Origin of the sequence: Actinotignum sp. UMB0459 (genome assembly GCF_051905915.1) — a bacterium.
In the GTDB taxonomy this organism is placed as follows: domain Bacteria; phylum Actinomycetota; class Actinomycetes; order Actinomycetales; family Actinomycetaceae; genus Actinotignum; species Actinotignum sanguinis.
On sequence record NZ_JBQAIK010000014.1, the window covers coordinates 1 to 57671 of the forward strand.

50 protein-coding genes and 2 tRNA genes are annotated in these 57671 nt (G+C 59.4%); 25 read left to right on the forward strand and 27 right to left on the reverse strand.

Features of this window, described 5'->3' with window-relative positions:
- The 6 genes from ACTFPK_RS04370 to ACTFPK_RS04395 all read left to right on the forward strand — a co-directional run.
- Positions 1–1011, forward strand: a 1011-nt coding sequence (locus tag ACTFPK_RS04370) for a LacI family DNA-binding transcriptional regulator (protein WP_439911190.1), incomplete at its 5' end; no start/stop codon positions are given.
- A 175-nt stretch (positions 1012–1186) separates the two neighbouring features.
- A complete protein-coding gene (locus tag ACTFPK_RS04375) occupies positions 1187–1552 on the forward strand; it encodes an L-rhamnose mutarotase (RefSeq protein ID WP_016442073.1) in 366 nt (121 codons plus the stop codon).
- Positions 1553–1575: 23 nt separating this feature from the next.
- Positions 1576–2868, forward strand: a complete 1293-nt coding sequence (locus ACTFPK_RS04380) for an MFS transporter (protein ID WP_439911191.1) — start codon at positions 1576–1578, stop codon at positions 2866–2868.
- Between the two features lie 34 nt (positions 2869–2902).
- Positions 2903–4081 (forward strand): L-rhamnose isomerase, encoded by a 1179-nt coding sequence (gene rhaI / locus ACTFPK_RS04385; RefSeq protein WP_274732526.1) that lies wholly within the window; start codon positions 2903–2905, stop codon positions 4079–4081.
- A 123-nt stretch (positions 4082–4204) separates the two neighbouring features.
- Complete coding sequence (locus ACTFPK_RS04390) at positions 4205–5701, forward strand: rhamnulokinase (RefSeq protein WP_274732528.1); 1497 nt, start codon at positions 4205–4207, stop codon at positions 5699–5701.
- A gap of 16 nt (positions 5702–5717) precedes the next feature.
- Entirely contained in the window at positions 5718–6536 is an 819-nt protein-coding gene (locus tag ACTFPK_RS04395) for a class II aldolase/adducin family protein (protein ID WP_274732530.1), read from the forward strand.
- Between the two features lie 35 nt (positions 6537–6571).
- Here ACTFPK_RS04395 and ACTFPK_RS04400 read toward each other — a convergent pair whose 3' ends face one another.
- The 14 genes from ACTFPK_RS04400 to gyrB form a co-directional block, all read right to left on the reverse strand.
- Entirely contained in the window at positions 6572–7912 is a 1341-nt protein-coding gene (locus ACTFPK_RS04400) for an MFS transporter (RefSeq protein ID WP_274732532.1), read from the reverse strand.
- A 170-nt stretch (positions 7913–8082) separates the two neighbouring features.
- On the reverse strand, positions 8083–9537 hold the full coding sequence (locus ACTFPK_RS04405) for an MFS transporter (RefSeq protein ID WP_274732534.1): 1455 nt from the start codon (positions 9535–9537) through the stop codon (positions 8083–8085).
- Positions 9538–9576: 39 nt separating this feature from the next.
- Positions 9577–10551 carry a nucleoside hydrolase gene (locus ACTFPK_RS04410; RefSeq protein ID WP_274732536.1) on the reverse strand — a complete coding sequence of 325 codons (975 nt, stop codon included), beginning with the start codon at positions 10549–10551 and terminating at the stop codon, positions 9577–9579.
- Between the two features lie 8 nt (positions 10552–10559).
- A complete protein-coding gene (gene deoC, locus ACTFPK_RS04415) occupies positions 10560–11264 on the reverse strand; it encodes a deoxyribose-phosphate aldolase (protein ID WP_274732538.1) in 705 nt (234 codons plus the stop codon).
- 23 nt (positions 11265–11287) lie between these two features.
- Positions 11288–12256, reverse strand: coding sequence for a ribokinase (locus ACTFPK_RS04420; protein WP_274732540.1), 969 nt, complete (start codon positions 12254–12256; stop codon positions 11288–11290).
- A gap of 82 nt (positions 12257–12338) precedes the next feature.
- A complete protein-coding gene (locus ACTFPK_RS04425; protein ID WP_274732542.1) occupies positions 12339–13106 on the reverse strand; it encodes a GntR family transcriptional regulator in 768 nt (255 codons plus the stop codon).
- Between the two features lie 148 nt (positions 13107–13254).
- Positions 13255–14514, reverse strand: a complete 1260-nt coding sequence (locus ACTFPK_RS04430) for an ATP-binding protein (protein WP_274732544.1) — start codon at positions 14512–14514, stop codon at positions 13255–13257.
- Between the two features lie 434 nt (positions 14515–14948).
- Positions 14949–15024: transfer RNA gene (locus ACTFPK_RS04435), tRNA-Ala, on the reverse strand.
- Positions 15024–15149 carry a hypothetical protein gene (locus ACTFPK_RS04440; protein ID WP_274732546.1) on the reverse strand — a complete coding sequence of 42 codons (126 nt, stop codon included), beginning with the start codon at positions 15147–15149 and terminating at the stop codon, positions 15024–15026. Before ACTFPK_RS04440 ends, ACTFPK_RS04435 begins: the two co-directional genes overlap by 1 nt.
- A 17-nt stretch (positions 15150–15166) precedes the next feature.
- A tRNA-Ile gene (locus tag ACTFPK_RS04445) sits at positions 15167–15240 on the reverse strand.
- A gap of 203 nt (positions 15241–15443) precedes the next feature.
- Positions 15444–16133, reverse strand: coding sequence for a YczE/YyaS/YitT family protein (locus tag ACTFPK_RS04450; RefSeq protein ID WP_126135084.1), 690 nt, complete (start codon positions 16131–16133; stop codon positions 15444–15446).
- On the reverse strand, positions 16126–16785 hold the full coding sequence (locus ACTFPK_RS04455) for a DUF3566 domain-containing protein (RefSeq protein ID WP_274732549.1): 660 nt from the start codon (positions 16783–16785) through the stop codon (positions 16126–16128). Before ACTFPK_RS04455 ends, ACTFPK_RS04450 begins: the two co-directional genes overlap by 8 nt.
- Before the next feature lies 1 nt (position 16786).
- A complete protein-coding gene (gene gyrA / locus ACTFPK_RS04460; RefSeq protein WP_274732551.1) occupies positions 16787–19405 on the reverse strand; it encodes a DNA gyrase subunit A in 2619 nt (872 codons plus the stop codon).
- Positions 19406–19419: 14 nt separating this feature from the next.
- Positions 19420–21501 carry a DNA topoisomerase (ATP-hydrolyzing) subunit B gene (gyrB, locus tag ACTFPK_RS04465; protein WP_274732553.1) on the reverse strand — a complete coding sequence of 694 codons (2082 nt, stop codon included), beginning with the start codon at positions 21499–21501 and terminating at the stop codon, positions 19420–19422.
- Between the two features lie 148 nt (positions 21502–21649).
- Here gyrB and ACTFPK_RS04470 point away from each other — a divergent pair, with 148 nt between their 5' ends.
- Entirely contained in the window at positions 21650–22021 is a 372-nt protein-coding gene (locus ACTFPK_RS04470; RefSeq protein WP_274732654.1) for a metallopeptidase family protein, read from the forward strand.
- Between the two features lie 9 nt (positions 22022–22030).
- On the opposite strand, the gene ACTFPK_RS04475 is transcribed toward ACTFPK_RS04470, so the two are convergent.
- The 4 genes from ACTFPK_RS04475 to dnaA all read right to left on the reverse strand — a co-directional run bounded on the left by ACTFPK_RS04475 (position 22031) and on the right by dnaA (position 27227).
- The gene (locus ACTFPK_RS04475; protein ID WP_274732555.1) at positions 22031–22621 is read right to left on the reverse strand and encodes a DUF721 domain-containing protein; all 591 of its coding nucleotides are present in this window, start codon (positions 22619–22621) and stop codon (positions 22031–22033) included.
- Positions 22611–23819, reverse strand: coding sequence for a DNA replication/repair protein RecF (gene recF, locus ACTFPK_RS04480; protein ID WP_274755767.1), 1209 nt, complete (start codon positions 23817–23819; stop codon positions 22611–22613). Before recF ends, ACTFPK_RS04475 begins: the two co-directional genes overlap by 11 nt.
- Before the next feature lie 13 nt (positions 23820–23832).
- Positions 23833–24963: a DNA polymerase III subunit beta gene (dnaN, locus tag ACTFPK_RS04485; RefSeq protein ID WP_274732559.1), complete on the reverse strand. Its 1131-nt coding sequence runs from the start codon at positions 24961–24963 to the stop codon at positions 23833–23835.
- A 620-nt stretch (positions 24964–25583) separates the two neighbouring features.
- Entirely contained in the window at positions 25584–27227 is a 1644-nt protein-coding gene (gene dnaA / locus ACTFPK_RS04490) for a chromosomal replication initiator protein DnaA (protein WP_274732561.1), read from the reverse strand.
- A gap of 482 nt (positions 27228–27709) precedes the next feature.
- Here dnaA and rpmH point away from each other — a divergent pair, with 482 nt between their 5' ends.
- The 8 genes from rpmH (at position 27710) to ACTFPK_RS04530 (ending at position 33477) form a co-directional block, all read left to right on the forward strand.
- On the forward strand, positions 27710–27850 hold the full coding sequence (gene rpmH, locus ACTFPK_RS04495; RefSeq protein ID WP_039898524.1) for a 50S ribosomal protein L34: 141 nt from the start codon (positions 27710–27712) through the stop codon (positions 27848–27850).
- Positions 27851–28225 (forward strand): ribonuclease P protein component, encoded by a 375-nt coding sequence (gene rnpA / locus ACTFPK_RS04500; RefSeq protein WP_274736454.1) that lies wholly within the window; start codon positions 27851–27853, stop codon positions 28223–28225.
- Positions 28226–28272: 47 nt separating this feature from the next.
- Entirely contained in the window at positions 28273–28599 is a 327-nt protein-coding gene (gene yidD, locus ACTFPK_RS04505) for a membrane protein insertion efficiency factor YidD (protein WP_274732656.1), read from the forward strand.
- Between the two features lie 11 nt (positions 28600–28610).
- A complete protein-coding gene (gene yidC, locus ACTFPK_RS04510) occupies positions 28611–29738 on the forward strand; it encodes a membrane protein insertase YidC (protein ID WP_126135093.1) in 1128 nt (375 codons plus the stop codon).
- 112 nt (positions 29739–29850) lie between these two features.
- Positions 29851–30351, forward strand: coding sequence for a Jag family protein (locus tag ACTFPK_RS04515; RefSeq protein WP_016442050.1), 501 nt, complete (start codon positions 29851–29853; stop codon positions 30349–30351).
- Between the two features lie 27 nt (positions 30352–30378).
- Positions 30379–31011, forward strand: coding sequence for a 16S rRNA (guanine(527)-N(7))-methyltransferase RsmG (gene rsmG, locus ACTFPK_RS04520; protein WP_274732570.1), 633 nt, complete (start codon positions 30379–30381; stop codon positions 31009–31011).
- 183 nt (positions 31012–31194) lie between these two features.
- Entirely contained in the window at positions 31195–32136 is a 942-nt protein-coding gene (locus ACTFPK_RS04525) for a ParA family protein (protein WP_274732573.1), read from the forward strand.
- A 12-nt stretch (positions 32137–32148) separates the two neighbouring features.
- Positions 32149–33477, forward strand: coding sequence for a ParB/RepB/Spo0J family partition protein (locus ACTFPK_RS04530; protein WP_274732575.1), 1329 nt, complete (start codon positions 32149–32151; stop codon positions 33475–33477).
- A gap of 283 nt (positions 33478–33760) precedes the next feature.
- On the opposite strand, the gene ACTFPK_RS04535 is transcribed toward ACTFPK_RS04530, so the two are convergent.
- The 7 genes from ACTFPK_RS04535 to ACTFPK_RS04565 all read right to left on the reverse strand — a co-directional run bounded on the left by ACTFPK_RS04535 (position 33761) and on the right by ACTFPK_RS04565 (position 43719).
- Positions 33761–34780, reverse strand: coding sequence for a D-alanine--D-alanine ligase family protein (locus tag ACTFPK_RS04535; RefSeq protein ID WP_274736453.1), 1020 nt, complete (start codon positions 34778–34780; stop codon positions 33761–33763).
- A 27-nt stretch (positions 34781–34807) separates the two neighbouring features.
- The gene (locus ACTFPK_RS04540) at positions 34808–36091 is read right to left on the reverse strand and encodes an aminotransferase-like domain-containing protein (RefSeq protein WP_274732579.1); all 1284 of its coding nucleotides are present in this window, start codon (positions 36089–36091) and stop codon (positions 34808–34810) included.
- Between the two features lie 165 nt (positions 36092–36256).
- Positions 36257–36808 (reverse strand): hypothetical protein, encoded by a 552-nt coding sequence (locus tag ACTFPK_RS04545; protein WP_274732581.1) that lies wholly within the window; start codon positions 36806–36808, stop codon positions 36257–36259.
- Between the two features lie 158 nt (positions 36809–36966).
- Positions 36967–37941: a thioredoxin-disulfide reductase gene (gene trxB / locus ACTFPK_RS04550; protein WP_274755811.1), complete on the reverse strand. Its 975-nt coding sequence runs from the start codon at positions 37939–37941 to the stop codon at positions 36967–36969.
- A gap of 124 nt (positions 37942–38065) precedes the next feature.
- Complete coding sequence (locus tag ACTFPK_RS04555) at positions 38066–40618, reverse strand: hypothetical protein (RefSeq protein WP_274755812.1); 2553 nt, start codon at positions 40616–40618, stop codon at positions 38066–38068.
- Between the two features lie 36 nt (positions 40619–40654).
- The gene (locus tag ACTFPK_RS04560; RefSeq protein ID WP_274778504.1) at positions 40655–43183 is read right to left on the reverse strand and encodes a DUF6049 family protein; all 2529 of its coding nucleotides are present in this window, start codon (positions 43181–43183) and stop codon (positions 40655–40657) included.
- The gene (locus ACTFPK_RS04565; protein ID WP_126135507.1) at positions 43180–43719 is read right to left on the reverse strand and encodes an NUDIX hydrolase; all 540 of its coding nucleotides are present in this window, start codon (positions 43717–43719) and stop codon (positions 43180–43182) included. Before ACTFPK_RS04565 ends, ACTFPK_RS04560 begins: the two co-directional genes overlap by 4 nt.
- Before the next feature lie 90 nt (positions 43720–43809).
- On the opposite strand from ACTFPK_RS04565, the gene ACTFPK_RS04570 reads away from it, so the two are divergent.
- The 5 genes from ACTFPK_RS04570 to ACTFPK_RS04590 all read left to right on the forward strand — a co-directional run bounded on the left by ACTFPK_RS04570 (position 43810) and on the right by ACTFPK_RS04590 (position 51618).
- A complete protein-coding gene (locus ACTFPK_RS04570; RefSeq protein WP_420909576.1) occupies positions 43810–45249 on the forward strand; it encodes a CCA tRNA nucleotidyltransferase in 1440 nt (479 codons plus the stop codon).
- Positions 45246–46544: an MFS transporter gene (locus ACTFPK_RS04575; protein WP_279058326.1), complete on the forward strand. Its 1299-nt coding sequence runs from the start codon at positions 45246–45248 to the stop codon at positions 46542–46544. The genes ACTFPK_RS04570 and ACTFPK_RS04575 overlap by 4 nt, the downstream gene beginning before the upstream one ends.
- A gap of 159 nt (positions 46545–46703) precedes the next feature.
- Positions 46704–48113: an AI-2E family transporter gene (locus tag ACTFPK_RS04580; protein WP_274778505.1), complete on the forward strand. Its 1410-nt coding sequence runs from the start codon at positions 46704–46706 to the stop codon at positions 48111–48113.
- 84 nt (positions 48114–48197) lie between these two features.
- Positions 48198–50459 (forward strand): transglycosylase domain-containing protein, encoded by a 2262-nt coding sequence (locus ACTFPK_RS04585; RefSeq protein ID WP_274778506.1) that lies wholly within the window; start codon positions 48198–48200, stop codon positions 50457–50459.
- A 61-nt stretch (positions 50460–50520) separates the two neighbouring features.
- Complete coding sequence (locus tag ACTFPK_RS04590) at positions 50521–51618, forward strand: hypothetical protein (RefSeq protein ID WP_274778507.1); 1098 nt, start codon at positions 50521–50523, stop codon at positions 51616–51618.
- On the opposite strand, the gene ACTFPK_RS04595 is transcribed toward ACTFPK_RS04590, so the two are convergent.
- Complete coding sequence (locus tag ACTFPK_RS04595) at positions 51615–52286, reverse strand: TetR/AcrR family transcriptional regulator (RefSeq protein ID WP_164545936.1); 672 nt, start codon at positions 52284–52286, stop codon at positions 51615–51617. The two genes, ACTFPK_RS04590 and ACTFPK_RS04595, sit on opposite strands and share 4 nt — an antisense overlap.
- Before the next feature lie 287 nt (positions 52287–52573).
- Between ACTFPK_RS04595 and rpsF the strand changes: the two genes are divergently transcribed.
- The 4 genes from rpsF (at position 52574) to rplI (ending at position 54335) form a co-directional block, all read left to right on the forward strand.
- Positions 52574–52864 (forward strand): 30S ribosomal protein S6, encoded by a 291-nt coding sequence (rpsF, locus tag ACTFPK_RS04600; RefSeq protein ID WP_126135501.1) that lies wholly within the window; start codon positions 52574–52576, stop codon positions 52862–52864.
- Between the two features lie 57 nt (positions 52865–52921).
- Complete coding sequence (locus ACTFPK_RS04605) at positions 52922–53485, forward strand: single-stranded DNA-binding protein (protein ID WP_274778508.1); 564 nt, start codon at positions 52922–52924, stop codon at positions 53483–53485.
- A gap of 143 nt (positions 53486–53628) precedes the next feature.
- The gene (rpsR, locus tag ACTFPK_RS04610; RefSeq protein ID WP_016442031.1) at positions 53629–53868 is read left to right on the forward strand and encodes a 30S ribosomal protein S18; all 240 of its coding nucleotides are present in this window, start codon (positions 53629–53631) and stop codon (positions 53866–53868) included.
- A gap of 11 nt (positions 53869–53879) precedes the next feature.
- Positions 53880–54335, forward strand: a complete 456-nt coding sequence (rplI, locus tag ACTFPK_RS04615) for a 50S ribosomal protein L9 (RefSeq protein WP_016442030.1) — start codon at positions 53880–53882, stop codon at positions 54333–54335.
- A 105-nt stretch (positions 54336–54440) separates the two neighbouring features.
- Here the strand turns inward: rplI and ACTFPK_RS04620 are convergent, their stop codons facing one another.
- Positions 54441–55805: an MATE family efflux transporter gene (locus ACTFPK_RS04620; RefSeq protein WP_274755815.1), complete on the reverse strand. Its 1365-nt coding sequence runs from the start codon at positions 55803–55805 to the stop codon at positions 54441–54443.
- A gap of 403 nt (positions 55806–56208) precedes the next feature.
- Here ACTFPK_RS04620 and dnaB point away from each other — a divergent pair, with 403 nt between their 5' ends.
- Positions 56209–57573, forward strand: a complete 1365-nt coding sequence (gene dnaB, locus ACTFPK_RS04625) for a replicative DNA helicase (RefSeq protein ID WP_126135498.1) — start codon at positions 56209–56211, stop codon at positions 57571–57573.
- Positions 57574–57671: the final 98 nt, after the last annotated feature.

Here is a 57671-nt window from a genome sequence, read left to right on the forward strand (position 1 = left end):
GTGACTCGACGTCCCAGTATCCGCGAAGTGTCACAGCTAGCCGGGGTGTCATTAGGAACTGCCTCCAATGTTCTCAATCATCCGGAACGGGTTTCCGACCACACGCGTAAAAAAGTCGAAGCAGCTATCGAGAAACTCGGCTTTATTCCCTCCGAAGCCGGGCGCCGGTTACGTAGAGTCGATTCCAAATTGGTTGGCGTTCTCGTCTTCGATGTTGCCAATCCGTTTTTCGCTGCTGCCGCGAGTGCAATCGAAGCCCGTTTAGCAGAAGAGTCGTGTTTTCCTGTTATCGGCTCAACAGGAGGAGATCCCGAGCGCGAAGCCGGTTTGCTTCGCCTGTTACTCGGCCAGGAAGTACGCGGAATAATTCTAACACCGTCCGCCGGCGCCGAAAAAAGTCTGGAACTCCTCGAAACTCGGAGAATTCCCCTCGTCCTGCTTGATCATCCCGCACTCAAAGCCGGGATGAATGCCGTTTCCGTTGATGACACCAGAGGCGCGGAAATCGCCATTGAGCATCTTCGAGAGCTTGGTCATCACCACATTGGATTCATCAATGGCTCAGCTAAGGTACGGCAGGCGCAAGCACGAAGAATAGGGGTACGCCAAACCGTTATGAAATCCGATGACTTTCTGACGTTGGTGGAAATTAGCGCTGAGCGTTTTGATGCGGCCAGCGGTGAACGAGCCATGACGAAGCTCCTCGCCACCCACCCGGAAGTTACTGCTGTTTTTTGCGCTAACGACTCCCTCGCGATCGGAGCAATGCGAGCTGCCAGACGACATCATCTAGCTATTCCCCGTGATATGTCCATCATTGGCTTTGACGATATTGACGTTGCCCGCGAACTCATCACCCCGCTGACAACTATTCGTCAGCCTATGGAGCAACTCGGAGAAACCGCTGCTCACCTTCTTTTGGAGCAACCTTCGGAAGCGCAAGACATTGCTTTTATTCCCGAGCTTGTAGTTCGGGAATCGACAGCACCCCCACGACCGCAGACTCATTGATGCTCAGGAATCGCATTCCTACACCTTTTAATCGAGTAATACGGCAAAGCGTATAAATAGCTGACCTACGTTTTCCTATGGGCAAATTTATTTGCCGCTTGACGTTGAAACGTATCAAACGTAGTATTTCAGTACGGATTGAAACCTTTCAATCCTTCAACGAAGGAGTTGACTTATGGTTAGCACCCCGACTGTTGACCAGATTTTGAATGACACGACGCAGAAGTCTGATTCAAGATGTGGCTTTGTTTTACGAGTCCGTGAAGACAAGTTGGATGAATATCTCCAAGCGCACTGCCATGTATGGGAAGAGATGCGCGATGCCTTGTCACGTTCCGGATGGCGGAACTACTCACTCTTCGTCGATCCGGAAACCGCCGTTGTTTTTGGCTATTTCGAAGCTGACGACGTATGGCAAGCAATGAACTGCATGGAAAACGAGGAGATTAACACCAAGTGGCAGGCCGAGATGGCTCAGTACTTTGTACAGCCTGACGGCGGCACAAACTACTTCTTATCTCAGTATTTCTATCTTCAGTGACATCTGATTTCAACGGAGAGAACATGTCAAAAAAGCCATTAACCGGATGGAAGGCAACGATTGCCGTTTCCATGTCCAACTACATCGACTCAGGGTCTATTATTGCGATTGCCACCTCGCTTGGTTTTTGGGGTGCCGCGTACTTCCCCGACGACAACGGCAGAATCGCGGGACTGCTTGCCGCTTTTAGTTCCAATGCTTTCGGTGCCGCTATCGGTGCCCTTATTGGCGGACCTCTATGTGACAAATACGGACGAAAAGTCATCTACACGTACGACCTCCTCGTTTACGCACTGGGTGGACTCATTGTGGTCTTCGCCGGTAACCTCCCCATGCTCTTCATAGATTTTGTCATTATCGGACTCGCAGTTGGTGCATCAGTTCCAGCCGGATGGACATATATTGCAGAATTCGCACCGACTGAAAGTCGCGGCAGACACATTGGAGCAACCCAGTTGGCCTGGTCATTCGGACCGTTTATCGGTTTTGGTCTCGCGAGCGCCGTTACACCTCTGGGCCTGCTCGGATCCCGACTCGTCTTTGCCCACCTCGTGGTTATCGCTTTGATTACCTGGTATATCCGCCGCAACCTGGAAGAATCAGAGGCTTGGGAGCAGGCCAAGGGTGGTTCCGAAACCAAACCACCGTCGATGTTCCAGTCCTTCAAGGCACTTTTCTCCTGGAAGTGCAATATCCGCGCATTGGTATTCCTTGCGGTTATCTACACTTGCTGGAACCAAGCCGCCTCGCAAAACGGTATTTTCCTCCCGACCATCCTCAATAGCGTTGGCTACGACCAACTGGCGTCGAACCTCTTCTCCATGCTGTCGTGGGGCGTCGTCATTATCGGCACGGTCTTCTTCATGTACTTCGTGGATACGATGCCGTACCGCACCCACTTCTTCATCGGTGCTGTTCTGGCCATCGTCGCCTGGCTCATCCTCATCTTCGGACCTTCCGATTCCGCATTCACCGCTTTCGGCTACGCGATCATCTGGGGTATTTCAGCCGGGCCTTCCGCCCAGGCCTTCTACTCGGTGTGGGCACCGGAGCTCTTCGCAACCCCGTACCGTGCCGGCGCTCAGGGAATCATCTTCTTCCTGGTGCGAGTCGCATCCGGCCTCATTTCCCTCATCTTCCCGGTCATTCTCCAGTGGGAGAACGGACTCATGATCGACGGACTAATCCTTATCGGATTCCTCTCGATTTCTCTCATTGTTGGCACTCTTGGCGCACCGAAGACCCAAGGGAAGTCGCTCGAGCAAATCGAGGTCGAGCGGTACGGGCGGGTTGTTTCAGCTGCGTCGTCGAAATAGAACCGCAAAGAAATATTGAGAAAGGAACAGAAACATGGTGAAACTCGGTGATCTCAGCGCAAAGAATCGCGAGATCCTAGAACGGCAAGATGTTGAACTCCCTTCGTGGGCCTTTGGAAATTCCGGCACGCGTTTCCGGGTATTCACGACACCTGGCGTCCCGCGCGACCCCTTCGAGAAAGTTTCTGATGCGGCACAGGTAAATGCCTATACTCATGCCGCCTCCAAAGTTTCCCTCCACATCCCGTGGGACCTCACTGATGATTACAATGCGCTACGCAAGCATGCCGAGGATCTGGGTGTCACAATCGGGACGATCAATTCCAATGTTTTCCAGGATGAGGATTACAAGTTCGGCTCCCTATGCAACGTCAACCCAAAGATCCGCCAGAAGGCCATCGATCACCATAAGCAGTGTATCGATATCATGCGTAAAACCGGATCGAAGGATCTGAAGATTTGGCTGGCTGATGGCACCAACTATCCCGGGCAGGATTCCATCCGAGAACGCCAGGATCGCCTGGCAGAATCGCTAGCAGAAATCTACGCGGAACTTGACGACGATATGCGGCTGGTTCTGGAGTACAAGTTCTTCGAGCCTGCGTTCTACCACACCGATGTTCCAGACTGGGGCACGTCCCTTGTTCAGTGCCAGGCGCTGGGTGAACGAGCCATGGTAGTCCTTGATACCGGACACCATGCACCCGGAACCAATATCGAATTTATCGTGGCTCAACTCCTTCGAGTAGGGCGCCTTGGTGCATTTGACTTCAATTCTCGGTTCTACGCTGACGATGATCTCATTGTGGGGGCTGCTGATCCGTTCCAGCTGTTCCGAATTCTCAATGAGATTGTTGCGGCTGGCGCATTGGACGAAGGATCGCCAGTGAATTTCATGCTTGATCAATGCCATAACTTGGAAGAAAAGATCCCGGCTGAAATTCGGTCCGTGACTAACGTGCAGGAAATGACGGCAAAGGCGCTACTCGTTGATCGAGACGCTCTTAAGGAAAAGCAAGTAGCCGGAGATGTTCTCGGGGCAAACGACATTCTCATGGATGCCTTCTACACGGATGTCCGCGGACTCTTGGGCGAATTGCGTGAGGCACAGGGCCTTGATCCAGATCCCATGCGGGCCTTTATGGAATCAGGCTATCTGGAAAAGATCCGGAAGGAACGGATCGGTGGAACACAGGCAAGCTGGGGAGCCTAAAGCTTCCTCACTTCTCTGTGGGAACCTCGCTGACCATCCCGCGCTGAAGTATTGAGCGCTCGACACGCTTCGGGCCGAGCTCTTACGGGCCCGGCCCGAAGCCCCACATGAGGAATTCGAGTAATGAAAACTTTTGTTGCTATCGATTTGGGAGCTTCTTCCGGCAGAGTCATGACCGGCTCTATTACCGAAGGAAAACTAAAGTCGACAAGTGAAATCACTAGATTCCCAAACGGACCTATCTGTGTTCCAGGCACCGAAAAGAATAATCTTTTCTGGCCAATGATTCAGGTGTGGGAGCATATTCGCGCGTCTCTCAGGACCTTGCGCGAAACGCCTATCGAATCAATTGGCGTAGATACCTGGGCGGTTGATTACGGCCTCCTCGGTCCGGAAGGGGGACTCATCAGTCCACCCTTTAGTTATCGTGACAGTAGAACTCACGGGGTTCCTAAAAAACTGTATTCCCGCTACTCAGCAACCGATATTTACACCCATAACGGCCTGCAAAACATCGATATCAATACGGTTTTCCAATTGCTAGCTGCCGCTAACAGTGCAGACTATCGACCGGCCCTCAAACAGGCGGAATCACTTCTTCTACTGCCAGATCTCGTCAATTATTGGCTTACCGGAAAGAAGTATGCCGAGATAACAAATGCTTCCTCGACCGGCTTCGTCAACCCCCGCACCAGATCTTGGTCACGCGAGATGACCAGCGTGTATGAAGAAATTTCCGGTATTGATATCTACGCGAAATTACCCGAACTCATTGAGCCGGGAAATCGAATTGGTACTGTTCAGCGTGAGATCTGCGATCTACGTACGCAGAGTGGAGAAACCACTCCGGTGGTTGCAGTAGGTAGTCACGATACCGCGTCCGCGGTTGCGGCTATCCCGGCCACGAGCCAGAACTTCGCCTTCATTTCGTGTGGAACGTGGTCATTGGCCGGACTCGAATTAGCGGCGCCGATCCTCAGCGAAGAGTCGAGGCAGGCAAACTTCACTAATGAACTCGGTGTTGATGGAACCACCCGGTACTTGAAGAACATTATGGGAATGTGGATCTTCAATGGGTGCGTGGCTCAATGGAGAGAGCAAGATCCTTGCCTGTCGATTGATAAGGTCATTTCTCTTGCGGCAGCAGCACCCTCCCTTCGCACGGTTATCGATGTTAATGACCCGGTCTTTGCAACACCCGGAGACATGATCGCACGGATCGATTCTCTAGCCGAGGCAAGCGGGCAATCGCGACCCCGAGACATTGGGGAATATGCCCGTTGTATCACCGATTCTTTGGCTCTCGCACATGCCCAAACAATTGAACAGGCTGCACATCTTGCACAGGTAGATATTGATGTCATTCATATCGTCGGAGGGGGATCTCAGAACAAATTATTGTGTCAACTAACTGCCGATGCGTGCGGACTTCCCGTCGTCGCAGGCCCTACGGAAGCAACGGCGCTTGGAAATCTTTTACTCCAGGCACGAGCAGCTGGTTCGATATCGGATTCACTTACCTCACTGCGTGAGGTTGTACGTGCATCGACCGAACTTACCCGCTATACACCGCAGAACAATCAGAGCGTTTGGCAAGAAGCCCGACGTCGCATTTTCTAATAAGGATGGAGAGACCATGACTTCTCAATTAACTGTTGACGCGCTCCTGGAACAAATGGGAGTAACGGGGCGTCGCCTCGACCACCTGCACGCCGCGGAAGCTGGCGCTGGAAATATTTCCATTTCCGTTGATTGGAATACCGATCTCGAATCAGTTTTCCCAGAGAAGCAGGCTGGTGTCAAGCTTCCCTGGAAGGTACCCGCCTTGGCGGGAAGGACGGTATTTGTGACAGGATCAGGGTGCCGTTTGCGCGAAGTGGCAGATGCGCCTGAAAAGAATGTTTCTGCCTTTATTGTGGATGAGGGCGGCGAAACCGGTACCTGGTACACACATCCAGATAGGCTGTATCAACGCCCCACGAGCGAATTCAATTCACACCTCGCGGTGCATAACGACCAGGTAGCTCAGCGCGGCGTGAGTTTCCAAGCTATTGTGCACGCGCAGCCTCCGTACCTTGTCGCCCTCTCCCATATTCCCGAGACTCTCAATAACAAGGATTTCAATCGAATGATCTTCCGGTGGGAGCCGGAAACCATTGTTCAAGTCCCAGAAGGTATCGCCGTTCTCGAATTCATGGTTCCCGGTAGTGATGAGCTCATGGAGAACAATGTCATCGGCCTTCGCGATCATCGCATCGCATTGTGGGCGAAGCACGGAATTATGGTTCGTTCTGATTCCTCCGCGCTTTCCGCAGTCGATACCATCGAGTACCTTGAGACCGGCGCCATGTACGAACACATGAACGCAGCAAGTGGAGGAAAAGGTACCGGCCTGAGCGATGACGAAATCCGCCGGGTCGTATCCGCATTCAATGTGACGACCGATATGTACTAATAGACACAATTAATAGACACAATATCCGAGAGCTATTAGCTCTCTTTGCCCTCCTGGACGCTGGGCCGCGGCGGCGCGGGGATCTCCCGCTCGCCCTGGCTCAGCGTCCAGCTGAGGAGGAGCACCGTGATACCGGCGAAAGGCACCACGCACAGGCCGGTGCGCAGCCCGAAAGTATCGGCAACCATACCCACAATAGGCGGGGAAACAAGGAAACCGATGCGCATGAGCCACGAAATGACCGTCAGGCCCGTGCCCGGCTTGAGGCCGGGCAGCTCATCGGCCTGCTGAATCGCCGCGGGAACCAGCGTGGCCGAACCGAAACCGGCCACCGCGAAACCGGCAATCGTGCCCGGCACGCTCGGGAACAGCAAAGCCAGGCCCATCCCCACGGTAATGAGGGCTGCCCCGCCCTGGGCCACGGTGCGCCGCCCGAAGCGATCCACCAGCCCATCGCCCAGCAGCCGCCCCACAAATTGCGAACCGACCAGACCCACGTACCCTGCCGCGGCCAGCCCGCCCACGGCGCCGAGCTGCCCCACATACAGGGTCGCCCAGCTGGATCCGGCATCCTCGATAAGCCCACCCATCGTGGCAATGAGAACAAGGGCACCGAGCATTGCCGCGGTACGGAAACTCAGCGGCGCGGCTCCGTGCTTAGCCTCGGATAGGTTCGACGACGCCGACCCATCTCCCAGCGCGCCTGCCCCGGCACCGGCGTGCCCTGCCGCATCACCGCCCGGGCCGGGATCTGCGGCGTCGTTCCCCGGCAAACAGAAGCACCGGGCCACCAGCGCAACCGCAGCCCACACTATCCCGGACATAACCATATGCGCGGGCACCGGCAATCCGATCCAGATCGCGCCGGCGGACATGAGTCCACCACTCATCGCGCCCACGGACCAGGTCGCGTGGAAAGTATTAATAATCGAGCGGCCGTAGTGGCGCTGCACCCGCAAGCCGTGCGCATTTTGCCCCACGTCGGTGGCCGCATCGCAGGCGCCCCCGAGGAACATGCCGGCCGCGAAGAAGATTCCGGTGGGGCCCACACCCGCCACAATAAGCCCGAGCGCGGTGAGAAGCGTGCCCGCGACCGCCACCGGCGCAGAACCGAATTTACGAATAAGTGGCGCGGCGAAAATCCCCGCGATAATGCCGCCGGCTGGGAAAGCCGCGAGCGCGAGGCCGTACACGGCGTTGTCGAGCTCGTGGATACGCTTGAGTTCGGGGAAACGCGGCACAATATTGGCGAAAATCGCGCCGTTGGTGAAGAAGAGCGCGCTCACAGCCAGGCGGGCATGGCGCAATTGGGTAGCGCTGTAGTGGCGCGAACTCGGCGGGCGGCGGCGCCGCGAAACATAGGACTGCTCAGTCACAACGATCCTTTGCGTGCGGTTCTTGTGCATGCGGTGTTAACGCCTCCACCCTACCGAGAAAAGCGCAGCCGCGAGAATACCCACGCACGCGCCTACCGGCAAAGAAAACCCGCGGGTAGCGCTCCCGAAAAACGCCACCCGCGGGTTTACTAGCCGGTTGCAACCGGGGATTAGATCTTCTCACCTCCGGTCGTTTCCTGCGCCGGCAGCGCTAGGGAAATTGCGAAGGCGATAACTGCGCATACCAAACCAACAATCGCGGCCTGCGAGTACCCGGCGGTAATATCGCCGGCCACCGCATTACGGGCCACGAAGGAAGCCATCACCCCGGTACCCACGCCCGCACCCAAATTGAAGGCTGCGGAGGTTAGGCCCGGGAGCACTCCCGGCCGGGTAGGCGAGGCATAAAGCACACCCATGGCATTAAGCGTGGTATTGGACATCGCGGTATAGGTAGCACCCATAAGGAAGGCCAGGGTGAAGAGCACCCAGCGGTTCTCGAATCCGAAAACCACCACACCGGTAATGAGCACGATGCTGCCCAGCAGCCCGGCGCGCAGAATCGCGCGGTAGCCCAAGCGCGGGGCGTACTTACCCACGAAGGGCGCCAGCAGCCAGCCCAGTAGCGAGAAGGGGGTGAGGTAGAGCAGTGCGGATTCGGTACCGCCCATACCCAAGCCGTTCTCCACATCCTGAGATACCGCCGGGATAAGGTACATGAGTACCGAGAAAGCGGAAGCCAGGGTGAAGAACGCGGTACCGGTCACACCCCAGGTTTGACGTTTGACCAGTTCGGGCAGCGGAACCAACGGATCCGCAACCCTGCGCTCCACCAGCACGAAAGCTATGGCTAGCACCACCGCCGCGACAATCGCAGCGATAGTCCACGTATTCCCCCAGCCCAGCGAACCAAAGCCGAAAGTAAGTGCCATATTCGCCGACCATAGCGAACCGGTCAGGGTCATCGCCCCACCCCAGTCCATGCGGCTGGCGGCAGGAACTCGGGTTTCCGGCACCCAGGCCACCACACAGATGAGGGCGAGTACTTCCAGCGCCAGAATGGTCCAGAAAATACCCTTGTAGCCGGCGTGGTCCACAATCACTCCGCCCAGCAGAGTGTCGATGCCGGCCACCCCGGAATTAATCGCGGCAACTAAACCAATATAGAAACCGTATTTCTTCGGGTGGAGGATGGCGCGCAGGGTGAGATTGCCCAGCGCGAAAGTAGCCCCGCAGAAACCTTGCAGGAAACGCCCCACCATGAGCATGGCCACGCTACTGGTTACCAGCACCAGCACTGTTCCGACCACCATAAAGCTCACTGAAATAAGGAGAGTTACTCGCCGCCCGATTTTATCGGCCAGCGGCGGGAAGAAAATCGCGAGCGCCGCGGCCACCGCGAGGAAGACCGTGGAACTCCAGCCGATCACGCCCGCATTGGTATTGAGGGCGCTGGCCATATCGCCGATGGCCGGTGCCAGCATCGTGGCATTGAGCTGGAAACTCGCGATCACCAGCATGAGGGCAGTGAGCACCAGTTTCGGGTTGATCGCGCGATTCCCGGCGGCGCGCACCGTGGTCCCCTCAATAAATTCGGAGGGGAGCTCCCTCGAAAGTTCAGCCATGGAATTCTCCTTCACATTAGGAACCGATATCCGGCAGAACTAAGCCAGGCCCGCGAAAGGCTGATTCGGGGTGGTCTCTAGCGCGAGCAGCGCATCCAGGCGCGCGAAGAAAGCCTCCTTATCCGCTTCCTCCACCACATAGGCATTGGCGGGCAGCGGGAATTTCTCCCAGGCCATCGCCGAATATCCGCGCGTGAGCTCCGAACCGGTTTCAATATCCACCCGGTAGCGGTTTTCACTCAGGATGAGTTCCGGGTGCAGGAGGGTGGCAAGGGTCATGGAGTCAGGATGCGTGGACCCATCCACGCCCACCGATTCATTGAAGTCCAGGGTGGTATCGCACACCTTCTTAAAGAACTTCGCGAGCGTGGTGTCCTTATCGGCCAGCGCATTGTATTCCGCGCGAGTAATGGTGGCATCCCGCAAGGTAATGGGATCCCAGGTCACCACGTGAATATCCTCAAATCCAGCCGTAAACACGATCTGGGCCGCTTCGGGATCCACATAGAAATTAAATTCGGCCGCGGAAATCGTATTTCCACGGCCGTTATTGGATCCACCCATAATGTAGAGACTCTTAACATTCTTCACGAAATTGCGGTCCTTGACCACCGCGGTCGCAATATTCGTCAGTGGCCCGATCGCTACCACGCTCACCTCACCCGGTTGGGCAGCGGTGATACGAAGAAGAGCATCAACGGCGTGCTCATCCTCCACGTGCGTCGTCGTAAAATCGATGCTCAGCCCGCCGGTGCCGTCACCGTGCACGTCCTCCGCGGATACCCACTCGCGCAGCATCGGCTGCGAACAACCCACGTGAATGGGAACTTCGCCGAGCTTACCGGCAGCATTAAGCGTCATCTGCGCATTTTTGATCTGCCGCTCAAAACCAACATTTCCGGCCACCATGGTGATGGCCCGCAAATCAGCCCGCTCATCGAGAAGGCCGAAAAGAATCGCCACGCAATCATCCTGCGCGGTATCAGTATCGAGGATAAAAGGTACCTTCGTCATGAGTGCTCCTAGTAACTCTCGTGGCCGTTTTCCCCGGTCACAATGGCAACCGAGTTCGACGATCCCACCAGGGCCGCTCCGGCCCGGATCAAAGATAGTGCATGGTCAAAGGTGGAGATGCCACCTGATCCCTTGATGAGAACGCCCGCGGGTGCCAAGCTCTTCAAGAACTTAATGGATTCGACGCTCGCCTTTTCCACCGAACCGGACGACGCATTTTTGAGGTACTTCACACCTGCTTCCACGGAAAGCTCCACCGCGGCGCGGCGTTCGTCCTCGGTGAGGAGCGGCAGTTCCAGCATCACTTTAACGGGCACACCCGCGGCGACGACGCCGGCAATATCATCACGGAACTTGTCGTATTCACCGTCTTTGAGCCACCCGATCTGCACCCCGATATCGATTTGGGTGGCGCCGGCTTTCACCAGCGCTTCGGCTTCCGCCGCTTTTCCGGCCGAGGTCATCACCCCGGTGGTCGGGAAATCAAGAGCCGAAGCCACCTCAATCCCGGTACCTTCCAAGACCTTCGCGGTAATGGGCACCTGGGATCCGGCTACCATCGCCGCGTTGAATCCGTATTCAATAGCCTGCTCCGCGTGCCGGATCGATTCGGCCCGCGTGGTTCCGGTCTTAATGAGGGTATGTTGAATATACGGGGCTAAATCGCGCGGGTTCGTAATATCTTCCGGCGCAATACGCGTGGTTTTTTCCATTATTTATCCTTCCGTTCGGATTGTTATGAGTTACGTGAAAGCACGACGGCGCAGCGTTCAGCACCGAAGCGGGTGTGAAGATCATCAATGCTGGGTATACCCGGCAGCACTCCTTCCTTTTCTACGGTGAGTGCGCCAGCACAATTCGCGAAGCGAGCCGCCTCCACCGGTCCGGCCCCGCAGGTGAGCGCCGCCGCGAGCGCCGCATTCGTGGCATCCCCCGCCCCGGTGGTATCCACGACAGCCCGCGGTTTCTCCGCGGGGATTTTCTCCGGCTCGCCGCCGCTTTCGCACACATAGCAGCCCTCCGCCCCGTGGGTGAGCACCACGGTGCAGTCCAGAGCTTGAGCGATGCGTGCGGCCTTTTCTTGGGGTGAGAGGGCCGCGAGCGCGGTGGCGTCGTCGTCGCTCCCTAGCATGCGCAGGAGCGCAAGCGCTTCTGTTTCGTTCGGGGTGATAACGTCAACCTGCCGCAAGACGTGCTCGGGCAGGAGTGGCACCGGAGCCGGGTTGAGAATAACGCGCGCCCCAGCCGCGCGCCCGAACGTGATGGCGCGAGCCACGCTCGCCGCGGGAATTTCGCAGGAAATAAGGACGGTATCCACGCTTTCGAAAATGGCGGCGTGCGCGCCGATATCCGCCGGGCTGAGCTGGTCCAAAACCCCGTTGGCGAGGATAATGCGATTCTCTCCGGTGGCGTCCGTAATAATCGCACCGACCATAGTGACGCCTTCTTTGGTGATCGCGGCGGAGGCGTCCACCCCTTCGGCCGCCCACATCTCACGCGCGGCATGCGCGTACCAATCTGAACCGACAGCGGTGAGTAAGCTGACCGGGATACCTAAGCGAGCTACCCCAACAGCCTGGTTCGATGCTTTGCCACCGTGTTCCTGGCTGAAGCGGGCCCCGGAAATGGTTTCGCCATCCACGGGCGGGCGCTCGGTGAAAAATGACAGGCCGACGCCATAGCCGCCGACAACAAGTATTCGCATTGCTCCCCCTCGAACTCGTGCGTTAAGGCGAGGGTAGCAGTGTGAACAAGCACATACAAGTAGGTACAGCTAGTGAACAAGTTTAGGAAGGTAGCGGGGCGCGATGCACGATGGAGTGAATACGCAAGCGATCCGGGCGAATCCAGATCCGCGAGGTTTCGACCGGGCGGTCGGAAGCATCGTAGGTTACCTGCTTCATATCGATGAGCGGGAATCCGTGCGGAACTCCGAGGATCCGCGCGAGATTGCGATCAGCACCGATGGCGGAAATAGTGCGGCTGCCGTGCGAGAGGGCGATGCCCAGATCGCTTTCCAGGGTGCCGAAGAGGGAATTTTCCGCGTAATCCTGTTTGACGAGGATGGCACGTTCCGCGCAGAGCGGAGGCAGAACCACCCAATTATCAAGGAGGGTGATGGAACCTTCGCCGTCGCCACGCATGCGGCGCAGGTGGAAAATACTGCCTTCAACTCCCAGCGCGACAGCAATCGGCGGCGGGGCAGGAATGACTTCCTGGGTGAGGACGCGGGTGGTGTAGTCAATTCCGCGCTGCTCAAGCTCCTCAGCGAGGGTGGTGAGGGAGGAGGTGAGCGGCGAACGCACAATATCGTGGGCGATAAAAGTGCCGCGCCCGCGCACTCGCACCAGCAGACCTTCGTCAATGAGCTGATCCACGGCTTTGCGTAGAGTTCCCCGGGCCACATTGAGCTGTTCCGCGAGGGTGATTTCCATGGGAAGCTGATCGCCGCGCCGCCACGCGCCGGTACTTACTTGTTCACGCATCCAGGTAGCGAGCTGCCGAAAAATGGGAGTGGGGGCGCTGCGGTCGAGAGTCGGGGACTCATTATGCATGGTTCCTCACCATCGCTTCCTGGACTTCACTGTTCTTAGCTCGGGCTGCCTTGCCCGGTAGCTCTAGGGTACCGCGCGGCCTGGAAGGGCGCTGGAAAACTCCTGATGGTGGGCTGGCGGGCGCGGGAGTGGGCCCGACCAGCACGGCTCAGGCGCCGAGATTTCCGAACGCCACCACGTGCACACCATCAGGGCGGGTATAACTCAAGCCCGATCCGGTCACCACCACGAGGAGCGGATCCAGGCTTTTTACATACCGCTGCGCGAAACGCTGTAAATTCGCGGCGGCACTGTCAATAATGCTCGGAACAGATCCAAGTTTCACTTCTACCAGCACCGTTCGCCCAGCAATATCCAGAATGGCATCCACTTCCAGCCCATCGGCGCTGCGTCCGTGATAAATATCGGTACGCGCCAGGTAACGTAAATCGTGCACAACCTGGGATTCGAAAAGCTGCCCGAAAAACTCCAGATCATCCAAGAGCTCGCGCTCGCTCGCGTGCAATGCGGCGACGGCAAGCGCCGGATCGGCCAGGTGGTGCTTGGGCGCTTCTCGTAACGGCGCTGGAGAGCGCAGATGCGCACGCCAGGCTTGCTGAGGCGTCGTAATGAAAATACGCTGCAAAGAATCGAGGTATTCACGTACTGAATCACGTGCCAAACCGGTATCGCGCGCCAGCGCGCTCATGGACATTTCCGTTGCCACACCACGCGCGAGGGAGGTGAGGAGGGCCGCGACGCGCTGCGGGTCGCGATATGTATTATCCGGAATTCTAATATCGACGGCGCACACGGTCTCCAGATAATCACGATTATTAGCACGAGCTTGTTCCGTGCTGAGCTCAAGGTTTCCAGGCCACCCACCGTGCACAATCCGCTGCGCGATATCCGGAACGGTGAGAGCGGAGGACGTTGGTGTTAGCGCAGTTCCCGAAGGTAATTGCGCGAGTTCACTCAGGGAGACAGCGCTGTCACTATGCCCGGTTTCCGCGAACGTCATGGTTCCCATGACGATTCGCGCGAACCTTCCCGCGCCGCTATGCCGAGCAGCGCCCTCACCGGGAGCGGTGGAACCGGTGAAAATAAACTGACCCGGGCGGTGACGCCGATCAATTTCATGCCGGGCTAAATCCCATAGCACCGGGAAGACCTGCCATTCGTCTACGAGCCGCGGGGTATCACCTTCAAGGACAAGCTGGGGGAGCACCGCTAATTGTTGTTCGAGTTGAGGATCGATATCCGCCTGGATCGCACTTTTGGCATACCGGCGAGCCGTTTCCGTTTTCCCGCATCCCTTGGGCCCGGTCACGAGCACACCGCCTGCACGCGCCAGCGCATCCTCAAGCTCACGATCTGCGAGCCTGGGCCGGTAGGAAATGCTTTCCTGAACCATATCGCCTGCTTTCATTTTTCCTTGTATTTCGCGCTTTTAGGGCGGAGTCGTCAGTTTGTGAACCGTACAGTCGTCAGTTTATCGGAATTCCAGTCGTCAGTTTGTGGGAATTCCAGTCGTCAGTTTATAGCGCACGGGCAATTTCAATGAGGATATCCTTGTGACAGCCGGCCCCGGAGCGCGGACTGGTCCACAAAAAGCAACCACAACTACATTAACTTTTCTAAATCAGGTGCTGGCGTTGCTTTCTATGAGCTTCTCACTCAAGGCGTTGCATTCTGCAGAGCCTCCGTGCTGTGGCGTTGCTTTTTGAGACCGTCCGCGTCGAGAAGTTGCATCCTGCAAGCCCGCGCGTTGTGCTGTTGCTATTTGTCGGTACCAGCGCCGGGAGGCTGCATTTTACGGGAGGAAGCCAAAGGAAACTAAAGGCTGAGCATCAAAAGAAAATCTGGTGGAGCTAAGGGGACTCGAACCCCTAACCCCCTGCTTGCAAAGCAGGTGCGCTACCAATTGCGCCATAGCCCCTAAGATTCCGGTGCAGGATCCGGAACGTGGTGCCAACGAGAATGCTCATCCATCACGTGCACCAGGGCAGCGACAGCACAACATCCAGCAGCAAGTGAGCCGAGGAAGAAAACAATCCGTTTCATAACCCTCCTCGTAACCGTGGGCCTAGATGGACTCGAACCATCGACCTCAGTCTTATCAGGACTGCGCTCTAACCAACTGAGCTATAGGCCCGGTGACCACATGAGTTTACACCGGCGAGCCGCTGTTTCCAAATCGTTTCGCTTGCGTTTCGCGTCACACCGACTCGATGGCGTGCGCACACACCCTTTTCACGCCCGGGAAACCGCACCCCAACTCGCGTTTTCCCGCACTCTCGCGCGTATTTGTTACGACGACGCCGGCGCCGGCGAAGCCGGCGCGCGCTCCCCGCCTGGCTAACTCAGCCGCAGCAGCCGGCGGAGCGGCACCCCTATCCAAGGAGTCACCAGGCGGATGGCGGGGCCGGTCAGCACCGCTGCCGCCAGGGTGCCTTCTCGCACGCCCACAAGCTCCCCGAGTACCGCGAGTGACAATGCGCTGGCCAGAACAACCAGGGCGGCGTCGTTATAGACCTTGATGGCGCCGAAATTAGTCCAGCGATGCACGCCGAAGCGGCGCACTGTTTTCCGGTAGATGGCGATCACCACACCTTCGCCGGCGTTAACAACCGCCCCGGAGCTCACTTCCACGCAGATTCCCACCGCGAGCACCGCCACCCCGCCCAGGCAGAGTAGCCACTGCTGGGTGTAGCTCGAATAGGTGATCGGCCCGAGGATGGCGCCAGCCGCGTCGATTCCCGTGGCCATAAGGAAAGCCATGGGTAGTTGCAGGAATTCCAGCGGCGGGAATTCCCGGCGCAGCAGCACCAACTGGATCGCAATGAACACCACGTGCATGCACCCGGTGAGGGTACCCACCGAGATGGGCGTCATGCGCGACACTACGTAGGGGAGCGAGGAAATCGGGGAGGTACCCAGGTCAGAAGCGATAGCCAGCTGGATACCAAAGCCCATAATGAATAGGCCCAGGGCCAACACAAGGTAGCGGATAACCCACAGCCACCACGGGGCATGCGCCCTACTCATCGGTGACTGTCAAGCGCAGTCCTCCCACCAGGGCCGCAAAGAGATTGTAGATAAGAGCCGCGATCGCGGAAAGCGCGGTCAAAAGCACAATATGAATAATCCCCACCAACACGGCGAAAGCCATCCAGCGGCCAAATTCCATGTATTCCCCCACCCGTAGCAATTCTTCATTGCCGAGGGTGTCAAAAAGATCCGACATTTGGGAGAACACGTGCATGCCGTCCAGCACGAACCAGATAAGCATCATCGCGATCACGATCATGATGCCAATCGCCACGGAGAGCAGGAAACCGATTTTCATGGCGGACATCGGCTCCACCTTGGCGATGGTCATGCGGATTCGGCGGATTCCCACCGTTTGCTTCGCGGGAGCAGCACCTTCCGGGGCGGATACCCGCGGGTAGGCGCTCGCCCGCTGCCCGCTAACCGCCGTGTGCCCCGCCGCGGCGGCTGACCCGCTGGCGCCCCGCACCGCCGCGCCAGCTGCGCCGCCCGGCCGCGAAGAAGAATGCGCGGGCGCGGAAGCAACGGCCGGACCGCTATGACCCTCCGCAGCCGCGGGCATGGCGCCACGCACCCGGGTTGCCTCCAGTCCCGCACGATCACGCCCGCGGCCGGGCTGATGTTCCGGAGTGTGTTGTGTTTCTGTCATCTCAGTTCTCCAAGGTTTCAGCGGCCGGTTGCGTCGATTCCGCAGATTCCGCAGCTTGCGTGGATTGCGCCGGCTCCGATTCGGTAGCCGGTTCCTCCGCTGCCGCTTGCGCACCGGCGGCGGGGACCTCATCTTCTTCGATCTCCACCTCAGCATTACGCGCGACGGCAATAATTCTGTCACCCTTATCGGGGCGCACGAAAGTAACACCCTGGGTGTTGCGGCCGGTGAGCGACACTTCATCAACCGCGGCACGCATCACCTTGCCCGATTCCATAATAGCGAGCACCTCGTCACCGCTGGACACCATGAGCGCACCCACCAGGTCCCCGCGGGCCTCGGTCAGCTTCGCGACCTTAATACCCATGCCGGCACGCCCCTGCACCCGGTATTCATCCGCGCTGGTCCGCTTGGCGAAGCCCTGTTCCGTCATCACGAACACCTGGGAATCATCATGCACCACGTCCATGGTGAGGAGGGAATCATCCCCGCGGAATTTCATGCCCGTCACCCCGGAAGACGCCCGGCCCATAGGCCGCAGCGATTCCGCATTCGCGGTGAAACGCAAAGACATCCCGTGGCGGGAAACAAGCAGCAGGTCATCGGCCTCATCCACGAGAGAAGCGGCCACCACCTCATCGCTGCTGCCATCCGCCAGCTCGCGCAGCTTAATCGCGATCAAGCCACCCGAGCGCGGGGAATCGTAATCCGCGAGCGGGGTCTTCTTCACCAGCCCGGACTTCGTGGCGAGCACCAGGTACTTCGCGTCATCGTAACTGCGAATCGAACGGACCGCCGCGATGCTTTCGCCAGGCTGGAAAGCCAGCAGATTCGCCACGTGCTGGCCCTTGGCGTCGCGCCCACCCTCGGGAAGTTCATAGCCCTTGAGGCGGTAAACCCGCCCGAGGTTCGTGAAGAACAAATGCCAATCATGGGTGGAAGCAATCCCGAAATGATCAACCACATCATCTACGCGCAGCGAAGCACCGCGAATACCCTTACCGCCGCGATGCTGGGCGCGGTATTCACTCACCTTGGTGCGCTTGACGTACCCGGAACGAGTGACCGTAACCACCACATCCTCTTCGGGAATGAGGTCTTCCACGCTCATCTCCCCGTCGTAGGGGAGGATGGTGGTGCGCCGGTCATCGCCGTACTTATCGGTAATAGCCTGCAGTTCTTCGGAAATAATGGAACGCTGGCGATCCTCGGAGGCCAAAATACCGCGGTAGTCCTCCACGAGGGCCCGCTTTTCTTCGTATTCGTCCAGGATCTTCTGGCGTTCCAGGGCGGCCAGGCGGCGCAGCTGCATTTCCAGAATCGCATTGGCCTGGTCCTCATCAATATCGAGGAGCTCCATAAGGCCGGTGCGGGCCACATCCACGGTGGCCGAAGCCCGAATAAGCGCAATAACTTCATCCAGGGCATCAAGAGCCTTGAGGTAGCCCTCGAGAATATGCATGCGCTTGAGAGCTTCGTTGAGGCGGTACTCGGTGCGCCGGCGGATCACATCCATCTGGTGCGCGACCCAGTGCCGCACGAAACCATCGAGGGAAAGCGTACGCGGCACCCCGTCTACCAGCGCCAACATATTTGCCGGGAAATTATTTTGCAGCTGGGTGTGCTTGTAGAGATTGTTGAGAACAACCTTCGGTACCGCGTCGCGTTTAAGAACGACGACGATACGCTGGCCGGCCCGCCCGGACGTTTCATCGCGAATATCGGCAATGCCCGGGAGGCGGCCATCCTTGATGCCCTCCACCATTTTGTCGAGCAGCCGGTCCGGATTGACCTGGTAGGGCAGGTCGGTGATAACCAGGCAGGTGCGCCCGCCGATCTCATCCACTTCCACCACGGCGCGCTGGGTGATGGACCCGCGCCCGGTCCGGTAGGCATCCTCAATGCCGCGGGTGCCCAGAATGGTTGCCCCGGTGGGGAAGTCCGGACCCTTAATGCGGCGCATGAGCTCACCGAGGAGTTCTTCCCGGGAAGTATCCGGGTGGGCGAGGTACCACTGCACGCCGTCATTGACTTCGCGGAGGTTATGCGGCGGAATGCGGGTGGCCATACCCACCGCAATACCTTCGGAGCCGTTCACCAGGAGATTGGGGAAACGGGAAGTGAGGATGGACGGTTCCATGAGTGAGCCATCGTAATTCGGCTCGAAATCAACCGTATTTTCCTTGATATCCCGTACCATTTCCAGGGCGAGGGGCGCCATGCGCGCCTCGGTGTAACGCGGGGCGGCCGCCCCGAGATCACCGGAGGTACCGAAGTTGCCCTGCCCGGACACCAGCGGATAGCGCATGGACCAGGGTTGGGCCAGGCGCACCATGGTGTCATAAATCGCGGCATCACCGTGCGGGTGGTAGTGCCCCATCACATCGCCCACGATTTTCGCGGACTTGGAGAAGGAGGAATCGGGCCGGTATCCGCCGTCGTACATCGCGTAGATAACGCGCCGATGCACGGGCTTGAGGCCATCGCGCACGTCCGGCAGCGCGCGGCCCACAATAACGGACATGGCGTAATCGAGGTAGGAGCTCTCCATTTCACGCTGGAGATCCACCTCCATAATCGCGCCGTGATTATACGTGGACGTCGTTTCGCTTTCGCTCATAATGATGACAAATCCTAGATATCGAGGAAGCGCACGTCGTGCGCATTACGTTGAATGAAGCCGCGGCGGGAATCCACATCTTCGCCCATGAGAACGCTGAAGGTTTCGTCTGTTGCGGCGGCCTCCCCGATGGAGACCTGCTTGAGGGTGCGGAATTCCGGATTCATGGTGGTATCCCACAGTTCTTCCGCGTTCATTTCACCCAGACCCTTGTAGCGCTGGATGCGCTGGGATTCTTCGCGGGGTAGCCGCCAGCCGTTCCCTTTACCTTCTTCGAGAACCTCATCGCGTTCCCGATCCGAGAACACGTAGGAATGCGGGGCATTCGTCCATTTGATGCGGTAGAGCGGGGGCATAGCTAGGAAAACATGCCCGGCTTCGATAAGCGGGCGCATGTAGCGGTACACCAGGGTGAGCAGAAGGGTCGCAATATGCGAGCCGTCCACATCCGCATCGGCCATGAAAATGATCTTGTGATAGCGCAGCTTATCGATATCGAATTCATCACCGATGCCGGTACCGAAAGCGGTGATAAGCGATTGGATGGTATCTGAGGAAAGTGCCCGATCCAGGCGGGCCTTTTCGACGTTGAGGATCTTGCCGCGGATCGGCATGATGGCCTGGTGTTCCGGATCGCGCCCGTTGACGGCGCTACCGCCGGCGGAATCACCCTCCACGATAAAGATTTCGCATTCTTCGGGTTTATTCGAGGTGCAATCCTTCAGCTTGCCCGGCATGGAGGCTGATTCCAGCACGGATTTACGCCGGGTTGCTTCGCGGGCTTTGCGGGCCGCGGCACGGGCGGCAAAAGCCTGGGTGCCCTTGCGAATAATCTCTTTGGCATCGCCCGGGTGGGAATCGAGCCAGTCGCTGAGCTGGGTGTACATCTGCTGCTGCACGAAGGTGCGCGCTTCGGTATTCCCGAGCTTTGTTTTGGTCTGGCCTTCGAACTGAGGATTACCCAGTTTCACAGAGATAACCGCGGTGAGACCTTCACGCACATCATCACCGGAAAGATTCGGGTCCTTATCCTTGAGAAGCCCGTGTTCACGCGCGTACTTGTTAATCACCGAGGTGAGCGCGGACCGGAAGCCCTCTTCGTGCATCCCACCTTCGGTGGTGTTAATCGTATTGGCGAAGGTATTGACCGATTCGGAATAGGCCGAGGTCCACTGCATGGCCACTTCCACTTCGATCTGCTTCTCATCGTCTTCAGCTTCGAAGTAGATAATGTCGTTATTGATGATCTCCGACTTTTTCATCGAGTTGAGGAACTTGACGTAGTCAAGCAAGCCGCCGGAATAGCAATACGATACTTCGCGCTTCGCCGGGACTTCCGCCGCGGTTTCGCTTTCCGCCCCGGTAACTTCATCGCCTTCCGAAGTAGCCGAGGTACGTTCATCAATGAGGTTGATGCGCAGGTTCTTATTGAGGAAGGCCATCTGGTGGAAACGCTTGCGCAGTGTTTCGAAATCATAATCCGTGGTCTCGAAAATATCCGGATTGGCCCAGAACGTTTGGGTGGTTCCCGTTTCGGTGGTTTCTTCCCCGCGTTCAAGTTCCCGGGTGGGGACCCCGTTTTCATAAGCGATCCGCCATACATAACCATCACGCTTGACGATGGTTTCCATCCGGGTGGATAGCGCGTTCACCACGGATACACCCACACCGTGCAGGCCACCGGATACCGCGTAGCCGCCCTGGCCGAATTTACCGCCGGCGTGCAGCACGGTCATAACCACTTCCACCGCGGGGCGCCCCTCGGTGGGGTGCATATCCACGGGGATGCCGCGCCCATTATCTTCCACGCGCACCCCGCCATCCTCACGCAGGGTTACCGTGATGGTATCCGCGTAGCCGGCCAGCGCTTCGTCAACCGAATTGTCCACAACTTCGTAGACCAGATGGTGCAAACCACGTTCCCCGGTGGAGCCGATATACATACCGGGGCGCTTACGTACCGCCTCGAGGCCTTCGAGGACGGTAATATTCGATGCATCATAAGACTGATCGGGGGATACTTCACCGACGTGATGCGCAGGGCTCTGCTGAACCGGGCGCTGTTCCGGCTCGGGATGACTCATTGTTTCCGACACGCGCGGAACACTCCTTCAGGCTAACTCTCAAAAATGGGCCTCTCCCGCGTTGACCGCCGTTCTAGTAGGTACCTACGCTGGAGAGTCCCTCGTCTATTCTAGCCTATAAGCAGCTAAGAAACTGAGACGGAGGACCGCTGTGCTGGAGATGTCCGAGCAAGAATTCGAGGAGGCGGTGGCCGATGCCATCGATCTGCTGCCCGAGGCTTTTCTCGCGTCCCTTCCCAATGTGGTGTTTTTAGTGGAAGAAGAGCCTGAGCCCGATATGCTCCGCCCGGAAGATTACGATGAGAACGGCCACCCCGCGGTGCTCGGTTTTTACGACGGTATAGCGCTAACCGACCGCGGTGACGACGCCGGCTTGCTGCCCGACCGCATCTTTATTTTCCGCGGCCCGCTGATGCGCTGGTGCGAAACGCGCGAAGAATTAGTGGAGGAAATCGGGGTCACCATTATCCACGAGGTCGGGCATTTTTACGGTTTGGACGACGACGCCCTGCACGCCCTGGGCTGGGAATAGCTAGCACAACTACCCGTAGGTATCTCGGGGGCCGCGGCCGGGAACTGAGAGGAGCCCGTGCTTCCAGCTGGGCCGATGCGGGCCCAAAATAACAATATCCTTGACAATCCCCTCCCCTATTTCGGCGGCAATCCGCCCGGACAGGGTGGCAAGGAGCGCGCGCATCTGGGTTTTCCACGAGGTGGAGGAGGCGCGCAGGGTGAGCACGCCGTCGTCGGAAAAATCTTCAATACGGCAGTGCCGCGCCACATTCGGTCCCACGATATCGTCCCAGCGCGCGGAAACAGAGGCAATATCGAGGTGGCTTTGCCAGCCGCGGTCGCGGATGGTTCGGGCCAGGAGTTCACCAACCGGGTGCGGATCGCGCCAGGAGGGCCGAGCCCCAGATCCCACATCACCCCAGCCCGGGCCGGGAGTGGCCACCGGATCACCGATGCGGTCAGCCGCGCCGGCTTCGCCGGGTGCGCCCGTGCCGTTTGCCGCGAGGTACCGGGAAGCCGCGGCGGGCCGGCGGGTGCGCACATCTCCGCGCCGGAAAGCTGCTTCCCGAGCGGCGTCCAGAGCATGAAGTGCGAAGATATCGCCAGCCTCACGCGCCATCGCGGACCTCCTCGGTAATGCTGCCCGCCGCGATATGGAGGCGGTCCCCGCGCAGGGTTTCGGGCAGGTCATCGCCCACCGCCGCGGTCACAATCACCTGGTCGGCCTGGGCCACCAGCTCAGCCAGGCGCTCCCGGCGCCGGGCATCGAGTTCGGCAAAAACATCGTCGAGGAGAAGGATGGGTTCGCCATCTTCGCTCAGTAATTTCCAGCAGGCCAGCCGGAGCGCCAGTGCGTAACTCCAGCTTTCCCCGTGGCTGGCATAGCCTTTAGCCGGCAGGGTTCCTAAAGACAAACGCAGGTCATCGCGGTGCGGGCCCACCAGATTCACGCCGCGCTCAATTTCTTGATCCCGGCGTTCATCGAGTTGGGAACGCAGCAAGGCCCGAGCGGTTTCTACATCACGCAGTGCATCTTCCTGGGCGGTGACGGCGTGGCAGCTGGCGTCGTCGTCGTTTAATAGCGCCGCAGCATCGGGGAGGGTGAAGGTACCGCGCCACGCATTCGCCGCGTAATCAAGGCGGGCGTGCCCGCGGTTACCGGACACGATATTGTACATTTCCGTGACGTACGGGCGGAGCCGCGCCACCAGTTCGGCGCGGGCGGCTACGATCTGGGCGGCCAGCCCGGCCAGCTGCTCATCCCACACATCAATAGCGGCGTGATCCACGCTTTTTCCGCGCCGGCGGGCGGCCCCGGCAGTTTTCAGGAGGGCGGCACGCTGGCGGATCACCCGTTCGTACTCACTTTTCACCGCAGCGAGACGCGGGCGAAGCTGCACCATGAGGTCATCCAGGAAAGCACGCCGCACCGCCGGTTCCCCGCGCACCAGGGAAAGATCTTCGGGTGCGAAAAGCACCGCGCGGATAGTCCCGAGAATCTCTATCGGGCGCACATTACCGCGATTGAGGCGGGCTCGGTTAGCGCGCCCGGCATAGATTTCTACGTCCACGGTGGTCGGTGATTCGCCGCGCATCACCCGTGCCTGCACCACGCCGGCGGTCGCGCCCTGGCGAATCAGTGCATTATCGGAGGAAACTCGATGGGAGGTGAGGGTGGCGAGGTAGGCGATGGCCTCCACCAGATTGGTTTTCCCCTGACCGTTCTCGCCCACGAGGATAGTCACCCCGGGGCGAAAACGAGCCACTTCACGCCGGTAGTTACGAAAATCCGCCAGCGCTAAGTCAGAGATGTACACTCACACCCGCGCCTTAGGAGTAGGTGCGAATCGGCATGAGGAGGAGGCGGAACTCATCCGTATCGGAGCCGTTTTCTTCGGGTTGGCCGGTAATAACGGCCGGTTTCGTGGGGCTGGTGAAGGAGAGGCGCACGAAAGGCGTATCTACCGCGGTCAGGCCATCTTGCAGGTAGGCCGGGTTGAAAGCCATCGCAATATCTTCCCCGGTGAGGGTGGCCGGCAGGGCTTCGCTGGTTTGCGCCGAATCATTTTGACCGGCATCCAGTACCACGCTACCTTCGGTAAAGCTCAGGCGCACCGCACTATTCTTTTCGACGACGAGCCGCGCGCGCTTAATGGCATCGAGCAGCATCAGGCGGTCAATCACCGCGTACCCGTTGACGGTATCCGGGAAGAGTGCCCGGACCTGCGGATAATCCCCGTCAATGAGGCGAGCCACGTTCTGGCGGTCCGCAGCGCGGAAACCAATGAGGCCGGTGCGGCCGGTGGTATCGAGGGTCATGCGCACATTACCGACGGAACCGAGAGACTTGGCGATATCGGAAAGCCGGCTGGCCCGCACCAGAATTCGCGCGGAAATCTGCGGATCTTCCGGTTCCCAGGTGAGGTTGGCGATGGCCAGGCGGTAGCGGTCAGTTGCCATGAGGGCAATATTTTCGCCGTTGATTTCGATGCAGACCGAGACGAGGAGCGGGAGGGTGTCATCGGTGGAGGCGGCGGTAACGGCCTGGGCAACTGCATGTTGCCAGGCCGCGCCGTCTACCACGCCCGATACTCCATCGAGGGGCGGGGCAGCCGGGTAGTCTTCCAGCGGCATCGAGGTCATGACCATGCGCGAGGAGCCGCATTGGAGATCAAGTTTGGTGCCTTCGACCGTGAGATCAATGGGCTTATTGGGGAGCGCGCGGGCATATTCGGCCAGCAGGCGCCCGTGCACCAAAATGGTTCCGGCTTCTTCTACATCACCGGTAATTTCAGCGTAGGAGGAAATATCAGGATCATACGAGGAGAGTGCAACGACGCCGGTGTCTTTAGCTTCGATTTTGATCCCGGAAAGGATGGGCAGCGAAGGGCGGGTGGGGATAGTGCGTGCCGTCCACGAGACGGCGTCCGCGAAGACATCGTGTTCAATCCGCAATTTCACAGCGAACCTTCCTCCCAATGACAAGAACTTCTAGAGCTACTTTACGCGAGGGAAGGCCCGGAAGGAAAAGAATTTAGCGGCTTTGTAATTACAACGGTGTAGTTTATCGCGGCGGGTGCACAGGCCCTCGGCGACCGGTTGTTGTTCATGCGGGTGTTAATAGGTAGTGGTAGTAGTAGGTGCTGTGGACACTGTGGAAATGTGTTCGAAACGGCGTGCGCATGCGATTTCTGCTTGTGGATGAGCCTGTGGACGGCATTGTGGATAAGAGGTGCTTTCGGGGGATGAGACACTTGAGCCCGAATGCTATCCACCGCTAGATCCCGCCAATCCGCTTAATTTGAGCTGGTATCCACAGCTTATCCGCAAGCCCTGTGGATAGCCTTGATCCTGGTGTGTGAGCGAAGAAATAGGGATATATATCAGGCTGATTTGTGAGACGAGGTGGCTATGGAGGCAGGTGGCTGCGGCGTCGTACTCAATGTGTCGCACGCGCGCACCGGCCCCGGTGCCAAGGCAAACAGATTCTCCCCCGGCGTGCGCCGCGGTTGGCGTTACCGATGTAGAGAGTTACCCGGCCTGGTTTATAGAGTTACCGGGCTTGAGCTATCCGGCCTAAGCTACCCGGCCTGGCTGGCCGCCTGCTTAATACGCACGGAGAGTTCGGAGACCTGGTTATAGGTGGTCTGCCGCTCGGCCATCTGCTTATCGATTTTCCGATAGGCGTGCATGACGGTGGTGTGGTCGCGTCCGCCGAAAAGTGAACCGATCTTCGGGAGGGAAAGATCTGTCATTTCCCGGCACAGATACATGGCGATTTGCCGCGCAGTAACAGGAATTCGGGAGCGATCCGCGCTGGTGAGATCGTCAATGGTGATGGAGAAGTAATTCGCCGTTTGCGCCATGATGAGGCTCGGTTTGATATCCACCGAATCTGGATTGGTAATGAGATCTTTGAGGACCATCTCGGATAGCGTGAGTGAAACCGGTTGCTTGGATAGATCCGCGAAAGCGGTGACTCGCCGCAGCGCACCTTCCATTTCGCGCACATTCGTGGTCATATGCGTGGCGATATATTCATGCACCTCGCGCGGGACGCTAATGCCGTCCACATGCGCTTTCTTTTCCAGAATGGCGATACGGGTTTCCAGATTCGGGCGGTCAATACTTGCCACCACCCCGGAGTTAAAACGCGAAAGCATCCGCTCTTCGAAGCCGTTGAGCAGATTCGGGGCCACATCGGAGGTAATAACAATCTGCTTATTGGAATTCGTGAGGGCGTTGAAGGTGTGGAAGAACTCTTCCACAGTGGTATCACGCCCGCCAATGAATTGGATATCGTCGATAAGAAGAATGTCGACCTTGCGGAAAGAATCCTTGAATTCGCTTTGCCGCCCGTCACGCACCGCGTTAATAAAAGCATTGGTGAACTCTTCGGCGCTGATATAGCGCACGTGAATATTCGGGTAGAGCGAGAGTGCGTAATTCCCGATCGCGTGCATGAGATGGGTTTTCCCCATCCCGGAATCCGAATAGAGGAACAGCGGGTTATAGGTGGTTCCCGGCGCTTCGGAGACCGCTAGCGACGTGGCGGTAGGAAAACGGTTCGAATCCCCGATAACAAAATTATCGAACGTGTATTTCGGGTTGAGACCGGCGGCGGTGGAGATCGCCGCAAAAGAAGGATCTGCGGAATTCCCGTAGATCTTTTCTTCCCCGGAGGCCATCGCCAAAGTTGCGAGCGAGGTCGGTTCAGTTTTTTCGACCGGTGCGCTTACGTGCGGGGTAGTACGGGCCGACGGCGCAGCTGCGGCCACCGGTTCGGCGGGCACATCGGGATAAGTTCCCGGTTCTTCCAGGGTGAAATCCCGATAGGTAGCGGACTTATTCCATTCCGAATCCGGAGAAAGAGCGGTGGGAGTTTCCACGCGGCGCGGCGCCGGGGCGGTCTCCACCGGGCGAGACTCCCGGCGTTCCGCAGCCGGGAGCGGGGATTCATTGACGCTTGGATCAATGGAAATAACCAAGCGGATGCTGTGGCCAAGGATATTGGAAAGCGCCCCGGTCATCAGATCAGCAACGTGTTCTTCGATCCAATTCTTCACGAATTCGGATCCCACCACGATCATGAAAATGTCCTCGGCGGTGGCGAGCGGATGGGCCATGCGCACAAAAGCGGATTGTGAATCGGAGAGGTCGCCCTGCATACGCAGCAATTCCAAGGCGGCAAGCCAAGCATCGCGCGCGGGGTTCATCTCCGCCATGACATCCTCCTGAGGACTCTTCTAAGAAAAAAGGGGGCGAGCCTCGCAGCCAGGTGATCCGAGCGCCGTTGATGATCACGACTGTAAGTTTCACGGTATCTGGTGAGGCCATGCCCTATCTCTGTCTGCCTATCGTAGGTGAATGACGCGCAACACGCTAACAAGTTATCCACAGGCTTCTCCACACCTGTGGAAATTACACCTCTGTTATTCACAGGTCACTTGCGCGCTGTGGAGCCTTAAAAACCTATCCTCAATCTTTTCCACAGATGTGTATAGTCCGAAAAAATTGCTTCGGTACGTGTTTTCTCACAGTGATCATCCTTGAGATAACGGTCACCGCACGCTAAAACCCTTTGACTCATCGCCTGGATCTCGCGTAAAGTCATCTAGTCCATGCGTGGTTCAGCCGCGCGTATTTGTTAGGAAGGGCCGCCACCGGTTGTGGATAAGCCCGTCAATATCTAGTGGAGGGGATCACCGTGGTTAAGCGGACTTTCCAGCCGAATAATCGCCGTCGCGCTAAGGTACACGGTTTCCGCAAGCGCATGTCGACCCGCGCAGGTCGCGCTGTTCTGGCAGCTCGCCGTCGCAAGGGTCGCGCCAAGATTTCGGCTCAGTAAATGCTTCCAGCCGTTCACCGCATGCGGAGTTCGGCGGATTTCGACTCGGCCTTTTCCGGAACGCGCGGCTCTACGCGGCGCGTCCAAGTCATCCTCGGCTCCCAGTCGGAATCGACCCTAACCGGCCCTCACCCTGTGCGGGTCGGTTTTGTCGTATCCAAAGCCGTGGGTAATTCCGTGGTGCGGCATCGGGTATACCGGCAGCTGCGCCATCTTATGCATGCACGCCTCAGTTTTTTTGACGACGGCGATCTCGTCGTCGTTCGCGCTTTTCCCGCCGCGGCGGGAAGCAGCAGCGCGCAACTCGGTGAGGATGTGGATCGTGCGCTCGCCAAGGCATGCGCGCACCGTTCTCGGGCGGTGAGCACAGCGTGAGCGCGGCGGGGGCAAGCGTGAAACCGCACGGGCAACGCAACGAAAGTATGCTGGTACGGGCAGTGCGCTGGTACCAACGCACCATCTCAGCCGCACGTCCCCCGCGGTGCCGCTACGCACCGAGCTGTTCGGCCTATGCGATACAAGCCATACAGATTCATGGGACCGGCAAAGGTACACTTTTAACCGTGTGGCGCTTGCTACGGTGCAACCCGTTGACGAAGGGCGGCGTAGATCGAGTGCCACCACCGGGTCAGTGGCCAAAGAAACCATTGGACCAAGATGAGCTTCTCGAGCTTTACGCCAAAGAAGACGCGTTAGACGATAAGAACAACGCTACGGGCAGTCCCAACCAGGATCGTCCAATAGCGTGAGGAGAAACTAAGTGGATACAATTCTCGCTCCGTTTATGTGGGCGGTCTCGTGGGTGATGTACGGCATCCACGAAGGACTCGTACTCCTGGGTATGAACCAGGGCGCCGGGCCGGCGTGGGTATGCGCCATTGTCGGCCTGACCATTGTGGTTCGTCTGCTCATCTTGCCGCTGTATAACCGGCAGATTCGTGCTTCGCGGGCGATGCAGGTGCTGCAACCCGATATTCAGAAGCTGCAGAAGAAGTACAAGGGGAAGCGGGACCAGGTGTCCATGCAGCGCCAGCAGGAAGAACTGCAGGCGCTCTACCGCAAACACGGGGCCTCCCCCATGGCGTCGTGCTGGCCGATGCTCGTGCAGATGCCGATTCTTTTCTCCCTGTACCGGGTGCTTATTAACTTCCCCTCCATTGCGACGGGCAAGCGTGGCCCCATCGGGCCGATTACGCAGTCGGTTGCGCAGGACTTCGAGGACACCACGTTCTTCGGTGCTCCTATGTCCGCCACCATTTCCACCGCGGGTCAATTTGCTAATGCCACCCAGGTGCGGATTGTCGCCGTCGTTCTTGTTGTCATCATGATCCTCAGCATGTTCTGGACTCAGCGTCAGCTCATGACGAAGAATATGCCGGAACAGAAGGATCCGAATAACGCGGCTCTGCGCATGCAACGCATGATGCTCTACGGTATGCCGCTGATTTATGTCTTCTCCGGTGCGGTGTTCCCGGTGGGCGTGCTTATCTACTGGTGCGCCGGTAACCTCTGGAATATGTGCCAGCAGAGCTGGTTCATTCGGCACAACCCCACCCCCGGTTCGCGGGCCTATATCGAGCGGGAAAAGCGCATTCTGGAAAAGCGTAAGCGCAAGGGACTCACCGATGAAGAGATTGCCGAACTGGAAGCTGAGGAGCAGAAGGGCGGCCAGCGTTATCAGCCGATGAGCAAGGAACGCGCGAAGAAAGCCGGGCTGAGTCCCGATGCGTATATGCCGCGGCCGGAAGATGAGGGCGACGACGATAAGCCCGCCGTCGGTAAAGATGGTTTGACGGATGAAGAACGTGCTCGGAAGCGCTACGAACGCCGGCAGGCTGAACGGGCTCGCGCCCGCGCCAAGAAGAATAAGAAAAACCGCGGTAAGTAACATGCGGCTACCGGTGTAGAACAAGCTAAACTTAGTCAAAGAAAAGGAACGGACGGGTTGCGCAACATCTTGGCAGCCCCAGAAGGGGATCCCCCGGATACCAGGAGAAAGAATGAGCGAAACGTCTGAGGATATTAAGAAGCTTGATCGCGAAGGCGATATTGCGGCTGACTACCTCGAAGAACTGCTGGATATTGCTGATCTCGACGGCGATATTGATATTTCGATTGACGAAGATCGTGCCACGATTGCCATTGTCACCGAGGGTGAAGCCGATGAGCGGCTGCGGCGCCTGGTGGGCCGGCACGGTGCGACCCTCAATGCGCTCCAGGATTTGACCCGCCTTGCGGTTCAGGAAAAGACCGGGGAACGCTCGCGTCTCATGCTGGATATCGCGGGCTACCGCGATGAGCGGCGCGCCAAGATTGAAGAAATCGCTGCCGAAGCTATCCGCGAGGTACAGGAAACCGGCGACGAAATCGAGTTGGATCCCATGAATCCCTTCGAGCGCAAGGTTGTGCATGATGCTGCTGCTGCCGCCGGGCTTGTTTCCGATTCTGAAGGTGTAGGCGCGGGGCGTCACGTGGTTATCAAGCCCGCGGACGAGGATTAATACGCATATATGGCGGAAGAACATCCTATGATCGAGGTTCCTCCTGCCGCCGGTGCTGAACACTTCGGCACGGCGACATGGGGAACCTTGCTTCATTTTGCGCGTCTGCTTGAAGAGGAAGGCGAGGTACGCGGGCTGGTGGGTCCGCGCGAACTGGGTCGCTTATGGTCCCGTCACCTTCTCAATTCGTTAGCTATCGAGGAATTCATCCCCGTGAATGCCACGGTGGGCGATGTGGGTTCCGGGGCTGGTTTTCCGGGGATCGTATTGGCGATTGTGCGGCCGGACGTTACCGTGACTCTGATTGAATCGATGGAGCGCCGCACCGAATGGCTACGCTACGTGGTGGGCGAATTAGGCTTGCGAAATGTCAAGGTGCGCACCGCCCGTGCGGAACAGCTCAAAGGTCGTTTCGCTGCGGATATTGTGACTGCCCGCGCGGTGGCGGCTCTCAAGAAACTACTGCCGTGGACGATGCCGCTAGTTAAACCCGGAGGGCGTTTGGTCGCTCTCAAGGGTGAGCGCGCCGCCCAAGAAATTGACGACGCTGCAGCGCAATTGCAGCGTTACGGCGCCGTGGAGGTGACAGTGCATGCGGTGGTTCCCTTCGGAACTGCGGAGGCTACCCGAGTTGTGGAGGTAACCAAAAAGGCATCCTAGCGGGGTAGTTCCTCGGCGTGAGTCATAGGTTGAGGAGCTTCGGAGGCCCATAAAAACGAACATATGTTCGGTTGGTATTAGTGATGCTTAGATTGCGGGAGCGGTGGCCGTGACCCAGCTGACGACGGCACTGAGGGCGCTTGATACCGGCTAGAATATTCTGAGGTAAGGAGGGCGTTATTTATGAGTGATCCCCGGAAAAAAGTTGGACGTCGTGCTGCACCGAGTTCGGCACCTGCCCCTGCACCACAGGATCGGGACACTCCGATCGCCCGTGAACTTCGCGAGGATTTCAAGCGCCTTAAGAAGGTAAAAGCGAGTAAATTCCAGAAGCCGGAGCATACTCGTGTTGTTGCGGTGACTAATCAAAAGGGTGGCGTTGGTAAAACCACGACCGCTGTTAATATGGCGGCAGCCCTTGCTCTTAACGGTATGCGAGTGTTGCTTGTTGATGCTGACGCGCAGGGGAATGCTTCGACCGGCTTGGGAATTAGCCCGCAAGAGGAACGTACTGACGTTTACGAAGTATTCAAGGGTGAAGCTAAGCTCGAGGATGTTCTTATCGAACTTGAAGAGATCCCGAATCTCTACGTGGCACCCTCGAGTATCACCTTGGCCGCGGTTGATTTTGAATTAGGCCAGGTACCTGGGCGGTACTCTATTTTGCGCGAGGCGATCCGGGAAACTATGGATAGTTTTGCGGAGCAGGGTAAGGCCTTTGACTTTGTATTCATTGACTGCCCCCCAAGTATGGCGTTGTTACCGGTAAGTGCGTTGGTCGCGGCTGATGAGGTGCTGGTTCCTATTCAGGCTGAGTTCTATGCTCTCCAGGGTGTAGCTCAATTGGTACAAACGGTTGAGGATGTGCGCTCATCACGAAACGAGAAGCTGCATATCTCGGCATTTATCGTGACCATGGTAGATACTCGCACAAATCTTGCGAAAGACGTATCGGAAGAAGTGCGTTCACACTTCGGTGACCGGGTGCTTCATACGGAGATTCCCCGATCTGTGGCGGCGGCGGAAGCGCCGTCTTTCGGGAAAAGTGTTCTCACCCATGACCCTCGAAATCGCGCTGCCATCGCCTATCTTGCGGCAGCAAAAGAATTTTCAGCTCTCTCATAGTTAGGAATCATCGTGGCAACTCGTAAACGGCGCGGTTTAGGTAGTGGACTCGGGGCCCTCATTCCACCGGAACAGGCAGAGAATACTGAAAGCCCAATCGACATCTTTTTCGGAACTGTGAAGAAGAAGGATGAGAGTTCGCATAAGGATGAGGATTCGGAGAGTTTCAGCAGCGGTCAAGGTGGTATTCCGTCCGCTTCGGAGGAAGATCCCTTGCCCGCGGTGGATGTGCACCAGAAGGATCTCTCTGATGAGGTCAGTCCCTTAGACCTTGGATATGGTACAGCAGGAGAGAATGTTTCACGTGAAACATCGGGCGGCTCTCGGCGTGTAGCTTCGAAACAATCGGCTGATATGCCAAAGAAGAAACCTGCCAGTAAAAATTCCAAAACTGATGGCGTCCTATCAGAATCAAAGAGTGATAGTGGCGCGGCTGGCAATGTTTCACGTGAAACATCAGAGGATGCTGACCTTGTTGCGGTTCCCGGTGCGACCTACGGCGAGATTGATGTAACTATTATTGTTCCCAATCATGCGCAGCCTCGTACCAATTTCGACGAGGATGATTTAGAGGAACTTGCACAGTCGATTAAGGAAGTAGGCGTTCTACAGCCTATCGTTATTCGGCCACTGAGTGAGCCTTTGGATGAGCAGCCAGATGCGAGGTACGAGCTCATTATGGGTGAACGCCGCTGGCGTGCGAGCCAGCGGGCTGGCTTAACCCATATTCCCGCTATTATTCGGCGTACCTCAGATGAAGATGTGCTGCGGGACGCTCTTCTGGAGAATTTACACCGTGCAGATCTAAATCCGCTAGAAGAAGCTGCTGCTTACCAGCAATTACTAGAGGACTTCCAATGTACTCAGGATGAGCTCGCGAAGAGGATTGCGCGGTCACGCCCGCAAATTACTAATACCTTGCGACTTTTGAAGCTCCCCGCTTTAGTACAGCGGAGAGTTGCGGCGGGCGTGCTATCTTCAGGGCATGCGCGTGCGCTTCTTGGTCTCGCTGATGCTGGCGCTATGGAACGCCTTGCCCAACGGATCGTTGCGGAAGGACTTTCCGTTCGTGCTGTGGAAGAGATTGTCGCCCTCGGTGATGAATCAACGCCGGCGGCACCGCGCCGAGCTCGGGTCAGGCGCTTTGAACACGAGCTAAATTCCGTGGCCAACCAATTGGGTGATCGCCTCAATACGCGGGTCAAAGTCGATATGGGCCGCACGAAGGGAACTATGCGAATCGATTTTGGTTCTCTCGAGGATCTCAATCGGATTTTGAGCGTTCTGGCACCGGATGTGGAGGGCGTCAATCTTCCTCATGAAGATAGTAGCGAAGCATAAACCGCTGAGCTTTCTTGTTACAGGGCAATGTTTCATGTGAAACATTGCCCTGATTTATATTCGAATGTTGGCAACGTGGCATTTCTTAGATCGGGGTCGTGGTGCTTGGTGCGTGGCGGTACTTCCCTCATGTTTCACGTGAAACATATCCGATGCCGGCTTTAAATCGGTGATGATGCTGTGATTATGGAATAGCGCTAATGGCGGCTTTAAAGGAAGCGGGCAATGTTTCACGTGAAACATTGCCCGCGCCATGGGGATATCCCCAATATAACTATTGTTACTACTTTGCCATATCGGGAAGGTCTTCCGGTTCACTAAGATCTCGCCCAGCGGCACGGTGCAAAATTTGCAGGTAGAGAGATTCCGGAGTTGTCTCTGTATCTCGCGCGTATGCTTCAACGGCTTGGGGAAGCAACGATGTTTCCGTCATGCCCGGAGCGATATTCACGTCGATAACGTACGGAATGCCATCTTTTATGATGAGGTCAATACGGGAAACATCGCGAAGCCGAAGAGTGGTATGCGCTGTGAGGGCAGCATCTGCAACCCGGATTTTCTCTTCTTCGGAAAGGCGCGCAGGTACGTAGTACTTAGCGCGCCCAGCGAAGTAGCGTGCATCGTAATCATAGGGTCCATCGGTTTCAATTTCTACCGGCGGGAGCGCGATAGGACCGTTAGCTCCGTCAATAACGGAAACGGAAACTTCAGTTCCTGCAATAAAGGTTTCGACATGCGCCTCTTCCCCATAAGCAAAGCAATCAACCATGGCACGAGGAAGATCACCAGCTTTATTAACGATGGTTACCCCCAGGGCCGAGCCCCCCAAATTAGGTTTCACCACCAAGGGGAAGTCATAGCGTTCCCCAAGAAGCTCAAGAATAGGTGCCACCCCGACTTCTCGGAAAAGAGCCTCCGGGAAGCTCACTGACCACGGAACGGCAAGTCCGGCATGGCGCAAAAGCGATTGTGCAACCGTTTTATTAGAGGCAATGCGGGCGGCGTTCGCCGTCGACCCTACAAAACGGTACCCGCTAAGAGAAAGCAGATCTTGAAGCGCGCCATCTTCTCCGGTCGCACCATGCACCAACGGCCAGACCACCGTAGGATTCATGGAGTTGAGACGCTGGAGCAAGGTCGCGTCAACATCGAGGACCTTGACCTGGGCACCCGCTTCGCGTAGCAGTGTTGCGACCCGCCGCCCCGAACTCAGCGACACATCGCGTTCGTGTGTAAGACCACCGGCAAGAATAGCAACGGTAAGAATATTGTCCATTTTCCCTCCGGACTTCACTCTACTCATCGTCTTTGAGAATCGATAGCAATCGAATTACTTCGTTGCCCGTGGCGAGGAATCATCCACACCGAACATCTGAACCAAGTCATTTTCCTGGCCGATAACTTCTCCGAGCCTCCGAACGCCTTCCGTAATACGTTCCGGGGTTGGGTAGCAGAAGGACAACCGCATATGATCCGAACCTTGACCATCAGCAAAGAAAGCGGTTCCCGATACATATGCGACCAGGTTCTTCACCGCACGAGGAAGCATCTCATGCGCATTGAGACCGTTAGGAAGTTTCACCCAGGTGTAGAAACCACCCCGAGGCTTATTCCACGTGCACATGGGCATGTATTTCTCAAGAGCTGCTTGCATAGCTTGACCACGCTCAGCGTACATACCCCGATATTCCTTGACCTGCTGATACCAGTCGTAGGTGCGCAGATATTCCGCGATGGCAAGCTGACCAAAAGTGGTTGGGCACAGGATCGCATTTTCAGCGGCGAGGGTGAGACGTGCACTCAGCGCAGCAGGTGCCAATGCCCAGCCGACGCGGAATCCCGGCGCGAAAGTTTTGGAGAAGGAACCCAAGTACACCACGCCATCCGGGTTGAACGTTTGGATAGCAGGGATGGGATCACCATCAAAACCAAGCAGGCCATAAGGGTTATCTTCGACGATAAGAACATGATGGTTATCGCAAATATCAGCGATACGCCGGCGGCGTTCTTCGGATTGACTCACCCCGGCAGGGTTGTGGAAATTAGGGATGGTGTAGAGGAACTTAATTGGCTTTCCAACGGCTTCAAGATCCTTAATCGTTTCTTCAAGCTGCTCGGGAATCAGGCCATTGGCATCCATCTGCACGTGCACCACGTGAGCTTGGTACGCCCGGAAAGTTCCCAACGCTCCCACGTAGGAGGGAGCCTCAGCAATAACCACGTCGCCCGGATTAATAAAAATCTGGGAAACGAGATCAAGGGCCTGTTGGCTGCCGGTCGTAATATTGATGTCGTCCGGATGAGCACGAATACCTTCGGGGCGCATGACTTCCACGATCATTTCGCGGAGTTCTTCCGTTCCTTGGCCACCGCCGTACTGTAGCATTTTAGCGCCATTATTACGGATGAGCCGTGCGGTCATATCCGCGAGGAAGTCTAAGGGGAGACCGCTAATATTTGGCATACCCCCAGCAAGAGACACTACTTCGGGACGATTTGCGACGGCGAAAAGCTGACGAACCTCGGATTGCTTCATTCCTAAAGCTCGATCAGCGTAAACATTGTACCATGGATCAAGTCTGGTAAATCCGGGACCGGCGTGCTGCTCGCCCATACGTTCTCCTTCTCTTTTAACACACTAAGTGTGCCACGCTCGGGGCCGCGATAAAACAATGTTCGCAGGTGTGCTTTGCGCATCACTTTATTGCGGAGCCGAACGCGCTGAGTTCTTATGGGGCAGTAGCGTACCCGCAATGAAATGACCGTGTCAGCTCCATATTTATTCACGTTGTAAGCGACGGCCGAAAGGTGGCGGCAGTTCTGAAAGGCGGGCTAGCAGTTCAGCCCGGATGTCGAGTTTGGGAACTAATCCCGCGAACCGCGCATACTCCTCCCCTTGGTATACGAGGAGCAGGGTGGGCAGCCACTCGAGCTTTGGAATGAAAGCGCCTACTTCCTCCCACGGATGCTGCTGCATGTCCCGTGAGGCAAGATCCGAGGGGGTAATACCGCCATAACCCAAGGCTCGCTGGATCGCGTACGTTACTTCTTCGGATAGGTCAGTGAAATCTAGCCGATGTTCCGGGGCACCGCCCGGCAAGATGTGCTGGATATCGGCATCGGTAGTGGTGGCGGCTGTGCGCCGCGGACCAATCGGTGGTTCGGTAAGAACATCCAGGTTGATGCACCAGGCGTCGAAAGTTGCGTCCGGAATTAAACGATGGAGGTCGACGACGGTCTCCTCGAAAATGACGCGCATCGGCCGATCATAGGGAACCCACGAGGCAGTGTAGAGCAGCAGAGTAGGAACATCATGCCGGTAGGCGTTCATGGCACCTCCTTCTGACCGGGGTGGGCAGATCCCCAGCTCAACTATTTTAAATGCAGAACCAGCGAGGCGGACCTTTTTAACTGCCTCGCCGGTTCGAACATGAAGAGAAGCGCCGCCGTACACCGCATGCTTAGTTACAGGGGCTACCTTCCCTGGAATTACTCTGCGCTATTATCCGTGGCGGCGTGCTGCGCCGCGAGATTTTCAAGATAGCGTTCCGCATCGAGAGCCGCCCGGCACCCGGTGCCAGCTGCGGAAATAGCCTGGCGGTAGTACCGATCCACAACATCCCCGCAAGCGAAAACTCCAGGAACCGAGGTTTCGGTATGGGGGTGGTTGACGAGGATATAGCCGCCGTCGTCCAACTTAAGCTGCCCACCGAGGACCTCCGTACGCGGTAGGTGACCAATGGCGACGAAAAGACCAGTTACATCAAGATTGGAATCTTCCCCGGTCACGTTGTTGTGGAGGGTGATGGCGTTCATGGATCCGCCATCTTCTCCGCGAATATCGGTGACTTCGCTATTCCAGTGCATAACGATCTTGGGATCGGCCAGCAGGCGATCCGCCATAATTTTCGAAGCGCGCAGTTCATCGCGCCGGTGGATAACGTGCACCTTGGTTGCGAAGCGAGTGAGGAAGAGAGCATCCGTTACGGCGCTGTCCCCGCCGCCCACCACGGCGATTTCCTGATCTTTGAAGAAGAACCCATCGCAGGTGGCGCAGTAGGAAACCCCGCGGGAGGCGAACATAGTTTCGCCGTCCAAGCCGAGCTTTTTATAGGCTGAGCCGAGGGCCAAAATCACCGTGCGTGCCCGGAACTCTGATTCGTCGGTGCGGATGATCTTGATATCGCCGCTTAGGTCCATGGAGAGAGCGTCGTCGTACTCCATTTCGGCACCGAATTTTTCGGCCTGCTGCTGCATATTAGCCATAAGGTCCGGCCCGAAGATTCCATCCGGGAAACCCGGGTAGTTTTCCACTTCGGTGGTGGTCATAAGGGCGCCGCCGGCATCGATGGCACCGCCGATCACCAGCGGCTTGAGGCCGGCGCGCGCGGTGTACAGCGCGGCGGTCCAGCCCGCCGGCCCGGATCCGACAATGATGACGTCACGAATATCGCTCTCGGTCATGTTTCTCCTGTGTTCTTGTGAGTGAGCGTGCCGCGTTGTGCGAGCACACCGCTCCCCATCGGGCACAACATTGGGTACAACGTCCCGGAATGTGTAGCTATTCCCAGCCGGTTGTAAACACCGCTTACTTCACGCTAATTTCAGAAATCTGCAGCTTGAACTGGCCCGCCGCGTTCTTGGGTAACTCCGTGAACCACAGCACCACGTGATCACTGTTTACCGGCGTTGGTGCCGTGAGTGTTGTTTTCGCGCTCATGGTACCCTCCGTCACCACGGTACCGCCGCTGGGCTGCTCAGCTGTGGTATCACGCCACTGCACATGTCCACCCTGGCCGCTCAACTGCAAAGTGACTTCTTTGATAGTGGACGGCTTCGCCAGGCGCAGCTCAATCCCCATCCCCTCTTTGAGCAAGCCAAATTTTGGATTTCGCAGGTATTCCCAGCTAGCCCATTCCGTTGCCGGATTCTTATCGATAGCAAGCGGAAGGGTCTGCGGGTAGTCTTCATCCGCCTCACTCTTATGCGGGTTGAGAAGATTCGCTGAAACAATTTGCGGTGCCGTGGAGCTGGGCGTGGGCGCGGCACTCGCACTCGGCTGGGCACCCTGACCTTCCGAAGTTTGCGCATCGGCCGAAGCCGTGGGCGGGGCAGAAATAACCGGCGGCCGGGTGGAAACATCCGTGGGCCGGAAGAAGGTGGATACCGCGAAGTACAACGCCACCAAAACCAGCGCAATCGCGCCCACCACAATGAGCTTAGAAGAATCGAAAATGCGCGATCCGAGGGCGCGCCCGTTTTCCTCATCGGTAATAATCGGCCGCGAGGGAGCCGGTGGCCGGGTGGCGGGCTTACGATCCCCGCGGGTGCGGGCCGCTACCTTTGCCGGAGCGGCGCTTGCGCGTGCCGCCGCTGAAGCTGGGTGAATACGGGGGGATTCATCGCCCCCGTGAGGCGACCCGGTTCGCTCCTCGTCGGTGCCGCTCATAATGGAACGACGCTGCGGACTCGTCGCACTGTGAACACTGTTTAAAGCAACCGTGGGTGCGGTATCACTTTCATGTTCCGGGGCGGCACTTGCAGGTTCTGCCCCTTCGCGTTCTGTCTCCTTACGTTCTGCCGCAACACGCGCAGCCGCGGCGCGTTCGGCAGCTTCATTTTCTGCCGCCTCACGCTCGCATTCCTCCAGTTCACGTTCCGCTTCGCGTAGCGAGGGGAAATGCGGTTGGAATCGCGGCGTTGCGGCATCCTGAGCGACGCCGCCGCCAGCGGCATCCTGACCACCGTGGCTATCGATATGGGCCGCGGAAGTTTCCTCAGTCCCTGTTTCGCTCCGGTCGCGGTAAGCAGTGTTTACCTTACTTTCTTCACCGCGGAATTCTTCCGGTGATACCCACCGGGGGTGGAGCTCCACGTCAGGAGCTGCGGCAATACCCAATTCTGTATCAACCGCACCCTCGAAATTCGCTCCGGAAACTCCGGCGGGGTCCAATTCCTGGCTTCCAATAGCCGATGAAGCGGAGGTAGTCGCGGTGCTGGCAGATACACCTGCGGCATCAGGAGCAGTTTCGCTATCCGGCACTACTTCGGTAGCAACCGCAACTTCGATATCAGGTGCAGCTTCGGTAGCGGGCGTGGTCGCGGTATGAGGAGCGGTCTCACCCGCGTGGGTTATTTCCTCGGGTGCGGTAATCCCATCGGGTTCGGATGGCTCGCCGGCATGTGTACCGGACTCAGCAAGGGTCCCAGCGCCCACGTCAGGTGCTTCGGCTTCCGCACCGGTGGCAGCTGCGGCGTCGTCGCGCTCAGAATCAGCGGCGCCGAAGGAAACGTGACTCGAACCCAAGGTGACGCGGCCGATCGCGCCCCCGCGCACATGCCCGCCCAGCGGGTCGAAACCGAAACGGGAATCCCCGCCGCCGGGAAGCTGCGGCGCTACCAGCACCGGAGCGGGGAATTCACGCAGGTCAGGCCGGTTGAACGGGACGAGGCTGCGCAGCACTTCCCCGGGGGAGAGCAGGCGTTCGGGGGAGAGGGTGCGCCGGAACACTTCCCGAATGTCATCGGGGAGGGAATCATCGCGCGCCAGTGCCTCGAGCGTAGTTTCATCCGCCTGCGCGCCCTCAAGCAGGGTCGCCAAGAAAAGTACCAGGTCAGCGGCCTCGGCGTTATTGAGGCTGGCCGGATCGTATTCATCCGTCCGCGCACCGGCCAGAGCTGCGTCAATACCGATGCCATCCAGGTACACATCCCCGGCATCGCCCACTCGCACCCGCGAAGGAGTAATACGTAAATGCCGCATACCGCGGCCGGACACCTGGGTGAGGATCGCGGCGAGTTCACACACCACGGCCTTGGCTTGCTCGGGCGCGAAACCCTCCCCGTGCACATACCCGGTGAGCGAGGTGCCCAGCGGGATCTCACTCACCACGAAATTTTCACCGACGGAAAGCGTGCGCACGATATGCGCGTCGTCGAGCAGCCCGGTGCGCCGCGCCGCATCCAGCGCGTCCGCGCGCGTGGGAATATCCCCGATGAGCAGCACTCGCACCGCGGTGCCCAGCGCATCATCCACGGCATACCACTGTTCGGTACCCGCAATATCAAGTTGCTCCTCGTACAAATTCTCCAGGCGGTAGCGACCGGCGAGAGTCATGCCCCTGGTTCCGATGGCGCTCACAGTTCCTCCTTGCCGTGCCTCGCGGCCACATTACTCCTATGGTATTTCGTGTTCCTCGCGCAGTTTATCGACGGCGCGCGGCCCGGCTTCTTCCGCCGCGCTAGCCTCACGTAAATTGTGGAGATGTTTTTCAGGGTCGACGCCGCCCGAACGCCGCCCGCTGCGCAGACTGCGCGCGATCCCACCGAGCAAGAGCACCCCGAGCAGCGCGCCAATAATATACGTCCCCGTGGTTTCCCACCCGGCGCGCACCCGCACATTAATATCCTGAACCGCGCCGATCGGCGTACCCACCGGATCGGTCACCGCGGCCGTCACCGTGACATTCCCCGAACCGGAAGCCTGTACCGGCACCGCCACCGTCACCGAGGCGGCGGGCGGAATCGTTGCCGCAACGGGATCGGAGGGTACGATGCGGAAATCTTCAGCGCGTAATTCCACCACCGCGCCCACGGGAACGGGAAGGGAATTATGCACGTGCACGGGCAGATCCGCGCTTTCCGAAATGATATTGATCGTGGAGGAGGGCTGAACCGTGACGGCGCCGGCCATCTCCTCGGCCAGCTGCGTGAGCTGCGCGGATAGTTCCTCGCGCTGTGCGTGGTGGTCACGTAGTGCCACTCCCGCCAGCTGTGCGGCGTGATGGGTGACCGGCCCGGTGATATCTGCGGGCCGCGGGGTCAGGGCGGCCGTGGTGGAAATTGTGGTGACGTGCGCATCGCCACGGGCCAGCTGCGCTGCGGAAATCTCCCCGGGCAGCACGCGCTCCTCGGGAAGCTGGGCACACCCGGCCGCCGGTTTCGCAAGAAGGTCACCGGCTGGCGTGGGCGCCAACCACGGCGCGCTCGTAAGAGCACCGAGCGCAGCCCCGATATCGCGATCCGGCAAAGCACCGGCCCGCGCCAGCGCGGCACTTTCCGGCCGATCCACCAGCACCACTTGGGCGCGCGGTGCGGCGGGCAGCTCCCGGTAGGTCGCCGCCGAGAGCGCGAGGGCTGTTTGGCGGGCGTCCATGGCGGAGAGGCGGCTCCCGGAGGCTTCCGGCAAACCTTCCCCACCTCCGGAGGCCAGCGCATTCGCCTCGTCCAAGCTGGGCAAATATCCCTGCACCAGGGCGGAGAGCACGCCGTCCGCGCGCAGCGCCGCGGCCTCATCCTGATCTACTGCAACCTCATTAGAACCCGCCGCGGTTTCGTCCGCGCCGGCCTCGGAATCCGCATCCGCAACGTCCGTGCCTTCCGCGCCGGCACCGCGAGCCTCGCTCAAAGAACACGTTGTAGCTCCCTCCGCATCGAGCGGAATATTCACCCGCCCGCTCGGGCTGAGCCAGGAGGCATGCGCCGCGTCCACATCGGTGGTGATGAGCGCCGCGGCACCCGCATCGCGCAGCGCCCGCGCGGTGGCCCGGTCCACCCCCAGCGCCGTCACCGCAATATCCGAACGCGCCGCAAAGCCGGAAGCCAGCGCCGCCTGGACCGCGTCCTGCCGTGCCAGGGCGAGCTTATCCGCGCGCCCGGCATGGGTGAGCGCGGCGGCATCCACGTCCGCACCCAAACCGAAGAACACGCTGGTCCCGGCCGCGGATGCAAAATTGCGCAGCGCGACCCGCTCCGAATCACCCGCGATAAGAAGCGGGTCGACGGCCGCACTCACACCCGGGTGCGCAAAATACTCCAGGGTACTGAGGCGATGGGGTAGCTGCGCGGCCTCCGGTGCGGAACTCGAAACAGAAGGCGGTGCCGAAGAACCGGGTGCGGTGCTCGGGGCCGACGGCGCAGCCGGGGCACTCGCCCCCTGGGATGCTGCCGGCGCGGATGGCGCGGCGCTCGCACCCGGATCGGAAGCGGAGGTGCCGTTCGCTACGGCGGTGCTTTCCGAGGTGGCGGAAGGGGTGGTTGGCGAAGCAGCGGCCGTGCCGGCCGAAGTTGAAGGTACAGGTGCCACCGCCGGCGGCTGCGGGCTGGCCGCGGGTGCGGGTCCGGTAAGGCTGGCGTAGACCTGCTCCTCGAGGGCCGGGGTGCTACCCACATCGCTCAGGGAGCGCGTAACCGGCACAATCGCGCTGATGGGGGCGGGCGCGGCGTCGTCGCCCGGAGCGGTGACGATAAAACTACGGTCCGTTGCCGTTTCCCCATCCACCACGGCACTCACCTGGACCCCGCGGGGCCCCCACTCGGCGGGAATCCGCTCCCGCGGAACCGAAAAGGTAACGCGGGTGGACGTTCCGGGCGCAATATCCGCATCCGGGGTGAGGGTGTCATAGAGGGCCAGGCCGGCGGGCTCCGCGCGCATGAAGCTGAGCACCGCGCTGCGCGAGGAGGGGACGTAGCGCTGGATATAGAGCGAGACCGAATTAAGATGCCGTGTTTCCGTGGTGGAATTCGTCACGGCGGCGGTGAGGGTGAGGGTGGCGTCCTTACCGAGAACCGGGGCACCTACGTCCACGATCTCCACGCTGGGTGCGGAGGCCGGACGTACCGGAAGAGCTTGCGCGCTCAGCGGCCCCCCGGCGCCCAGCGGCACCCAGGCAGCCACCAGCCCGGCAAGCGCGCCCCGCCACATCATTCCTCCCCCGCGAGAATCGCGCGGGCCGAGGCCACAATACGGCGTTCATTAGGATAGGCCAGCCGGGATGCCACGCGATCCAAGCGCACCCATTCGGCCTTTTCCGCTTCGTGATCCGGGTCGTTATCAACGGTGATATGCCCGGTGATTCCCTCCAATAAAAAGTGGTGGACAACTTTATGGACGCGGTGGTTGGTGCCGGAGAACCAGTAATCAATAGTGGCTAAATGCATGAGCACCCGCCCGGTAATCCCGGTTTCTTCCGCGATTTCCCGCACGGCGGCTTCTTCGGGCGTTTCATTGCCCTCCAGGTGCCCTTTGGGGAGGCACCATTCCAGCCGCCCGCCGCGGTTACGCCGCGCGATAACGGCCACGTAGGCTTTCCCGCCGCGCACCCCGATAACGATTCCCCCCGCACTCGTTTCGTTCACCACCGGAAGAGAGTGGCGCCGCGCAGAGGCCTGGTGTGCGGCAGCGGCGCGCCTCCAGGATCTACGGCCCCCGAACTTGGAGGGCAACGGTGCTGACTTCGACATACCTCTAACACTACAACTAACGGTCAGGGCCCCCGGATGTGGCAACCTTTAAGGGTGACCACTTCTCAACAGACTCCGCAGACTCCGACAATGGACGATATGCCTCCGGGCCAGCGCCGCGCCCTCCTGCTCCTGGCAGGCCAGCGCGCCCTGGCGAATCTCCCGGACGACATCTTGCAACTAGCTTCTATCTTCTCAGATCACGGCGAAGAATTGGCCCTCGTGGGCGGCCCGGTTCGTGATGCTTTCCTCGGTGCACCCATTCACGACTTCGATTTGACTACCTCGGCGCGCCCGGAAACCACCGAAAAACTCCTGGCCCGGTGGGGAACCACGTGGGATATCGGGCGTGAATTTGGCACGGTGGGGGCGCGGCGCGGTGACCTCGTCGTCGAAGTAACAACGTACCGTTCCGATACGTACACCATCGGTTCGCGCAAACCCGATGTGGATTTCGGTGACAACCTCGAAGGTGACCTTACCCGGCGCGATTTCACCGTCAACGCGATGGCGGTGCGCCTGCCCGGTCTCGAACTGGTGGATCCGTGCGGCGGGGTGGCCGATCTCCTCGCCGGGCAGTTGCGCACCCCCGTCACGGCCGCGCAGTCCTTCGATGATGATCCGCTGCGGATTATGCGGGCCGCGCGGTTCGCGGCGCAGCTGCGTTTCGATGTGGCCCCGGATGTTATGCGGGCGATGGAAGATTACGCCGAGCGCCTCGAGATCGTCTCGCAGGAACGTATCCGCGCCGAACTGGAGCGCCTCATGACCGCCCCGGCTCCGCGCCGCGGCATTGAGCTGCTTGTCCATACCGGCGTGGCGGAACGTGTGCTGCCCGAAATCGCGGCGCTCACCGATACCGTGGACGCCCAGCACCGCCACAAGGACGTGTACCAGCACACCCTGCAAGTGGTGGATAACGCCATCGCGCTGGAAGATGAGGAGGTGCCCGGGCCGGACCTCATTCTGCGCCTGGCCGCGCTGTTCCACGACATCGGCAAGCCTGCCACCCGCCGTTTCGAACGCGACGGTTCGGTGACTTTCCGCCACCACGATGTAGTGGGCGCGAAAATGACCCGTGCGCGCATGCGCGAACTGCGTTTCGATAAAACGACGACGAAAAGCGTGGCGCGCCTCGTTGAGCTGCACCTGCGGGCTTTCGGATTTGGCGAACACGACTGGACCGATAGCGCGGTGCGGCGCTTCGTGCGCGATGCCGGGGAACTCCTCCCGCGCCTGCTGCGCCTCATCCGCGCCGATATCACCTCCCAGAACCGGCGCCGGGTGGCGCGCCTGCACGCCGCGAATGACGAACTGGAACGCCGCATCGTTGAGCTGCGCGAACGCGAGGAACTCGAGGCGGTACGCCCCGATATCGACGGCACCCGCATTATGGAATTGCTCGGCCTCGAACCCGGCCCGCAAGTGGGCAAAGCCCGCCAGTACCTCCTCTCCCTGCGCCTGGACGAAGGCCCGCTAGGTGTGGAAGAAGCTGAAAAGCGCCTGCTGGAATGGTGGGACGCCCAGTGAAACTCGTTGGTGATCTGCGCTCCCTGGCCCGCTCGCGGGGATTCCTCAAGCTGCTGTCGGTTCGGCTCGTCACCCAGTGCGGGGACGGCATGTTCCAAATCGGCCTGGCCTCCCTGTTCTTCTTCAACCCGGCCGCGAACGCGGATGTGCACGGGGTGGCGCTCTCCCTCGTGGTGCTGCTCCTACCTTTCTCCCTGGTCGGGCCTTTCACCGGGCCGTTTATTGACAGGTGGCGCCGCCGCCAAATCCTGGTGTACGGCAACCAGATCCGGGCCGGGCTCACGGTGGCGCTGGTGGTCACTACCCTGGCGAATATTGCGTGGCTCACCTACGTGCTGGCCCTCGTCACCCTCGGGCTCAACCGGATTCTCCTCGCGTGCATGAGCGCCGGGCTGCCCAATGTGGTGGAATCGCGCGAGCGGTTGCTCGTGGCGAATTCCCTGGTGCCGACCCTGGGCGGGGCCTCCACCGCGCTGGGCGCGATTCTGGCGTTCTTTTTGCGCCTCGCGCTGCCCGGAGAAGAAATGCAAAAAGTGGGGGCGCTGGTGTGCGCACTGGCGCTCTACCTGGGCGGATCGGGGGTGGCGAGCCTGCTGGGGCGCGACGAACTGGGCCCGCATACCCGCCCGCGCGGTTCGTTCGGCACGGCGCTCGCGCAGGCGGCCCGCGACCTCGTGGCGGCGCTGCGCTACCTTATTGCCCGCCGCACCCCGGCCGCGGCCCTCACCACCATGTCCCTGCACCGTTTCGTCTACGGAATGCAGTTCATCGCCATCGTGCTGGCCGGCCGTAACCTCTACGCCGACCCGGCTAATGCCGATGCCGGCATCGCCTACTTCGGCATGCTGCTCGGCATGATGGTCCTCGGGCACGGGGTTTCCATTATTCTCACGCCTCTCGCCCACGAACGCATGAGCCCGAGCTGGTGGGTGGTGTGCGCGCTGGTGGGCGGCACCGCCGGGCAGGCGATTATCGCGGCGACCACGGACCTTGGCTGGGTGATGGCCGGGCTGTTCATCTTCGGGATCGGGGTGCAGGGCGCCAAAATCGCGGTGGATACCATTGTGCAATCCGATACCGCGGATACTTTCCGCGGCCGCGCCTTCTCTATTTACGACGTCCTCTTCAATATTTCCGAATGCATCGCGGCCGGGGTGGCGATTCTCGTCTTGCCGAGCATCGGATGGTCGCGCGAGGTGCAGCTCGCCCTTATCGTCATGGTCTGGTGCGTGGCGGGAGCGTACGCGCTTTTCGTGCGTTCCAGCGGCGGGCGGCCCACCCCGGTCACGCTGTAGCCGCTCCGCTCACGGTACGACGCCGCCACCGCGACCCGCCGCGGCACCTTGGGTGCGGGGCGCGGGCAATCCGTGCGGAGCGCGGAAAACTGGCAAGATAAGAAGTAAATGACCCGGCGCGCATCCGCCACCGGGACTCCCACCAGGACGGAGGATCCTATGGCCGCCACTCGACCAGGTGATATTCCACGTGATCGTATTGCCCAGGCTATTGACACCCTGCCCACCCAGGTTGCTGGCTCCCGGGCGGGCAACGATAGCGGCGGTGAGGAGAGCGCGGGCGGTGCGGCGTCGTCGGCTATAGGACGGGCAAGCGATGCGGAGAATTCCGGCGCCGGTGAACAAAGCGGCTCCGGGAACTCGGAGGTGAACCGCGGCACGGATGCGGGTCGCGGCGAGGATTTTGGGGTGAAGCTGCTGCACGCGGCGGCACTTCTCACCATCGTGTGCGTGGGCCTCTACCTCATTCACGATTTTGTGGGGCCGGTGTTCCTGGCTCTCACCCTGGTATTGACGGTGCGCCCGGTGCATCGCCTCCTCCTGCGCCACCACGTGCCGCGGTGGCTGTCCGGAACACTGACCGTCTCCATTATTGTGGTGGTGCTCCTCGCGGTGGTGGGTTTGACGGCGTGGTCTCTGGCCGGACTGCCGCGCACCCTCATGAGCTACGAAGATAAATTCACCAAGCTTTTCCAAGACACTATGACCTGGCTGGAAAGCCTGGGTTTGAGCACGGATCAGCTCAGTCAGCGCCTGGGTGACGTGCTCAATATGGACACGATTATTTCCCTGCTCAGCCAGGCATCCGGGGCGCTCATGAGCGTGGGGAGCCTCATGTTTGTGCTGGCGCTCGCGATTTTCTTCATCACGATTGACACCCTGTCCGTGCCGGCGCGCGCCCGTATCGTGCGCGATCACGATCCGGATCTCTACCGTGCCCTGGCCTCCTTCGAGGGGCGGGTGCGCCAATACTGGCTGGTGGCCACCCTCTTTGGTTTGCTGGTTTCCACCCTCAATTATTTCGTCATGATGTGGTTGGGGATTCCGCTGGCACTGGCCTGGGCGCTGTGGACCTTTGTTACGAATTACATTCCGAATATTGGTTTCATCCTCGGTGTGATCCCGCCGGCACTCATGGGGCTGGTGGATAGCGGGCCGGCCACCGCGCTGTGGATTCTGGTGATTTTCACCTTCCTCAACGTCACGATTCAGGGCGTGCTGCAGCCGAAGATCGTGGGGGACGCGGTGGGATTGTCCACGACCGTCACCTTCCTTTCGCTGCTGTTCTGGGCGGTGGTGCTCGGACCGCTGGGAACGATCCTCGCGGTTCCGCTCACCTTGTTTATCAAGGCGATTTTCGTGGATTCTTCTTCGCGTTCGCGCTGGGTGGAGGCTTTCCTCGTGCCCGAATCGAATGCGAAAACTCGCGCGGAGCGCGGCGTCTACGATCTTGACGAACCGGTCCGGGAAATTTACCGTGATTTCACTTCGCGGGATTCCGAGGTGCGCACCAAGATGCGGGATCTGCGGAAGATTTCGCGACGCCGCAAGAAAGGTATCCGCGGGTAGCTTGGACCACGCGGGTTAGCCACGAGCGTGTGACCTGAGGCAGACTAGATACGCGGCGCGACCGCGCGCCGGTAGGGAGTAACGATGGCTGGAACGCGAACGGGTCGGACACAGAAGGGGCGCGCGCGCACCACTACGGGGCGCAGCGCAGGCCCTGCGGGTCGTGCCGGAGCGCGCCGGGGCGGAACGGGCACGGGCGCGCGCCGCAAGCGCTCGCTATGGAATTATCCGCGCCGCGGCAAGGGGCCGATTCACCGCTGGATTCCCTCGTGGCGCTTCGTGCTCGGAATGTTCTTCACCCTGGGCTTCGGCGGGCTGGTTGCCCTGGTGACGCTCTACATTTTCCTGCCCGTCCCCAGCCCCGATGATATTGCGACCGCGGAAAAAACCACTCTCTACTACCGCGACGGCAGCACCGAATTGGGCAGCATGTACGAGGTGAACCGCACCCCGGTCCCCCTGGAATCCCTGCCCGAGTACGTGGGCAATGCAGTGGTTGCCTCAGAAGACCGCACTTTCTACTCCAATTCCGGGATTGACCTGGGTGGCATCGCGCGCGCCGTCGTCAATAATATTCGCGGTGGGGCGCGCCAGGGAGGCTCCACCCTCACCCAGCAGTACGTGGAGAACTACTACCTGGGCACCACCACTGATTACATCGGCAAGGTGAAAGAAGCCGTGCTCGCGGTCAAGGTGGACCGCAATTCCTCCAAGCAGGACATTCTGGAAAACTACCTCAATACTATTTACTTCGGGCGCGGTGCCTACGGGATTGAAAGCGCAGCTCAGAACTACTTTGGTATTCCCGCCGCCCAGCTGAGTCTGGATCAGGCCGCGCTGCTCACCGCGGTGATTCCGGCGCCCTCGGCCTGGGATCCGGCGGTGGATCCGGAGCGGGCCGCGCAGCGCTTTGATCGGGTCATTAACCGGATGCTTGAGGATGGCTATATCACCGCTGAGCAGGCCGCGGCCGCCACCATGCCCGCGACCATCGAGTATGTTGCTGCCAAGCAATTCAGCGGAACGAACGGTTACCTGCTGGCCGCCGCCCAGCAGGAGCTTATCGCCACGGAAAAGTTCACCGAGGACAGCCTCAACCGGGGTGGCTATACAATTGTCACCACACTTGACCCGACCATGCAGCAAGCCGCGGTCGACGTCGTCAATGCCCTCCCCAAAGATCGCCCGGAAAACAATTACGTGGGTATGCTTTCCGCGGATCCGTCCACCGGAGGTATTTACGCGATGTACGCCGGCGCGGACTACCAGGAACGCCAGCGCAATACCGTCACGCAGGATCGCGCTCAGGCCGGATCGACCTTCAAACCCTTCGGCGCGCTCGCGGCTCTCAAGCAGGGCAAATCCATCGACGGTACCTATTACAATTCCCCCGCGGAGCTGAAAATTGGTGATATCACCATTAGTAATTTCGACGACGCCAATATGGGAAATATCAATATGCGTACCGCCACCGCGAACTCGGTGAATACGTACTACGCGCAGCTCAACGAGGAGGTGGGGCCGCGTAATACCCGTGCCGCCGCGATTGAGGCCGGGATTCCGGAAACCACGCCGGGTCTGGATAATTCCCTCACCAATGTGCTCGGCTCGGCTTCCCCGACCAATAAGGAGCTCACCCAGGCCTTTGCCGGTTTCGCCAACCGCGGGGTGAGTGTGCCCTTGCATGTGGTTAGCGAGGTGCGCGATGCGCAGGGTACCGTGGTGTACCGCGCGGATACGGCCGGTAAGCGGGTGCTCGATCAGCGCGTTGCCGATAACCTCAACGAGTTACTCCAGGAACCCACCGGCCCGCGCGGGACGGCGGATCGGGCCGGGCGGCTCGGCTTCCAGGTGGCTGGGAAAACCGGAACCTCCACGGATCTGAAATCCGCGTGGTTCGTGGGCTACAACCCGAAGATTATTACCACGGTGAATATGTTCCAGATCGGGCCGAACGGTGAGGAAGAGTCGCTGGGCGGCTGGGGTGCCTACCCGTGGGGTATCGGCGGGAACGGCTACCCGGTGGATATGTGGGTGGACTTCATGAAGGCCGTTACCGGCACTATGGAGCTGCCGAAGTTCCCCGAACCGGAGCTTATTGGCGAGAAGCGCCCCAGCTTGCGGCCTACGCGCCTCGAACCGGTGGAAGAAGTAACGACGACGCCCGAACCGAGCGCGGAGCCAAGCGAGCAACCGGCGCCGGCCACCGAAGAGCCGGCACCCGAACCGAGCGCTACGGTGCCCCCGGAGCTGCAACCTACCCGGATGCCCGCCCCGCCCACGGAAACTATCCCGTTGCCCACCGAGCCGGCTGAACGCGAGCGCGTTCCCGGCGCGGTGGGGTAGGAGTGGGCTAGCGCGTTCCACACTCTCGAAGTGTTGGCCACCCGCGTTTTAGACTGACCTCATGAAAATCTATCCCTTCTGGGCGCGGGAGAGCGCCCCGGTATCTACCACGTCGGGGCCAGCCACGGTGGCGCAATGGGGCTGGTCCGCCAACTCGGAAGAAGAGGCGCAAAAAGTCGCGGCAGCGCGATTGCATCGCCTCGTTGATCGCATCGCTGAACTCGGTCATTTTCCCCGCGAACGCCAAGCTCGCGCGGAATACTATCCGGGCACCCCGCTGCGCGAAGAGATCCTGTCCGTCCTCAGCAGGGAGAACGGCACCCCTACCTGCGCGATCACCCGAAATCGCTACGGAGCAGAGGTTCTCAATACCGCAGATATCCTCATCGCGGATGTGGATGTTCCCGAATTAGAAGAGGTGGCCCGCGCGCGAGGCGGCAAACGGGCCGGCGGGCGAGCCGCAGGTTCTCAGAACAAACCCGGTTTCCTCGCCCGACTTTTCGGTTTCGGCGCGAAGAAGCAGGAGCGGCCCGCCGGCTCTGCTTTCGAGCCCGGACCGGGTGCGGCACCTGCTCTCGCACCGGAACCGGCATCGGTAACCGCGGCGAACACCGCTCCCGGTTCCGCCTCCATCCCGGGGCTCATCACCGAAACAGCGCCGGTACGCCAGCATATGATCGAAGCCGAACTCATTGCCTTTGATCGTATTGAACATTTCGCGCGTCTCAATGCGGCCTGGCCGATTTTCGTCTACCGCACTTTCAAAGGTTTCCGCGTGATCGTGGCTGTCGAGGGTATCGCCGCGGACTCCGGGGAAGCGCAGATGATCCTCAATCAGCTCGGTTCCGACCCGCTCTATATGCGGTTGTGCCGGGTGTACGAATCCTACCGGGCGCGCCTCACCGCCAAACCCTGGCGAGTCGGGATCGCGGCGCCCAGCGTGCGTTGGCCCGAGTACGATGCGTCGTCGGCGCTATGCGATCCGGCTGCGCGCGAGGAAATGTCACGGTGGTTGATGCGGTACGACGCCGCCCGCGCCGGCTACGCCACCACGCGCTTCATTGCTGCCTTCGGGCCTTCTCCTACCGGGCGCGCGGCGGAGATGGTGGCTGTGCACGCACGCGCTACCGGTGCGGAATCCGGCCTGCCACTCGCCTAGAGCTGGAGGGTGCCCGCCCACTGGTTGGCCACCGTATCGAGGTAGCCGAGGTGATCGTCGAAAAGCCCGGCGTACCTTTCGGTCATCTCCAGGGTGATGGTTCCTACCAGTTCGGTCCACGCGCGGATCACGGAGACGATGAGGCCGTCCGGTAGTTCAGCCAGCTCCGCATCAAGAGACCCGAAAGTCATGCGGATGCGCCACAGATCCACCCCGAGCGCCCGGGTTTCGGGGCCTGTCAGGGCTTTATTGCGCCCACCTTTGGCGATGCGGGCCAATTCGAGGGGGACGCGCAGGGCCGCGGCCGTGGTCATTTCCGGATTGGAAAAATCAATCGCGCTGGCCCCATAAATAAGGGAGAAACGATTCGGGTAATCAAGGGCCCAGGTGTGGGCGGCGCGCCAGGCCGCCACCCAGCGTTCCCGCCCTGACATTTTTTGATCCGCAGCCCGGCGCATCGCCCCGGCCAGGTCACGGTAGGCTTCGGCCGCCAGGGTGGTGAGGAGTTCTTCGCGGGAGCGTACGTGGCGGTAGGGAGCACCCGGGGAAAGCTCAAGGGAGCGAGCAATCGCGCGCATGGAAAGCTGTTCGGCCCCGGCGCGGTCAAGCTGCGCGCGGGCCGCATCCAACAGCTTTTCCCGCGTGGTGGGTGCTTCACCTTCACTCATAGCTCGCTCCTGTGTTTGTGCCCGGTAGGTCGCCACAATCGCGGTGGAGCGACCTAGGGAAAGTCTACCGTTCCCCATGCGTGCAGGGCCGGGATTCTCACGGAAATACGGGCGAAAAGGCGTGGGCCGCTCCATATTTAACCATCTGGAAAACAATGCCGGTACCGGCTAGACTGAGGGACTGACCTATCTGTTCGCGGGCGTCAGCATGCGGATGGGCGGGTCAACGCATAACCCTTCTGCCGCGGACGGACCGCGGCCGTTTAGACCAGAGGAGGTGGGTAGACATGCGTGAATACGAGATGATGATCATCCTTTCTCCGAACGTTGACGAACGTAATTTGTCGACCAACGTTCAGAAGCTGCTCCAGGTTGTCCCCAATGAGGGCGGCGAACTGGAAAAGGTCGATATTTGGGGCCGCCGGAAGCTTGCTTATCCCATTAACAAGCACTCGGAGGGCATTTACGTCGTCGTCGATATGAAAGCGACTCCCGCAACCGCAAGCGAACTTGACCGCCAGCTCGGCCTCAACGAGGACGTGCTCCGCATCAAGCTCCTGCGTCGCGACGAAAAGTAAACGTACCACCAGCGTAAGAACCGAATCTGAGAAAACAACGGGGTAAAAGGAGCGATTATGGCAAACGAACCGGTCATTACGATCGTCGGTAACCTCACCGCCGATCCGGAAATGCGTTTCACGTCAGGTGGTGTGGCGGTCGCGAGCTTCACGGTTGCTTCCACCCCGCGCAAGCGCAATGCCCAAACAGACCAGTGGGAAGATGGCGAACCAATGTTCGTGCGGTGCTCGGCGTGGCGTGACTACGCGGAGAACGTCGCTGAATCGCTGTCGAAGGGCATGCGCGTGCTGGTAACGGGCCGGCTGACGGTCAATCGTTACCAGACCCAGAACGGAGAACAGCGCGAAGGTCTGGAACTTCAGGTTGATGAAATCGGGCCCTCGCTGCGCTACGCCAAGGCCCAGGTCACGAAAACCAGTGGCGGCGGTAATTACAACCGCGGCAACCAGGGTGGCTACGGCCAGAACCAGGGCGCTCCGAGCGGTCAGGGCGGGCAGGGCTCCTACGGGGGTCAGGCCAGCTACAACGCTCCGCAGGGCGGCTCGGCTTACGATCCGTGGAGCCAGCAGCCGCAAGCCCCGCAGGGCGGTTCCGCTTTTGACGATATGCCCCCGTTCTAAATACGCGTTCTAGATTTCCGGGATTACGCACACACCAGTTATTGACATTTTGACTCGGGCCACTGCCCCGCGGCGCGCAGAAAAAGCGCGGTAGTTGCGGGAGCTTCGGTAGGCATGAGTCGCAGCAACACAAGGAGACAACTATGGCGAAGGGACATCTTCGCAAGCCGTTGAAGCGGAAGACCGCTCCGGTGAAGGCCATCAAGGTCGGCAATATTGACTACAAGGACACCGCTACGCTGCGCAAGTTCATTTCGGACCGCGGCAAGATCCGCGCCCGCCGCGTGACCGGTGTCAACGTTCAGGAGCAGCGCAAGATCGCCAAGGCGATTAAGAACGCCCGTGAGATGGCTCTGCTTCCCTACTCGAGCAACGCTCGCTAAGGAGGCACATAATGAAGCTCATTCTTACGCACGACGTCGAACGCCTCGGCACCGCCGGTGACGTTGTCACCGTCAAGGACGGCTACGGCCGTAACTACCTGCTGCCGCGCGGCTACGCCACTCCGTGGACCAAGGGTGCTCAGAAGCAGATCGATCAGATGGCCGAAGCGCGCCGCAAGCGCTCCATCACCGATCTGGAAGCCGCGCACGCGCTGCGCGATGCGCTTAACGAAGCTGTGGTGCAGGTAAAGAAGGCCGCCGGTGAAAATGGCCGCCTCTTCGGCGCGGTGACCTCCAAGGACATCGCTGAAGCCGCTACCGAAACCGTGGGCAAGCCGGTGGATAAGCGTTGGATCACGCTGGCATCCCCGATCAAGTCCCTGGGCAGCTACACCGCTAAGGTGCGGGTGCATGAGGATGTCACGGCATCCCTCCAGGTGGATGTGCTGCGCGCACCCAAGAAGTAATAGCTGATAGCTAGTTCATCAGCACGCGAAGGCGGGGGAGAACCTTAGTGGGACTCCCCCGCCTTTGTGCTGCCGTCGCCTTTGTGCTGCCGTGCCCGCTCTCGCCTAGCTCCCTAGCTGCACCCACTTTTCCCCGCGCACCCGCAGGTACATGGGCAGCGCCCGGGCGCTCATGCACACCCCGGCATAGCCGATCCACAGCCAGATGAATCCCGTTTGCCCGGAGGTCCATTCCAGCAGTCCGAGCACCATCGGCCCGTACAGGGCGAGGGGGATAAACATCATCCACGCCAAGGTCGTGAGGTCGCCCGCGCCGATGAGGACGCCGTCGAGAATAAATGCAACCGAGGCAATCGGGAAAAATACCGCGATAACGAGGAGGCCCCAGAAGGCTAGCCAGCGCACGTCGCCCGCGGTGCTCATGATCCGCACGATAAGCGGCGAGGTGAGGACGGTAGCGGCCCCCAGCACCGCACCCACGCTCATGCCGCGCGTCAGGCAGCGCCCGAGCACTACCCGCAGGCGCGATTCGTCGCCGGCGCCGGAGGCTTGGCCCACGAGGATTTGGGCGGCCATGGCGAGGGCATCCAGCCCGTAGGAGGCGAAATTCCAGATGGTCATGGTGATTTGGTTCGCGGCGAGCGCTTCGGTGCCGAGTTGGGTCGCTCCGGTGATTTGCAGCAGGATAAGCACGCGCAGCACCGCGGACCGCACGATGAGAGGTACGGAATCGTGGAGGGCGCGGAGCACACCCACTCCGCGCGGCGCGAGCGGGGCGTGGTGCTCGCGCGCATGATGTACGACGACGCCGGTCAGTACTACACCCATAACCGTTTGCGCCGCCGCGGTACCGATTCCGGCTCCCGCCAGGCCCAGCCCGGCAGGGTAGATGAAAACAAAGTTGAGGGGAATATTGACGAGTGCCCCGAGTACCGAAACTTTGAAGGGCGTGGTGGTGTTCCCCAGCCCGCGCAGGGTTCCGGTGGCGGCGAGGACGACGAGCATACCGGGGAGCCCCGCGGCGGAAAAACGCAGGTAGCGTGCCCCTTCGGTGACGACGATTCCCTCTGCTCCGAAGATCTCCAGAATCTGGGGTGCCCAGATAGCTAAGACCGCGCCGAGTAGCACGCCCAGGGTACCGGCCAGCCAGAGCCCGTCCATGCCTTGGGAAAGGGCGGCTTTCATGCGCACAGCTCCCACGTAGCGGGCGGTGGCGGAAGTGGTGGCGTAGGCCAGGAAAATGCATAGCCCAACGAGGGTGGTGAGAATAGTGGAGGCGAGGGCGAGGCCGGCTAGCGGCCCGGTGCCCAGGTGGCCGACCATCACGGTATCGGTGGCAACGAGGAGTGGCTCAGCCAGGAGGGAGCCGAGGGAGGGAAGGGCCAGGCGTGCGATCTCGCGGTCGATAGCGTGCTTGGTGGTGGCGCGGTCGCCGGTGGGCCTGTTGGAATTGTTCTCGGGTGTCGTCACGTCCGCTAGCTTAGCCGAGCCCGGGTGAGGCCGCCGGTTTCAGGGCTGCCAGCCGCAATTGGCCTCAGCGGCACCCGTAAGCTCCCGGCCACCGGTACTTGAGGAAAGCCTCAACGTGAGCGACCTCACGGCCCATGAGTGTGGAGAACTTGGGGCCGCATCTTTCCACAGTTGTGGACAAACTTGGGGACGGAATACCGGGGATTTCCCCCACTCCATCCACAGTTGTGGATAGTTGTGGGTACAAATGGTGAACAATCCCCAAGCTATCCACAGTTTGTCCACCGGTTATGCACGGATCCACCGGCGTGTTTACACATCCGCGCGGGGGAATTAACTTGAAATTCACCTCGTAAACGCGTTACGAAAGCCAGTGGAGATCTATTGCCGAGAAAGGGAAGCTATGTCCGTCGTCAACAACGGTGCAAAGATGCAGGGGTCATCTTTTGAACGTACCCCTCCCCAAAATCTCTCGGCCGAACAATCTGTTCTGGGCGGAATGCTGCTCTCCAAAGACGCTATTGCCGATGTGGTAACCGTGCTAACCGCCGATGATTTTTACCAGCCCTCCAACGCCACGGTGTTCACGGTCATCCTTGAGCTTTTCGGGCGCGGGGAGCCGGCAGATGCCATTACCGTGGGCGCGGAACTCAAAAAACGCGGGGATCTGGAGCGCATTGGCGGGCTGCCGTATTTGCATACTCTGGTCGCCTCGGTACCCACGGCTGCGAATGCCGGGTATTACGCGAATATTGTGCGTGAACAATCCCAGCTGCGCGGCTTGGTGGAAGTGGGTACCCGCATCGCCCAGCTCGGCTACACCACTGACGGAGCGGATGTTATGGGTCTCATCAATATGGCCCAATCGGAGGTTTTTTCCCTCGGTCAATCGCGGGAGGCTACGGATTACGCCACGATGGCGGAAATCGTTCCCGGGCTGCTGGATGAATTGGAGAAAAACGCGGAACGCGCGGGCCAACTAGAAGGGGTGGCCACCGGGTTTATTGACCTGGATGCCAAGCTTAACGGTTTGCGCGCCGGGCAGATGATTATTGTGGCGGCCCGCCCGGGTGCGGGTAAGTCTACGCTCGCCATGGATTTTTGCCGGCAGGCTGCCATCCACAATCACCAGCCGGTGGTCTACTTCTCCCTGGAAATGAACCGTACGGAACTGTCCATGCGTTTGCTCGCTGCCGAGGCGGGAGTTTTCCAAGATCGCATGATTAAAGGTGAGATGACGCAGCAGGATTGGGACAAAGTCGCCGGCGCCGTCGAACGTATTTCTACCGCGCCGCTTATTGTGGATGATTCTCCAAATCTCACCTTGCCGGAAATCCGCGCAAAATCGCGCCGCCTCAAGCAGCAGCACGATATTCAGATGATTGTGATCGACTACCTGCAGCTTTTGGCTTCGGCTGGGCGGGTTCCAGAATCACGCCAGCAGGAAGTCTCGGAGTTTTCACGCTCGATTAAATTGCTCGCTAAGGAATTGGAGATCCCTATTATTGCGGTGGCGCAGCTCAACCGTGATTCGGAAAAGCGAAATGATAAGCGCCCCCAGGTGGCTGACCTGCGTGAATCGGGTTCTTTGGAGCAGGATGCCGACGTCGTCCTTCTTATCCACCGCGATGATATGTACCACCAGGATTCGGAGAAGGCCGGGCTCGCGGAAGTCATTATTGGCAAGCAGCGTTCCGGGCCTACCGGCACGGTGGAGGTGGCATTCCAGGGCCACTACGCGCGTTTCGCGAATCTTGCCGAAAACTAAATCCGAGCCGAAACAGTCGCGGGGGCGCGCTGCGCATATGCAACGCGCCCCGCGCAAAATACTATTTATTCCCGGTGCTGTGCCGGTGGGCTAGCTAC

Coding starts and splice junctions, on each gene's coding strand:
- ACTFPK_RS04375 (WP_016442073.1), top strand. CDS start 1,187: ATGGTTAGCACCCCGACTGTTGACCAGATTTTGAATGACACGACGCAG.
- ACTFPK_RS04380 (WP_439911191.1), top strand. CDS start 1,576: ATGTCAAAAAAGCCATTAACCGGATGGAAGGCAACGATTGCCGTTTCC.
- rhaI (WP_274732526.1), top strand. CDS start 2,903: ATGGTGAAACTCGGTGATCTCAGCGCAAAGAATCGCGAGATCCTAGAA.
- ACTFPK_RS04390 (WP_274732528.1), top strand. CDS start 4,205: ATGAAAACTTTTGTTGCTATCGATTTGGGAGCTTCTTCCGGCAGAGTC.
- ACTFPK_RS04395 (WP_274732530.1), top strand. CDS start 5,718: ATGACTTCTCAATTAACTGTTGACGCGCTCCTGGAACAAATGGGAGTA.
- ACTFPK_RS04405 (WP_274732534.1), bottom strand. CDS start 9,537: ATGGCTGAACTTTCGAGGGAGCTCCCCTCCGAATTTATTGAGGGGACC.
- ACTFPK_RS04410 (WP_274732536.1), bottom strand. CDS start 10,551: ATGACGAAGGTACCTTTTATCCTCGATACTGATACCGCGCAGGATGAT.
- deoC (WP_274732538.1), bottom strand. CDS start 11,264: ATGGAAAAAACCACGCGTATTGCGCCGGAAGATATTACGAACCCGCGC.
- ACTFPK_RS04420 (WP_274732540.1), bottom strand. CDS start 12,256: ATGCGAATACTTGTTGTCGGCGGCTATGGCGTCGGCCTGTCATTTTTC.
- ACTFPK_RS04425 (WP_274732542.1), bottom strand. CDS start 13,106: ATGCATAATGAGTCCCCGACTCTCGACCGCAGCGCCCCCACTCCCATT.
- ACTFPK_RS04430 (WP_274732544.1), bottom strand. CDS start 14,514: ATGAAAGCAGGCGATATGGTTCAGGAAAGCATTTCCTACCGGCCCAGG.
- ACTFPK_RS04440 (WP_274732546.1), bottom strand. CDS start 15,149: ATGAAACGGATTGTTTTCTTCCTCGGCTCACTTGCTGCTGGATGTTGT.
- ACTFPK_RS04450 (WP_126135084.1), bottom strand. CDS start 16,133: ATGAGTAGGGCGCATGCCCCGTGGTGGCTGTGGGTTATCCGCTACCTT.
- ACTFPK_RS04455 (WP_274732549.1), bottom strand. CDS start 16,785: ATGACAGAAACACAACACACTCCGGAACATCAGCCCGGCCGCGGGCGT.
- gyrA (WP_274732551.1), bottom strand. CDS start 19,405: ATGAGCGAAAGCGAAACGACGTCCACGTATAATCACGGCGCGATTATG.
- ACTFPK_RS04470 (WP_274732654.1), top strand. CDS start 21,650: ATGTCCGAGCAAGAATTCGAGGAGGCGGTGGCCGATGCCATCGATCTG.
- ACTFPK_RS04475 (WP_274732555.1), bottom strand. CDS start 22,621: ATGGCGCGTGAGGCTGGCGATATCTTCGCACTTCATGCTCTGGACGCC.
- dnaA (WP_274732561.1), bottom strand. CDS start 27,227: ATGGCGGAGATGAACCCCGCGCGCGATGCTTGGCTTGCCGCCTTGGAA.
- rnpA (WP_274736454.1), top strand. CDS start 27,851: ATGCTTCCAGCCGTTCACCGCATGCGGAGTTCGGCGGATTTCGACTCG.
- yidD (WP_274732656.1), top strand. CDS start 28,273: ATGCTGGTACGGGCAGTGCGCTGGTACCAACGCACCATCTCAGCCGCA.
- ACTFPK_RS04515 (WP_016442050.1), top strand. CDS start 29,851: ATGAGCGAAACGTCTGAGGATATTAAGAAGCTTGATCGCGAAGGCGAT.
- rsmG (WP_274732570.1), top strand. CDS start 30,379: ATGATCGAGGTTCCTCCTGCCGCCGGTGCTGAACACTTCGGCACGGCG.
- ACTFPK_RS04525 (WP_274732573.1), top strand. CDS start 31,195: ATGAGTGATCCCCGGAAAAAAGTTGGACGTCGTGCTGCACCGAGTTCG.
- ACTFPK_RS04535 (WP_274736453.1), bottom strand. CDS start 34,780: ATGAGTAGAGTGAAGTCCGGAGGGAAAATGGACAATATTCTTACCGTT.
- ACTFPK_RS04540 (WP_274732579.1), bottom strand. CDS start 36,091: ATGGGCGAGCAGCACGCCGGTCCCGGATTTACCAGACTTGATCCATGG.
- ACTFPK_RS04545 (WP_274732581.1), bottom strand. CDS start 36,808: ATGAACGCCTACCGGCATGATGTTCCTACTCTGCTGCTCTACACTGCC.
- trxB (WP_274755811.1), bottom strand. CDS start 37,941: ATGACCGAGAGCGATATTCGTGACGTCATCATTGTCGGATCCGGGCCG.
- ACTFPK_RS04560 (WP_274778504.1), bottom strand. CDS start 43,183: ATGATGTGGCGGGGCGCGCTTGCCGGGCTGGTGGCTGCCTGGGTGCCG.
- ACTFPK_RS04565 (WP_126135507.1), bottom strand. CDS start 43,719: ATGTCGAAGTCAGCACCGTTGCCCTCCAAGTTCGGGGGCCGTAGATCC.
- ACTFPK_RS04570 (WP_420909576.1), top strand. CDS start 43,810: ATGGACGATATGCCTCCGGGCCAGCGCCGCGCCCTCCTGCTCCTGGCA.
- ACTFPK_RS04580 (WP_274778505.1), top strand. CDS start 46,704: ATGGCCGCCACTCGACCAGGTGATATTCCACGTGATCGTATTGCCCAG.
- ACTFPK_RS04585 (WP_274778506.1), top strand. CDS start 48,198: ATGGCTGGAACGCGAACGGGTCGGACACAGAAGGGGCGCGCGCGCACC.
- ACTFPK_RS04590 (WP_274778507.1), top strand. CDS start 50,521: ATGAAAATCTATCCCTTCTGGGCGCGGGAGAGCGCCCCGGTATCTACC.
- ACTFPK_RS04595 (WP_164545936.1), bottom strand. CDS start 52,286: ATGAGTGAAGGTGAAGCACCCACCACGCGGGAAAAGCTGTTGGATGCG.
- rpsF (WP_126135501.1), top strand. CDS start 52,574: ATGCGTGAATACGAGATGATGATCATCCTTTCTCCGAACGTTGACGAA.
- ACTFPK_RS04605 (WP_274778508.1), top strand. CDS start 52,922: ATGGCAAACGAACCGGTCATTACGATCGTCGGTAACCTCACCGCCGAT.
- rpsR (WP_016442031.1), top strand. CDS start 53,629: ATGGCGAAGGGACATCTTCGCAAGCCGTTGAAGCGGAAGACCGCTCCG.
- rplI (WP_016442030.1), top strand. CDS start 53,880: ATGAAGCTCATTCTTACGCACGACGTCGAACGCCTCGGCACCGCCGGT.
- dnaB (WP_126135498.1), top strand. CDS start 56,209: ATGTCCGTCGTCAACAACGGTGCAAAGATGCAGGGGTCATCTTTTGAA.